Origin of the sequence: Escherichia sp. E2748, assembly GCF_005781125.1 — a bacterium.
Taxonomy (GTDB): Bacteria; Pseudomonadota; Gammaproteobacteria; order Enterobacterales; family Enterobacteriaceae; genus Escherichia.
Map to the genome: position 1 here is coordinate 57,407 of NZ_VATP01000016.1, position 57,671 is coordinate 115,077.

The 57,671-nt window shown below is 51.0% G+C and carries 46 protein-coding genes (2 of these 46 running past the window's edge); 15 read left to right on the forward strand and 31 right to left on the reverse strand.

Translation table 11 applies throughout. The annotated features are described in order from the left end of the window. A protein-coding gene (gene matP / locus FEK42_RS13975) for a macrodomain Ter protein MatP (RefSeq protein WP_064528401.1) crosses the window boundary here: on the reverse strand, positions 1-242 show its 5' portion. It extends 211 nt beyond the left edge of the window; only the first 242 of its 453 coding nucleotides appear in the window; it begins with the start codon at positions 240-242; the stop codon falls past the left edge of the window. Between the two features lie 185 nt (positions 243-427). On the opposite strand from matP, the gene FEK42_RS13980 reads away from it, so the two are divergent. Then, positions 428-2,188 (forward strand): Lon protease family protein, encoded by a 1,761-nt coding sequence (locus FEK42_RS13980; RefSeq protein WP_135486364.1) that lies wholly within the window; start codon positions 428-430, stop codon positions 2,186-2,188. A gap of 68 nt (positions 2,189-2,256) precedes the next feature. Beyond that, positions 2,257-2,775 (forward strand): bifunctional 3-hydroxydecanoyl-ACP dehydratase/trans-2-decenoyl-ACP isomerase, encoded by a 519-nt coding sequence (gene fabA, locus FEK42_RS13985; RefSeq protein ID WP_000227926.1) that lies wholly within the window; start codon positions 2,257-2,259, stop codon positions 2,773-2,775. Between the two features lie 69 nt (positions 2,776-2,844). Here fabA and rmf read toward each other — a convergent pair whose 3' ends face one another. The 6 genes from rmf to rlmKL form a co-directional block, all read right to left on the reverse strand. Then, positions 2,845-3,012 (reverse strand): ribosome modulation factor, encoded by a 168-nt coding sequence (rmf, locus tag FEK42_RS13990; protein ID WP_000828648.1) that lies wholly within the window; start codon positions 3,010-3,012, stop codon positions 2,845-2,847. Positions 3,013-3,267: 255 nt separating this feature from the next. Beyond that, the gene (gene pqiC, locus FEK42_RS13995) at positions 3,268-3,831 is read right to left on the reverse strand and encodes a membrane integrity-associated transporter subunit PqiC (RefSeq protein ID WP_130222099.1); all 564 of its coding nucleotides are present in this window, start codon (positions 3,829-3,831) and stop codon (positions 3,268-3,270) included. Beyond that, complete coding sequence (pqiB, locus tag FEK42_RS14000) at positions 3,828-5,468, reverse strand: intermembrane transport protein PqiB (protein WP_138211866.1); 1,641 nt, start codon at positions 5,466-5,468, stop codon at positions 3,828-3,830. Before pqiB ends, pqiC begins: the two co-directional genes overlap by 4 nt. Positions 5,469-5,472: 4 nt before the next feature. Further along, on the reverse strand, positions 5,473-6,726 hold the full coding sequence (pqiA, locus tag FEK42_RS14005) for a membrane integrity-associated transporter subunit PqiA (RefSeq protein ID WP_131162317.1): 1,254 nt from the start codon (positions 6,724-6,726) through the stop codon (positions 5,473-5,475). A gap of 204 nt (positions 6,727-6,930) precedes the next feature. Continuing rightward, entirely contained in the window at positions 6,931-8,838 is a 1,908-nt protein-coding gene (locus FEK42_RS14010) for an ABC transporter ATP-binding protein (RefSeq protein ID WP_130260789.1), read from the reverse strand. 11 nt (positions 8,839-8,849) lie between these two features. Next, positions 8,850-10,958 carry a bifunctional 23S rRNA (guanine(2069)-N(7))-methyltransferase RlmK/23S rRNA (guanine(2445)-N(2))-methyltransferase RlmL gene (gene rlmKL / locus FEK42_RS14015; RefSeq protein ID WP_064528388.1) on the reverse strand — a complete coding sequence of 703 codons (2,109 nt, stop codon included), beginning with the start codon at positions 10,956-10,958 and terminating at the stop codon, positions 8,850-8,852. 242 nt (positions 10,959-11,200) lie between these two features. Between rlmKL and ycbX the strand changes: the two genes are divergently transcribed. Beyond that, complete coding sequence (gene ycbX / locus FEK42_RS14020; RefSeq protein WP_135492146.1) at positions 11,201-12,310, forward strand: 6-N-hydroxylaminopurine resistance protein YcbX; 1,110 nt, start codon at positions 11,201-11,203, stop codon at positions 12,308-12,310. On the opposite strand, the gene zapC is transcribed toward ycbX, so the two are convergent. Both zapC and pyrD read right to left on the reverse strand, forming a co-directional pair. Next, positions 12,307-12,849, reverse strand: coding sequence for a cell division protein ZapC (gene zapC / locus FEK42_RS14025; protein WP_064528385.1), 543 nt, complete (start codon positions 12,847-12,849; stop codon positions 12,307-12,309). The two genes, ycbX and zapC, sit on opposite strands and share 4 nt — an antisense overlap. A gap of 173 nt (positions 12,850-13,022) precedes the next feature. Further along, the gene (gene pyrD, locus FEK42_RS14030; protein ID WP_130205367.1) at positions 13,023-14,033 is read right to left on the reverse strand and encodes a quinone-dependent dihydroorotate dehydrogenase; all 1,011 of its coding nucleotides are present in this window, start codon (positions 14,031-14,033) and stop codon (positions 13,023-13,025) included. 236 nt (positions 14,034-14,269) lie between these two features. On the opposite strand from pyrD, the gene ssuE reads away from it, so the two are divergent. The 5 genes from ssuE to ssuB are packed head-to-tail and all read left to right on the forward strand — an operon-like array spanning position 14,270 to position 18,506. Beyond that, a complete protein-coding gene (gene ssuE / locus FEK42_RS14040; protein WP_135492142.1) occupies positions 14,270-14,845 on the forward strand; it encodes an NADPH-dependent FMN reductase in 576 nt (191 codons plus the stop codon). Next, positions 14,838-15,797, forward strand: coding sequence for an aliphatic sulfonate ABC transporter substrate-binding protein SsuA (ssuA, locus tag FEK42_RS14045; RefSeq protein WP_135492140.1), 960 nt, complete (start codon positions 14,838-14,840; stop codon positions 15,795-15,797). Before ssuE ends, ssuA begins: the two co-directional genes overlap by 8 nt. Continuing rightward, positions 15,794-16,939: an FMNH2-dependent alkanesulfonate monooxygenase gene (gene ssuD / locus FEK42_RS14050; RefSeq protein ID WP_135492138.1), complete on the forward strand. Its 1,146-nt coding sequence runs from the start codon at positions 15,794-15,796 to the stop codon at positions 16,937-16,939. The genes ssuA and ssuD overlap by 4 nt, the downstream gene beginning before the upstream one ends. Positions 16,940-16,950: 11 nt before the next feature. Next, positions 16,951-17,742: an aliphatic sulfonate ABC transporter permease SsuC gene (gene ssuC / locus FEK42_RS14055; protein WP_135491131.1), complete on the forward strand. Its 792-nt coding sequence runs from the start codon at positions 16,951-16,953 to the stop codon at positions 17,740-17,742. Then, a complete protein-coding gene (ssuB, locus tag FEK42_RS14060) occupies positions 17,739-18,506 on the forward strand; it encodes an aliphatic sulfonates ABC transporter ATP-binding protein (RefSeq protein WP_135492137.1) in 768 nt (255 codons plus the stop codon). Before ssuC ends, ssuB begins: the two co-directional genes overlap by 4 nt. A 197-nt stretch (positions 18,507-18,703) precedes the next feature. On the opposite strand, the gene pepN is transcribed toward ssuB, so the two are convergent. Then, entirely contained in the window at positions 18,704-21,316 is a 2,613-nt protein-coding gene (gene pepN, locus FEK42_RS14065) for an aminopeptidase N (RefSeq protein ID WP_135492135.1), read from the reverse strand. A gap of 265 nt (positions 21,317-21,581) precedes the next feature. Between pepN and pncB the strand changes: the two genes are divergently transcribed. From pncB to aspC, 4 genes are all read left to right on the forward strand, one after another. Beyond that, the gene (pncB, locus tag FEK42_RS14070) at positions 21,582-22,784 is read left to right on the forward strand and encodes a nicotinate phosphoribosyltransferase (RefSeq protein ID WP_130205357.1); all 1,203 of its coding nucleotides are present in this window, start codon (positions 21,582-21,584) and stop codon (positions 22,782-22,784) included. A gap of 167 nt (positions 22,785-22,951) precedes the next feature. Beyond that, complete coding sequence (gene asnS / locus FEK42_RS14075; protein WP_130205355.1) at positions 22,952-24,352, forward strand: asparagine--tRNA ligase; 1,401 nt, start codon at positions 22,952-22,954, stop codon at positions 24,350-24,352. 602 nt (positions 24,353-24,954) lie between these two features. Further along, a complete protein-coding gene (gene ompF / locus FEK42_RS14080) occupies positions 24,955-26,025 on the forward strand; it encodes a porin OmpF (RefSeq protein ID WP_130205353.1) in 1,071 nt (356 codons plus the stop codon). 183 nt (positions 26,026-26,208) lie between these two features. Continuing rightward, on the forward strand, positions 26,209-27,399 hold the full coding sequence (aspC, locus tag FEK42_RS14085; protein WP_130205351.1) for an aspartate transaminase: 1,191 nt from the start codon (positions 26,209-26,211) through the stop codon (positions 27,397-27,399). 221 nt (positions 27,400-27,620) lie between these two features. On the opposite strand, the gene gloC is transcribed toward aspC, so the two are convergent. The 7 genes from gloC to cmoM all read right to left on the reverse strand — a co-directional run bounded on the left by gloC (position 27,621) and on the right by cmoM (position 38,378). Then, complete coding sequence (gene gloC / locus FEK42_RS14090) at positions 27,621-28,268, reverse strand: hydroxyacylglutathione hydrolase GloC (protein WP_131162328.1); 648 nt, start codon at positions 28,266-28,268, stop codon at positions 27,621-27,623. A gap of 26 nt (positions 28,269-28,294) precedes the next feature. Then, positions 28,295-28,843 carry a YcbK family protein gene (locus FEK42_RS14095; RefSeq protein WP_130205347.1) on the reverse strand — a complete coding sequence of 183 codons (549 nt, stop codon included), beginning with the start codon at positions 28,841-28,843 and terminating at the stop codon, positions 28,295-28,297. Between the two features lie 180 nt (positions 28,844-29,023). Then, positions 29,024-30,871 carry a L,D-transpeptidase gene (gene ldtD, locus FEK42_RS14100; RefSeq protein ID WP_130205345.1) on the reverse strand — a complete coding sequence of 616 codons (1,848 nt, stop codon included), beginning with the start codon at positions 30,869-30,871 and terminating at the stop codon, positions 29,024-29,026. 257 nt (positions 30,872-31,128) lie between these two features. Next, positions 31,129-35,589, reverse strand: coding sequence for a chromosome partition protein MukB (mukB, locus tag FEK42_RS14105; RefSeq protein WP_130258245.1), 4,461 nt, complete (start codon positions 35,587-35,589; stop codon positions 31,129-31,131). Further along, on the reverse strand, positions 35,589-36,293 hold the full coding sequence (gene mukE, locus FEK42_RS14110; RefSeq protein WP_010344468.1) for a chromosome partition protein MukE: 705 nt from the start codon (positions 36,291-36,293) through the stop codon (positions 35,589-35,591). The genes mukB and mukE overlap by 1 nt, the downstream gene beginning before the upstream one ends. After that, positions 36,274-37,596: a chromosome partition protein MukF gene (gene mukF / locus FEK42_RS14115; RefSeq protein WP_135492133.1), complete on the reverse strand. Its 1,323-nt coding sequence runs from the start codon at positions 37,594-37,596 to the stop codon at positions 36,274-36,276. Before mukF ends, mukE begins: the two co-directional genes overlap by 20 nt. Further along, a complete protein-coding gene (gene cmoM / locus FEK42_RS14120; protein ID WP_135492131.1) occupies positions 37,593-38,378 on the reverse strand; it encodes a tRNA uridine 5-oxyacetic acid(34) methyltransferase CmoM in 786 nt (261 codons plus the stop codon). The genes mukF and cmoM overlap by 4 nt, the downstream gene beginning before the upstream one ends. 135 nt (positions 38,379-38,513) lie before the next feature. On the opposite strand from cmoM, the gene elyC reads away from it, so the two are divergent. Next, complete coding sequence (elyC, locus tag FEK42_RS14125) at positions 38,514-39,269, forward strand: envelope biogenesis factor ElyC (RefSeq protein WP_135492129.1); 756 nt, start codon at positions 38,514-38,516, stop codon at positions 39,267-39,269. Here elyC and FEK42_RS14130 read toward each other — a convergent pair whose 3' ends face one another. The 14 genes from FEK42_RS14130 to FEK42_RS14200 form a co-directional block, all read right to left on the reverse strand. After that, a complete protein-coding gene (locus tag FEK42_RS14130; RefSeq protein WP_138211867.1) occupies positions 39,270-40,163 on the reverse strand; it encodes a YcbJ family phosphotransferase in 894 nt (297 codons plus the stop codon). Between the two features lie 154 nt (positions 40,164-40,317). Then, positions 40,318-41,064 carry a 3-deoxy-manno-octulosonate cytidylyltransferase gene (kdsB, locus tag FEK42_RS14135; RefSeq protein ID WP_064528339.1) on the reverse strand — a complete coding sequence of 249 codons (747 nt, stop codon included), beginning with the start codon at positions 41,062-41,064 and terminating at the stop codon, positions 40,318-40,320. After that, the gene (ycaR, locus tag FEK42_RS14140) at positions 41,061-41,243 is read right to left on the reverse strand and encodes a protein YcaR (RefSeq protein WP_000350058.1); all 183 of its coding nucleotides are present in this window, start codon (positions 41,241-41,243) and stop codon (positions 41,061-41,063) included. The genes kdsB and ycaR overlap by 4 nt, the downstream gene beginning before the upstream one ends. 51 nt (positions 41,244-41,294) lie before the next feature. Next, entirely contained in the window at positions 41,295-42,527 is a 1,233-nt protein-coding gene (gene ycaQ, locus FEK42_RS14145) for a crosslink repair DNA glycosylase YcaQ (protein WP_130260777.1), read from the reverse strand. Positions 42,528-42,563: 36 nt separating this feature from the next. Next, complete coding sequence (gene lpxK, locus FEK42_RS14150; protein WP_135492125.1) at positions 42,564-43,550, reverse strand: tetraacyldisaccharide 4'-kinase; 987 nt, start codon at positions 43,548-43,550, stop codon at positions 42,564-42,566. Next, a complete protein-coding gene (gene msbA, locus FEK42_RS14155) occupies positions 43,547-45,295 on the reverse strand; it encodes a lipid A ABC transporter ATP-binding protein/permease MsbA (RefSeq protein WP_130205329.1) in 1,749 nt (582 codons plus the stop codon). Before msbA ends, lpxK begins: the two co-directional genes overlap by 4 nt. Positions 45,296-45,331: 36 nt before the next feature. Beyond that, entirely contained in the window at positions 45,332-47,596 is a 2,265-nt protein-coding gene (locus tag FEK42_RS14160; RefSeq protein WP_138211868.1) for a ComEC family protein, read from the reverse strand. A 205-nt stretch (positions 47,597-47,801) separates the two neighbouring features. Then, complete coding sequence (ihfB, locus tag FEK42_RS14165) at positions 47,802-48,086, reverse strand: integration host factor subunit beta (RefSeq protein ID WP_000167336.1); 285 nt, start codon at positions 48,084-48,086, stop codon at positions 47,802-47,804. Positions 48,087-48,245: 159 nt separating this feature from the next. Next, positions 48,246-49,919 carry a 30S ribosomal protein S1 gene (rpsA, locus tag FEK42_RS14170; protein WP_000140327.1) on the reverse strand — a complete coding sequence of 558 codons (1,674 nt, stop codon included), beginning with the start codon at positions 49,917-49,919 and terminating at the stop codon, positions 48,246-48,248. Positions 49,920-50,029: 110 nt separating this feature from the next. Continuing rightward, complete coding sequence (gene cmk / locus FEK42_RS14175) at positions 50,030-50,713, reverse strand: (d)CMP kinase (RefSeq protein WP_000125014.1); 684 nt, start codon at positions 50,711-50,713, stop codon at positions 50,030-50,032. A gap of 172 nt (positions 50,714-50,885) precedes the next feature. After that, a complete protein-coding gene (ycaL, locus tag FEK42_RS14180) occupies positions 50,886-51,650 on the reverse strand; it encodes a metallopeptidase YcaL (RefSeq protein ID WP_130205325.1) in 765 nt (254 codons plus the stop codon). Positions 51,651-51,814: 164 nt separating this feature from the next. Further along, entirely contained in the window at positions 51,815-53,098 is a 1,284-nt protein-coding gene (gene aroA / locus FEK42_RS14190; RefSeq protein ID WP_135409787.1) for a 3-phosphoshikimate 1-carboxyvinyltransferase, read from the reverse strand. A 70-nt stretch (positions 53,099-53,168) separates the two neighbouring features. Next, the gene (gene serC, locus FEK42_RS14195; RefSeq protein ID WP_135492123.1) at positions 53,169-54,257 is read right to left on the reverse strand and encodes a 3-phosphoserine/phosphohydroxythreonine transaminase; all 1,089 of its coding nucleotides are present in this window, start codon (positions 54,255-54,257) and stop codon (positions 53,169-53,171) included. A gap of 198 nt (positions 54,258-54,455) precedes the next feature. Beyond that, on the reverse strand, positions 54,456-55,148 hold the full coding sequence (locus FEK42_RS14200; protein WP_130205321.1) for a DUF421 domain-containing protein: 693 nt from the start codon (positions 55,146-55,148) through the stop codon (positions 54,456-54,458). 129 nt (positions 55,149-55,277) lie between these two features. Here FEK42_RS14200 and ycaO point away from each other — a divergent pair, with 129 nt between their 5' ends. Beyond that, a complete protein-coding gene (ycaO, locus tag FEK42_RS14205) occupies positions 55,278-57,038 on the forward strand; it encodes a 30S ribosomal protein S12 methylthiotransferase accessory factor YcaO (protein WP_138211869.1) in 1,761 nt (586 codons plus the stop codon). Between the two features lie 405 nt (positions 57,039-57,443). Continuing rightward, positions 57,444-57,671, forward strand: partial view of a formate transporter FocA gene (gene focA, locus FEK42_RS14210; protein ID WP_000642546.1) — the 5' end (the start) only. The gene runs 630 nt beyond the window's last position; 228 of the gene's 858 nt are visible here — the first part of the coding sequence; the start codon lies at positions 57,444-57,446; its stop codon lies off the right edge, out of view.

Sequence of the window (57,671 nt, forward strand, 5' to 3'; positions counted from 1 at the left end):
TGCCGTTTTCGTCTGGCCCGAATCGTCTGTTTCATGCGATTAAGCAGCTCTGGATTCATATGTTTTTCAATCCAGCCATTTACGAGTACAGGTTCGTTCTCCAGCGATAGCAACACATCGACGGCTTCCTGGGCGGCACTGGCCTCTATGTAACGGGTGATCAACTCACCTTCACGGTGCTTCTTCACCAGATATTTCCATTTCCAACCACTTTCAAGATTTTCAAGTTGTTGATATTTCATAGCGATCTCAATGTTACCGTGTAACTCTTTACAGAATATCAGCTTTTTACCTGCGTGATGAAAAGAATCTCTGTCCTGTGAGCTTTAACGCGCATGCCGGGACTTTTGTCGGTGCTTTCTACGTGTGCTGCAGTGCCGGTTACGGTATAATCGCGCCTTTGACAACAGACTAAAAAACATCGACTTTGACCATTACGAAACTTGCATGGCGTGACCTGATTCCTGATACCGAAAGCTATCAGGAAGTATTCGCACAGCCACATTTGATTGACGAAAACGATCCTTTATTCAGTGACACTCAACCGCGACTGCAATTTGCGCTTGAGCAGTTGCTGCACGCGCGGGCATCATCCTCTTTTATACTGGCAAAAGCGCCGGAAGAATCCGATTATCTGAATCTTATAGCCGATGCTGCACGCACGCTACAAAGCGATGCAGGCCAACTGATGGGCGCTCACTATGAGATTTCCGGCCACACCATACGCTTACGGAACGCAGTTAGCACTGACGATAATTTTGCAACCTTAACCCAGGTTGTTACTGCTGACTGGGCTGAAGCCGAACAGCTTTTTGGCTGTTTGCGCCAGTTTAATGGCGACATTACCTTGCAGCCAGGACTGGTACATCAGGCCAATGGCGGCATTTTGATTATCTCCTTGCGTACACTGCTGGCCCAGCCATTGCTGTGGATGCGTCTGAAGAACATCGTCAACCGCGAACGCTTCGATTGGGTAGCATTTGATGAGTCGCGCCCTCTCCCCGTCTCTGTACCTTCAATGCCATTGAAGCTGAAGGTCATTCTGGTAGGCGAACGCGATTCATTGGCCGATTTCCAGGAGATGGAGCCAGAACTGTCTGAACAAGCGATCTATAGCGAATTTGAAGATACTCTGCAGATAGTCGATGCCGAATCCGTACGCCAGTGGTGTCGCTGGGTGACTTTTATTGCCAGACTTAACCACTTGCCAGCGCCAGATGCCGATGCCTGGCCGGTACTTATCCGCGAAGCAGTACGCTATACCGGTGAGCAAGAAACGCTGCCCCTTAGTCCGCAGTGGATCCTCCGCCAGTGTAAAGAGGTCGCTTCATTGTGCGAAGGTGATACCTTCTCCGGCGAGCAGCTAAACTTAATGCTACAGCAGCGGGAATGGCGCGAAGGTTTCCTCGCCGAGCGCATGCAGGACGAAATTCTTCAAGAGCAAATCCTGATTGAAACCGAAGGTGAACGCATCGGGCAAATTAACGCCCTTTCGGTCATTGAATTTCCCGGCCATCCACGCGCATTTGGCGAACCTTCTCGCATTAGCTGCGTTGTGCATATTGGCGATGGTGAATTCACCGACATCGAACGAAAAGCGGAGCTTGGCGGCAACATTCACGCTAAAGGGATGATGATCATGCAGGCGTTTTTGATGTCGGAACTTCAGCTTGAGCAACAGATCCCTTTCTCAGCGTCACTGACCTTTGAGCAATCTTACAGTGAAGTGGATGGTGACAGCGCATCAATGGCCGAGCTCTGCGCTCTGATCAGCGCCCTTGCTGATGTCCCGGTGAATCAGAGTATCGCTATTACAGGTTCAGTGGATCAGTTTGGTCGCGCCCAGCCTGTGGGCGGTCTGAATGAGAAAATCGAAGGCTTCTTTGCTATCTGCCAGCAGCGTGAGTTAAGTGGGAAGCAAGGTGTGATTATCCCCAGCGCTAACGTTCGCCATTTAAGTCTTCACAGTGAACTGGTGAAGGCGGTAGAGGAAGGCAAATTCACCATCTGGGCAGTGGACGATGTGACTGATGCACTGCCGTTATTATTAAATCTGGTGTGGGATGGCGAAGGCCAGACGACGCTGATGCAAACTATCCAGGAACGTATCGCGCAAGCATCGCAACAGGAAGGGCGTCACCGTTTTCCGTGGCCACTACGTTGGCTGAACTGGTTTATTCCGAACTGATCGGACTTGTTCAGCGTACACGTGTTAGCTATCCTGCGTGCTTCAATAAAATAAGGCTTACAGAGAACATGGTAGATAAACGCGAATCCTATACAAAAGAAGACCTTCTTGCCTCTGGTCGCGGTGAACTGTTTGGTGCTAAAGGCCCACAATTGCCAGCACCGAACATGCTGATGATGGACCGTGTGGTCAAAATGACTGAAACGGGCGGTAACTTCGACAAAGGGTATGTAGAAGCAGAGCTGGATATTAATCCGGACCTGTGGTTCTTCGGTTGCCACTTCATCGGCGATCCGGTAATGCCGGGCTGCCTGGGCCTGGACGCGATGTGGCAGCTGGTAGGGTTCTACCTCGGCTGGCTGGGCGGCGAAGGTAAAGGCCGCGCCCTGGGCGTTGGCGAAGTGAAATTCACAGGCCAGGTGCTGCCGACGGCGAAAAAAGTGACCTATCGTATTCACTTTAAACGCATTGTTAACCGTCGTCTCATTATGGGCCTGGCGGATGGCGAAGTGCTGGTTGATGGTCGTTTGATCTATACCGCCAACGACCTGAAAGTAGGTCTGTTCCAGGATACGTCTGCATTCTGATTTTAATCAGACAGAGTATAAAAAGGCGAAACCTCCGCAATGCGGAGGTTTCTTTTTAAAGAGACAGAATCAGGCCATTACTACCCTGTCCGCCATGGCTTCTCGCCAGCCTCCCAGCCATTGTGACCTTTGATTCAGCGTCTGATAGGGACACATTTCTTTTGAGCGTCCAGCGATGCCGGCCTGATAACCACGTTGATGTGCCCGTTCCAGGCGATCTCGTTTTTGTCTCTTCATGCCTCGTTTCCCTCATACTGGTTTCTGGTGGAAAAGAAAACAGTGATTACTAAATGTGCAATCACAGTTAAGCAATACCGCGAATCATAACTGCCGTCAATGCGCAAAATTCACGCCACTGCCATATTTGTGAGCTACACGGGCATGTCGGTTGTACAAAAAATGTGAAGCGGAACAAGTTTCCCCATGGCTTATAAACAAAAAAACCGCCTCAGGCTACATGCCGGAGACGGTTATATTTACAAATCTTTATAATTAAGGTAGACGCTTTATCTCTTGCGCAATAGTAGCGGCTTCCTGACTCCAGACACTGGCCAGCACTTTGACCATTTCATCGTAGCCATCCTGATTCTGCACCCCTTCCACACGGAACGGACGTTTTATCAGTTGTCCCTGATGGTTTAGTAGCCACTCGCCACTCACTATCACCTTACCATCGTAACGGCCGTTAAACTCCGTCACAGTCACATTAAGCGTGTCCTGGGTACTTCCCAAAGGCTGGGAGGCTACGACCCAACCGGGCAGTTGCGCACTCAGGTTAGCGACCAAAGTATTGCGCAACTGTTGATCCAGCGGGCTGGCCCACAGGTTGTTATTGGCAATCACATACTTCACATCACTGGTTTGATAAACCACACCATTCCCCGCCAGATAATCAGGAACAACGACTTGCTCTACCCATAGCAGGCGGTTACCCTGGCTGGCGGTACTTTGCGTACCGCTCTGCACCACAGGCAATTGGTAATAGTTTTTGTTAATTTCACCGGAGCTGCATCCGGCCAGCCACAGTGCCGCTATCGTCACTAGCCACTTTTTCATTGTTTCGCCCTCTTCGGCTCTGGATCTTTTTTATCCTTCGCTTCAAATACCAGCGCGTTGCTCTTCTCGTTGAGCGTTTTCAGAACCGGTTGCAGTTCACGCAATACCTGATCAAGACGCTGCATATCCGCAACCATCTTGTTATAAGCTGCGGAACCCGGCTGGAAGCCCTGCATGCTACGATTCAATTCGCGCAGTGTCGACTGCATATCCGTCGGCAACTGTTGCATCGACTGACTGGCAAGGATCTGGTTCATACTATCCAGCGTAGTCTGCAGGTTTTTCATCGTGCGCTGACTTTCCGACAGCGTACTGGTCGCCTGTTCAATCATCGGGTTCAACGGCAGTTTGTTAATCTTATCCAACGCTTCCATCAGACGTTGCTGGATTTGCGCCAGACCACCGCTAACGGTCGGGATTATTTGATAGCCATTAAACTCACGCACACCGGTAATTGCCGGAGCATTTGGATAGAAGTCCAGATCGACGTACAGCGCTCCCGTGACCAGATTCCCGGTTTTCAGTGAACCGCGTAAACCGCGCTTCAGCAATTCGGCCAGGTGTTCTACCACATCAGCATTTTCACCTAGCTGCATTTTCAGTCGTTCTGGTTCAATACGCACCATGACTGGAATGCGATAATCATCGTTAAAGACCTGACGCATATTCGGCGCAAAGAATGGCACTTTGCTTACCGTACCGAGACGAATACCGCGGAATTCCACTGGCGCGCCAGGTTGCAGACCGCGTACCGAATCTTTAAAGAACATCAGATAATCAATGTGATCTGTGTACAGTGAATCCTGGATACTCTTCTGATCATCATACAAAACGAATGACGTTTTTGGCGCAACCGGCTGTCCCAAGTCCAGTCCTTCAGGCACGTCAAAGCTGACACCACCACTTAGCAACGTCGTCAATGACCCCATCTCTACGCGCATCCCCGCCGAGGTCAGATCCACCGCTATGCCGCTATCTTTCCAGAAGCGAACGTTGCTCGTTACCAGGCGGTCATAAGGCGCATTGATGAACAGTTGATAGCTGATATTACGCTTCTGGGTATCGAAGGTGCTGGTTTCAACCGACCCTACGCGATAACCACGAAACAGCACGGGATCTCCCGCCGTGAGCTGCCCAGCTTTGTTACTGTCAAGAATGACACGGATCCCTTTGGCATCTGGTGGGGCCAACGGTGGAGAATCAAGCAAATCATATTTTGTTTGCTTGCTGCCTGCAGCCCCCGGTTGCAACTCGATATACACACCGGAAAGCAACGTACCAAGGCCACTAATGCCTTCACGACCAATTTGTGGTTTCACTACCCAAAAGACAGTATCTTTGTGCAGCAGTTTTTCCATACCGGCGTTGAGACGCGCTTTGATTTCAACATGCGTTAAATCATCAGCCAGCGTGGCGCTTTCGACCACACCGACGTCCACGCTACGACTTTTAATGGTAGTCTTGCCGCCTTCTATTCCTTCCGCATTAGCAGTGATCAGGGTAACTTCCGGCCCTTGATGACTGTAATGATAAAAAAGTACCCAGGCCCCGATGAGTGCCGTAACGATGGGAAATATCCACACAGGGGACCAGTTCTTCACTTTCTGGATTTTGGCTTCCCCACTATTAGATTCCATACTGTCAGGACTCCTCATGCTCTGGTTCAGGTTGACGATCCCACGACAAACGTGGATCAAACGTCATCGCAGAAAACATTGTCATAATGACGACTAAAGCAAACATTAATGCACCCATTGCAGGATAAATACTCATTAAGCCTCCCATACGCACCAGCGCCGAGAGCACCGCTATCACGAAAACGTCAATCATTGACCAGCGGCCTACAAACTCAACAACTTCGTAAATCAAATGCATTCTTTCGCTGTCACGCTTGCCGTGCCCTTTCGCATCCCAGCACAGCCAGGCTATAGCGATCATCTTTAAAGTTGGCACCATGATACTGGCTAAAAAGATGACGGCGGCAACCGGATAAGAGCCTTCGCTCCATAATAAGATGACCCCGGCGAGAATGGTCGACGGCATCTTAGAGCCTAAAAAATCGGTCACCATAATGGGTAAGATGTTCGCCGGGAGATATAACATGATCGACGTAAAAAGCAGTGCCAATGTCCATTGCAGGCTGTTTTTGCGTCGAACATATCCTTTGGTGCCACAGCGCGGACACACGGGATTATCGGCAGGAAGAATTGCCGTACAGCATGAGCAAGAGCGCAGCCCCTGGCGTATTCCCGTTATGCCGGGTTTCAGCGTCTGGTGAAGCTCTGGCATCGGGGCAATATCATCCCATAACCAGCGGCGATCAACGCACTGAAAGGCGCGTAATTGCAGCACACAAAATAAACACCAGGGAATGAAACTACTGCCCACGCCAATGCTGCCGTAAGCCATCAGTTTGACAAAACTGACCAACACACCGGCAAGGAAAATCTCCGCCATTCCCCAGGTTTTAAGCTGAAAAAGTACCCGCCCCAGTTGTTCTTTTAAACGAACAGGTATTTCCGCGCGATTAACCAACAGTAAAATAGTAATCAGGCAAAACGCGGGGACCAGTTGCACAAACAACAGGAAAAAAGTACCGAGGCTGGCATAGTCCTCGGAAAACAGTACGCCCGGGATTTCCAGCAACGTAATCTCACTGGTTACCCCCGCAACGTTCATATTGACAAAAGGGAACAGGTTGGACAGCAGCAGCATGAACAGTGCAGCCAACGCATAAGCGGTAGGACGCTGTCGAGGGGCATCCCACGCAACGGTTAACGTTGTGCCACACCGAGGACATGCCGCCTTCTGACCATGCTCAAGGTGGGGTAAAACCACCAGCATGTCACACTGCGAGCACAGGATGTGCTTCGCGGCATGATGATGTTCGCACATTGGTACTCCTTAATGATGCGCTATTCTACAGAATGCTGACATAGCACTCGCTTTCAATGCCGGATGCTGAACTACCGCATTATCCGCTCAGGGAGGTCGTGGAAACGCAATAAATTGACGTTTCCACCCAGGCCAGATAAGCGTAGCGCATCAGGCAATTTGGCCGTTATCAGCAGTCTCTCTTTTCACTTAACTGATTAGCGATCAGCCACCATTTTTTAACGCTTCAAGATACTCCCAACGTTCAAAAGCCTGCTCCAGTTCCTGTTCAGCGGCAGTCAGATCAGCGAGCACTTTTTGCGTATGCTCATGTGGCTGGCTGAAGAAAGAGGCATCTGCCACCTGCGCCTGTAAGGCTTCCAGTTTTGCTTCCAAATCTTCAAGCAGTTGCGGTAGCTGTTCTAATTCGCGCTGCAATTTATAGCTTAGTTTGCTACTGCTGCGTTTTACAGTTTCTGCTTTCGGCGCAGCTACTTCTTCGTTTTTTTTCACCGCAGGCTGTTTTAACGCCACATACTGTTCTTGCTGTCCGCGCGCGTCGTGATAACCGCCGACATAACGGCCAATTTTGCCGCCACCTTCGAAGATCCAGCACTCTGTTACGGTGTTATCAACAAACTGACGATCGTGACTAACCAGCAATACTGTACCCTGGTAGCTGTCGATCAGCTCTTCAAGCAGTTCCAGCGTTTCAACATCGAGATCGTTGGTCGGTTCGTCGAGGATCAGTAAGTTACTGGGTTTCAGGAACAGACGCGCCAAAAGCAGACGGTTACGTTCCCCGCCAGAGAGCGCGCGCACCGGCGTCATCGCCCGTTTCGGATGGAACAGGAAGTCCTGTAAATAGCCCAGTACATGGCGCGGTTTACCGTTAACCATCACCTCTTGCTTACCTTCAGCAAGGTTATCCATCACCGTTTTGTCGGGATCGAGTTCCGCGCGGTGCTGGTCAAAATAGGCGACTTCCAGTTTAGTGCCGACGTGAATGCGTCCGCTGTCCGGCTGAAGTTGACCAAGCATCAGTTTCAGCAACGTGGTTTTGCCACAGCCATTCGGGCCAATCAGGGCAATTTTATCGCCACGTAGTACCTGGGCAGAAAAATCTTTCACCAGTTGCTTGCCGTCAACCTGGTAGCACACGTCTTCCATTTCGAAAACGATCTTACCGGAGCGACTGGCCTCTTCCACCTGCATCTTTGCAGTACCCATCACTTCGCGACGTTCGCCACGCTCGCGACGCATTGCTTTCAGCGCACGCACGCGGCCTTCATTACGGGTACGGCGTGCTTTGATCCCCTGACGGATCCACACTTCTTCCTGTGCCAGTTTGCGATCGAACTCGGCATTTTGTAGTTCTTCCACGCGCAGAGCTTCTTCTTTTTCCAACAAATACTGGTCGTAATTACCCGGATAGGTGACCAGTTTGCCGCGATCGAGATCGACAATACGCGTCGCCATATTGCGAATAAATGAACGGTCGTGGGAGATGAAAATAATCGTACCGCTGAACGTTTTCAGGAAACCTTCCAGCCAGTCGATGGTTTCAATATCCAGGTGGTTTGTCGGTTCGTCGAGCAGCAGCACGCGCGGATTGCTCACCAACGCGCGTCCTAATGCCGCTTTACGCAACCAGCCGCCGGAAAGCGACGACAGCGCAACGTTAGGATCTAATCCCAGCTGTGCCAGCACTTCGTTGATGCGGTTTTCCAGTTGCCACAGGTTGTGGTGATCCAACTGTTCCTGAACCTTCGCCAGTTCGTTGAGATTCTTCTCGCTCGGGTCGTTCATCACCAGGCGCGAAATATCGTGATAGCGTTTCAGGTATTCCGCTTGTTCTTCAATGCCTTCGGCAACAAAATCATAAACGCTACCCTCAACGTTACGCGGTGGATCCTGCTGCAAACGCGCAACGATCAAATCTTGCTCGTAAATAATGCGACCGTCATCCAGCCCCTGTTCACGGTTAAGGATTTTCATTAACGTCGATTTGCCTGCGCCGTTACGGCCCACCAGACAAACACGTTCGTTATCTTCGATATGCAGTTCTGCGTTATCGAGAAGCGGCGCGTCGCTGAACGACAGCCATGCGCCATGCATACTGATTAATGACATTACTATTCCTTTCAGGCTGCGGTAATCAGCCAGCAGTTATGGATCTGGCGGTTACGGGCGAAATCCTGGGAGAGCGTTTTTTGCGTAATTTCTTGTGCTTTCAGTCCCAGTTTTGCCAGTCCGTCAAGATCCATACGGAAACCACGTTTGTTGTTCGAGAACATGATCGTCCCACCTGCACGCAGCAGACGTTTCAAATCTTTCATCAGCGCCAGATGATCGCGCTGAACATCAAACGCATCTTCCATTCGTTTCGAGTTAGAGAAGGTTGGTGGATCGATAAATATCAGATCGAACTGTTCATTTGCTTCACGTAACCACGCCAGGCAGTCGGCCTGAATCAGGCGATGCGCACGACCGGTTAAGCCGTTAAGGCGCAGGTTACGTTCTGCCCACTCCAGATAGGTACGCGACATATCCACCGTAGTGGTGCTGCGCGCGCCGCCTAATCCCGCGTGCACAGTGGCGCTACCGGTATAGGAGAACAGGTTGAGGAAATCTTTGCCTTTGCTCATCTGACCGAGCATACGACGGGCGATACGGTGATCGAGGAACAAACCAGTATCAAGATAATCCGTCAGGTTCACCCACAGGTGAGCGTTATATTCGGTAACTTCAAGAAACTCGCCCTTCTCGCCCAGTTTCTGGTACTGATTTTTGCCCTTCTGGCGTTCACGGGTTTTCAGCACCAGTTTGTTTGGCGCAATCCCGAGTACCGAAATGGTCGCCGCGATAATATCGAACAGACGTTGACGCGCTTTGTGCGCATCAATGGTTTTCGGCGGCGCATACTCCTGCACCACCACCCAGTCGGCATAACGGTCAACGGCAACGTTGTATTCCGGTAGATCGGCGTCGTACAGGCGGTAGCATTCAATGCCTTCCTGACGCGCCCACTTCTCGAATTTTTTGAGGTTCTTACGCAGACGGTTGGCGTAGTCTTCTGCCACCATTGCCGGTTTGCTGTCTGGAGTGCTTTCGGCAACGTGGTAATTTTTCTGCACGCAGTCTAATGGACCGTTTTTCGCTTTGTACTGTTTGTCTGCACGCAGCTGCAGGCAACTTAACAGATCCGGCGAGGCACTGAATAAAGAGAGATTCCAGCCGCCGAACTGGTTTTTCATGATTCGGCCCAGCAGGCTATGCAGCGCAATCAGCGCCGGTTCGCTGTCCAGACGTTCGCCGTAAGGCGGGTTGCTCAACACTGTACCGTACGGTCCTTTTGGCAGCGGATTGGTCAATTGCGCGACATCTTTCACTTCAAAAGTGATCAGTTCGCCAATCCCCGCAAGACGGGCGTTGGTGCGCGCACGTTGAATCACCCGCGCATCGCTGTCGGAACCGTAGAAATGAGAGTTGTACTCAGCCAGACCTTTACGGGCGCGGGTTTGCGCTTCCGCTTTTACTTCTTGCCAGATAGCTTCATCATGTTGCGCCCAGCCGCTAAAGCCCCAACGCCCGCGGTGCAAGCCCGGTGCGCGGTCGGTCGCCAGCATCGCCGCTTCAATCAGCAACGTACCAGAACCACACATTGGATCGAGCAGCGGTGTTCCTGGCTGCCAACCGGAACGCATCACAATTGCCGCCGCCAGAGTTTCTTTGATCGGCGCAATACCCGCACGGTCGCGATAGCCGCGCAAATGCAAACCATCACCACTTAAATCGAGAGCGATGCTGGCGGTTTCTTTATTTAGCCACACGTTCACGCGGATATCCGGCGCATCGCGATCGACATTCGGACGCGGCAAATTCTTACGGGTGAAAGCATCAACGATCGCATCTTTGACTTTCATCGCGCCGTACTGGCTGTTGCGGATAGTGTCATTCAGACCGCTGAAGTGGACAGCAAAGGTCGCGCCAGGATTAAACATCTCTGTCCAGTTGATCGCCTGAACGCCGAGATAAAGGTCTAAGTCGCTGTAAACCTTGCACTCGCCCAGCGGCAACATAATACGTGAGGCCAGGCGACTCCACATCAGGCTCTGGTAAACAAGCCGCGTGTCGCCCTTGAAATGGACCCCACCCTGAACCACCTGGCATTCAACGGCCCCCAGGTTTTCGAGTTCAGTTTTTAACAGCTCTTCCAGCCCACGGGCCGTACTGGCAAACAGAGAATTCATATCGTCACTTTTACTCTAAGGCCTACCGCAGTAGGCGTAATTGTTGCAGTCAGTTTGGACATGGACAGCATGGAGAAACCGGAACGTACACCAGTACGTGAGGATTTCGAGCACTGCCCAGGGCTAAACTGACAAATAAAATAGCCTAACGGGATAGGCACTAAGAAAATTGTTGCGCATTATAGCTAATAAGCGCGTCATGTCATAAAGTTGAGGGCTTATTTTCATTTGAGGACCGCACCGTGACGACATTAACCCGGCTTTTTATTCATCCTGTTAAATCGATGCGCGGCATCGGTCTGACACATGCTCTGGCTGATGTCAGCGGTCTGGCCTTCGATCGCACCTTTATGGTCACAGAAACTGACGGTACGTTTATTACTGCCCGCCAGTTTCCGCAGATGGTGCGGTTTACCCCTTCGCCCGTGCATGACGGCTTACATCTCACCGCGCCAGATGGCAGCAGCGCATACATCCGTTTTGCTGATTTCGCTATGCAGGACGCGCCAACCGAAGTGTGGGGTAACCATTTTACTGCACGCATTGCGCCAGATGAGATCAACAAATGGTTAAGCGGCTTTTTCTCCCGTGAAGTGCAATTGCGCTGGGTAGGACCGCAGATGACACGGCGCGTAAAACGCCATAACACTGTACCCTTGTCGTTTGCTGATGGCTATCCGTATCTGCTCGCTAATGAAGCCTCACTGCGTGATGTGCAGCAACGCTGCCCGGCAAGTGTAAAAATGGAGCAATTTCGCCCCAATCTGGTGGTTTCCGGCGCGGCAGCCTGGGAAGAAGATACCTGGAAAGTGATTCGCATTGGCGATGTGGTGTTTGACGTGGTAAAGCCCTGCAGCCGCTGCATTTTCACCACTGTCAGCCCGGAAAAAGGACAAAAGCATCCGGCAGGCGAACCGTTAAAAACGCTGCAATCCTTCCGTACTGCCCAGGATAATGGCGATGTCGATTTTGGTCAGAATTTAATTGCCCGCAATAGTGGCGTTGTTCGTGTTGGTGATGCAGTGGAAATTCTTGCTACTGCACCGGCGAAAATCTACGGCGCGGCAGCCGCAGACGATACTCTCCCGACAAAGCAGCAAATGGATGCGAATGTAGATATCGACTGGCAAGGACTGGCATTTCGCGGTAATAATCAACAGGTATTGTTAGAACAATTAGAAAATCAAGGGATTCGGATCCCCTATTCTTGTCGCGCGGGCATATGTGGAAGTTGTCGAGTTCAGCTTCTGGAAGGCGAAGTCACCCCGCTGAAAAAATCAGCTATGAGCGACGACGGGACAATTCTTTGCTGTAGTTGTGTACCGAAGACTGCATTGAAACTGAAAGGTTAAACGGCCTGTTCAAGGCTGAAGCTGTCATAACTCATATGAGGTTTCAGCCTGTCATTCATAATTTTGATGGCGTCACCCAGTTGCATGGCGCGACCAGCGATGACAACACAAGGCTGCGCAAGGAGGCACAGCGCGGCATTTTCACCAGATTCAACAACCAGAAGGCTGACTTGTTCATTGGTATCGCTTAACCAGACACAGGCTGCATCACCCGGCACTGGCGACCACATTTCACCATGAGAAACAAAATGCCAGCTTTTCGGCATTTGCGGTTTGAGATAACGAACTGCCACCAGCGCATTAAGCACCAGTTCAGCTTTTTGTTCTTTTGATAAGTTAAGGTCGCGGCATTTTTCTTCAAACGAGAAATAGAGCGCGGCGTCATCAACACAGAATCCCGCAGGAGAAAAGGCGTCTGGTGTCAACATCTTGCGCGCAAAACGTGAGCGAAATAGCATGCCATTGGCTAAATCAAGCATCATTCGATCATGCTCTTCATCATAATACCAACGCCAATTATCGTCTGGTTTAATTCGCATATGCTTCTCCTCTACCCTATAAATCCACTGCAACATATTCCATTGTTGCTTCGCTTAATAACCTCAACAAGAAAAGTACAAAATGTCTAAATAAGTAACAGCAATGAATATAAAACAACCAGGGCTGAAAATAAAGCCCTGATTATCTTATAAAGAGAAAATGAAAGAAATAATTAGATATGGTTAACGATTTCTTTAATCAGCGGCGGACCTTTAAAAATAAAACCGGAATAAATTTGCACCAAAGAAGCCCCCGCAGCTATCTTCTCGCGAGCAGCGATTACCGAGTCAATACCACCAACACCAATAATCGGTAAGCGGCCGTTTAATTCCTGCGACAAGCGACGAATAATTTCCGTACTTTTTAATTGTAAGGGACGACCACTTAAGCCACCGGTTTGATCACAATTTTTCATTCCCTGAACTAAAGAACGATCGAGGGTCGTATTAGTTGCAATGACGCCATCAATATTATGGCGAACTAAACTATCGGCGACCTGGATCAACTCTTCTTCAGAAAGATCCGGCGCGATCTTCACTGCTATTGGTACATATTTGTGGTGGTGCGCTTGCAGATCATTTTGTTTATTTTTAATTGCCGTTAATAAATCATCCAGCGCTTCGCCATATTGCAGAGTGCGTAATCCCGGGGTATTTGGTGATGAAATATTGATGGCAATATATCCTGCATAGGCGTAGATTTTTTCCATACAAATCAGATAGTCATCTTTGCCTTGCTCAACCGGCGTATCTTTATTTTTGCCGATATTGATTCCCAGAACACCGTCGTAATGGGCTTTTTTAACGTTCTCTACGAGGTTATCAACGCCGAGGTTATTAAAACCCATACGGTTTATTAAACCTTCAGCATCTACCAGGCGAAAAAGACGAGGTTTATCGTTTCCTGGTTGTGGACGCGGGGTGACAGTACCGATCTCGATCGATCCAAATCCCATTGCACCAAGGGCATCAATACACTCCCCGTCTTTATCAAGACCGGCTGCCAGACCAAGCGGGTTTTTAAAGGTCAGTCCCATACAGTTAACCGGCTTCGCTGGAACATTTTGCCGAACAAGCGCTTCAAACGGTGTTCCGGTGATGCGGCGTAATTGCTGAAAAGTAAACTCGTGTGCGCGCTCTGGATCGAGCTGGAAAAGGGCTTTACGAACGAAGGGGTAGTACATGAACTCTCCTGGATTCCCGGTGTGCAAACCGGGGGCGTATTATGTGCGAGTTCGCAGCAAAAGGGAATTGACCTGCGGCAATAAATAGCAAACGTTTTCTTGTTGCGCCTTTTTTATGCTTTTTTTGGCTTTCCTTCTTCAGATAAATCATTTCGACTCACGAACGCCCTCTGTCAGACTGACCGAATTGTTATCAATGTTAACAAAACAAGAACAATTGGTTATAAGGAGAGAGTATGCGTGTCATTACCCTGGCGGGTAGCCCTCGCTTTCCTTCTCGCTCCAGTTCCTTACTGGAATATGCGCGGGAACAACTGAATGGCCTGGATGTTGAGGTTTATCACTGGAATCTGCAAAACTTCGCCCCGGAAGATCTGCTCTATGCCCGTTTCGATAGTCCGGCACTCAAGACCTTCACCGAACAGCTGCAACAGGCCGATGGGCTGATCGTCGCCACGCCTGTGTATAAAGCCGCCTATTCCGGTGCGCTGAAAACCCTGCTCGACCTGCTGCCAGAACGCGCTTTGCAAGGCAAAGTGGTACTGCCACTGGCGACGGGCGGCACGGTGGCTCATCTGCTGGCGGTTGATTATGCCCTTAAACCAGTTTTAAGTGCACTGAAAGCCCAGGAGATCCTGCACGGCGTGTTTGCCGATGACTCGCAGGTGATTGATTATCAGCACAAGCCGCTATTCACGCCAAATCTGCAAACCCGTCTTGATACCGCCCTGGAAACTTTCTGGCAGGCACTTCACCGCCGCGATGTTCATGTTCCTGACCTTCATTCTCTGCGAGGTAATGCCCATGCGTAACATCATTAAACTGGCGCTGGCGGGATTACTTAGCGTCTCTACACTCGCTGTTGCCGCAGAGTCTTCGCCAGAGGCGTTAAGGATTGGCTATCAGAAAAGCAATATCAGTTCGGTACTGGCGAAAAATTACCAAATGCTGGAAAAACGCTATCCGCAAACCAAAATCTCCTGGGTGGAGTTCCCCGCGGGTCCGCAAATGTTGGAAGCGTTAAACGTTGGCAGTATTGATCTCGGCTGTACCGGGGATATTCCACCAATCTTTGCTCAGGCCGCCGGGGCTGATTTGGTGTACGTGGGCGTCGAGCCGCCGAAGCCAAAAGCCGAAGTGATTCTGGTGGCAGAAAACAGCCCGATCAAAACCGTAGCCGATCTTAAAGATCACAAAGTTGCCTTTCAGAAAGGTTCCAGTTCGCACAACCTTTTACTGCGCGCCCTGCAACAGGCCGGGCTTAAATTCACCGATATCCAGCCCACTTACCTGACGCCCGCCGATGCCCGCGCCGCGTTCCAGCAAGGTAACGTCGATGCCTGGGCTATCTGGGATCCCTACTACTCCGCCGCGTTATTACAGGGCGGCGTGCGGGTGTTGAAAGATGGCACCAGTCTCAATCAAACCGGATCGTTTTATCTGGCAGTTCGTCCCTATGCAGAAAAAAACGGCGCTTTTATTCAGGGTGTACTCACAACCTTTAGTGAGGCCGATGCATTAACCCGCAGCCAGCGCGAGCAAAGCATCGCTTTACTGGCAAAAACGATGGGCTTACCGGCACCGGTGATTGCCTCTTACTTAGATCATCGCCCTCCTACCACCATCAAACCGGTTAACGCCGAGGTTGCCGCCTTACAGCAGCAAACAGCAGATCTGTTTTATGAAAACCGTCTGGTGCCGAAAAAAGTCGATATTCGCCAGCGCATCTGGCAGCCCACGCAACTGGAAGGAAAACAATTATGAGTCTGAATATGTTCTGGTTTTTACCGACCCACGGTGACGGACATTACCTGGGAACGGAAGAAGGTTCACGCCCGGTTGATCACGGTTATCTGCAACAAATTGCGCAAGCGGCGGATCGTCTGGGCTATACCGGTGTGCTAATTCCAACGGGGCGATCGTGTGAAGATGCGTGGCTGGTGGCGGCGTCGATGATCCCGGTGACGCAGCGGCTGAAGTTTCTTGTCGCCCTGCGCCCCAGCGTAACCTCACCTACCGTTGCCGCCCGCCAGGCCGCCACGCTTGATCGTCTCTCTAACGGACGCGCGTTGTTTAACCTGGTCACAGGCAGCGATCCACAAGAGCTGGCTGGCGACGGCGTGTTCCTTGATCATAGCGAGCGTTACGAAGCCTCGGCGGAATTTACCCAGGTCTGGCGACGTTTATTGCTGGGCGAAACCGTCGATTTCAACGGTAAACATATTCATGTGCGGGGAGCCAAACTGCTCTTCCCGCCGATTCAACAGCCATATCCTCCGCTTTACTTTGGCGGATCGTCAGACGTCGCCCAGGAGCTGGCGGCAGAACAAGTTGATCTCTACCTCACCTGGGGCGAACCACCAGAACTGGTTAAAGAGAAAATCGAACAAGTGCGGGCGAAAGCTGCCGCGCATGGACGAAAAATTCGTTTCGGTATTCGCCTGCATGTGATTGTCCGCGAAACCAACGACGAAGCGTGGCAGGCCGCCGAGCGGTTAATCTCTCATCTTGATGATGAGACTATCGCCAAAGCACAGGCCGCATTCGCCCGAACGGATTCCGTAGGACAACAGCGAATGGCGGCGCTACATAACGGCAAGCGCGACAATCTGGAGATCAGCCCCAATTTATGGGCGGGCGTTGGCTTAGTCCGCGGCGGTGCCGGGACGGCGCTGGTGGGCGATGGTCCTACGGTCGCCGCGCGAATCAACGAATACGCCGCGCTTGGCATCGACAGTTTTGTGCTTTCGGGCTATCCACATCTGGAAGAAGCGTATCGGGTTGGCGAGTTGCTGTTCCCGCTTCTGGATGTCGCCATCCCGGAAATTCCCCAGCCACAACCGCTGAATCCGCAAGGCGAAGCGGTGGCGAATGATTTTATCCCCCGTAAAGTCGCGCAAAGCTAAGGAACACGATGATGGCAACGCCAGTGAAGAAGTGGTTATTGCGCGTTGCCCCCTGGTTTTTACCGGTGGGCATCGTGGCGGTGTGGCAACTGGCCTCCTCAGTTGGCTGGTTGTCGACGCGTATTTTGCCCTCTCCGGAAGGAGTGGTGATGGCGTTCTGGACGCTCTCCGCCAGCGGCGAATTGTGGCAGCATCTGGCGATCAGCTCCTGGCGGGCGTTGATTGGCTTTTCAATTGGCGGATCGCTGGGGTTGATTCTGGGACTGATTAGCGGGCTATCTCGCTGGGGAGAACGGCTGCTGGATACCTCAATTCAGATGTTGCGCAACGTGCCGCATCTGGCACTGATCCCGCTGGTGATTTTGTGGTTTGGCATTGATGAATCCGCGAAAATCTTTCTGGTGGCGCTCGGCACGCTTTTCCCCATTTATATCAATACCTGGCACGGCATCCGTAATATCGATCGCGGGCTGGTGGAAATGGCGCGAAGCTATGGCTTATCCGGATTACCGCTGTTTATCCATGTGATCCTGCCTGGTGCCCTACCCTCAATTATGGTCGGCGTGCGCTTCGCGTTAGGTCTGATGTGGCTGACGCTGATTGTTGCTGAAACCATTTCTGCTAATTCTGGCATTGGTTATCTGGCGATGAATGCGCGGGAGTTTCTGCAAACGGACGTGGTGGTGGTTGCCATTATTCTCTACGCCCTGCTCGGCAAACTTGCTGATGTCAGTGCGCTACTTTTAGAGCGTCTCTGGTTGCGCTGGAACCCGGCTTATCATCTGAAGGAGGCCACTGTATGAATACTGCTCGCCTGAACCAGGGTACGCCGCTACTGCTCAATGCGGTAAGCAAACATTACGCGGAAAATATCGTCCTGAACCAACTGGATTTGCATATTCCGGCAGGCCAGTTTGTGGCGGTAGTGGGCCGCAGCGGTGGTGGCAAAAGTACCCTGCTGCGACTGCTGGCCGGGCTGGAAACGCCAACCGCAGGCGATGTGCTGGCAGGCACAACACCGCTGGCTGAGATTCAGGATGATACGCGAATGATGTTTCAGGATGCGCGTCTGCTGCCATGGAAATCGGTGATTGATAACGTTGGGTTAGGCCTTAAAGGCCAGTGGCGCGATGCCGCGCGTCAGGCGTTGGCTGCGGTAGGGCTGGAGAATCGCGCGGGGGAATGGCCTGCCGCACTTTCTGGCGGGCAGAAACAGCGTGTGGCGCTGGCGCGAGCGTTGATCCATCGACCGGGTTTATTGTTGCTTGATGAACCACTCGGTGCTCTGGACGCTTTAACGCGACTGGAGATGCAGGATTTGATTGTGTCACTCTGGCAGGATCATGGCTTTACTGTTTTGCTGGTGACGCATGATGTGAGCGAAGCGGTAGCGATGGCTGACCGGGTGCTGTTAATTGAAGAAGGAAAAATTGGTCTGGATTTGACGGTGGATATCCCCCGTCCGCGCCGGTTAGGATCAGTACGATTAGCGGAGCTGGAAGCGGAAGTGTTGCAGCGGGTGATGCATCGTGGGCATTCTGAACAACCGATTCGGCGTCATGGTTAATATGCCGGATGCGGCGCACAAAACCAGCAGCTTCAACGGGCTTGTAGGCCTGATAAGGCGCGTCAAGCGTCGCATCAGGCAGTTGGACACGGTTGCCGGATGCGGCGTTAACGCCTTATCTGTCCTACAAAACCAGCAGTTTCAACGGGTTTGTAGGCCTGATAAGACGCGTCAGCGTCGCATCAGGCATGTTTGTATCAAGCCAGAGCTTTAGTTATCTTCTCGTACAGATCGCCAGAGAGATTTTCCAGCCCTTTCAACTGCTCCAGCGCCGCACGCATTTTCTCCTGACGTTTGGCATCGTAACGTTTCAGGCGAATCAGCGGCTCAATCAGACGTGAAGCCACCTGCGGGTTACGGCTGTTGAGGTCGGTAAGCATTTCCACCAGGAACTGGTAACCGCTGCCATCTTCGGCATGGAACGCTGCCGGGTTGCTGCCCGCAAACGCGCCAATCAACGAACGAATACGGTTCGGGTTACTCATGGTAAATGAGCGATGCTGCAACAGGCCTCGCACCGTCTCCAGCACATTCGCCGCCGGGCTGGTGGCTTGCAGGATAAACCATTTATCCATTACCAGACCGTCCTGATGCCACTTATCGTCGTATTCCTGCATCAACTTGTCACGGCATGGCAACTGCGCAGCAACCGCCGCAGAGAGCGCCGCCAGCGCATCGGTCATATTGTTCGCTTCGTGGAACTGCTTGCTCACCAGCACATCAGCCAGATGCGTTTCACCGAAAGCGAGGAAGCGCAGGCAGGCGTTACGCAGCGTCCGTTTCGCAATATCTTCATGCTCAACGCGATACTCACTCTGGTAATTCGCGTTATAGATTGCCAGCAGCTCATCCGCCAGTTCAGTCGCCAGAGTACGGGTGAGTGCTTCGCGCACTTCGGCAATAGCAATCGGATCAATGATATCGAACAGTTCCGCCATTTCATTGACGGAAGGCAGTGTCAGAATTTCTGCCGCCAGTGCCGGGTCAATCTTCTCATCCAGCAGTACCGCGCGGAAAGCATCGGCAACGTGTGCTGGTAAAGACAATGGTTGACCTTGCTGATGACGGGCGACGTTCAGCTTGATGTAGGTTGCCAGCAAACTTTGCGCCGCGTCCCAGCGGGAGAAGTCATTACGCGCATGACGCATCAGGAAGGTCAGTTGCTGATCGCTCCACTTATATTCCAGTTTCACTGGCGCAGAGAATTCGCACAGCAGCGCAGGCACCGGCTGGAAGTAGACATTATCAAAGACAAAGGTCTGTTCCGCCTGGGTGACGTTCAGCACGGAATTGACCGGATGACCGCCTTTCTGCAACGGGATCACTTTGCCTTCGTTATCATACAGTTCGATGGCAAACGGAATATGCAGCGGCTGTTTTTCTGCCTGATCCGGTGTGGCTGGCGTGCGCTGGCTGATGGTCAGGGTGTACTGCTCAGTTTCCGGATTGTAGTCGTCTTTGACGGTCACAACTGGCGTGCCGGACTGGCTGTACCAACGGCGGAAATGGGAGAGATCGACATTCGACGCGTCTTCCATCGCCTGAACGAAATCGTCGCAGGTCGCTGCACTGCCATCATGACGCTCGAAATAGAGCTGCATCCCTTTCTGGAAGTTTTCTTCGCCCAGCAGAGTGTGGATCATACGAATCACTTCCGCACCCTTCTCGTAAACGGTCAGGGTGTAGAAGTTGTTCATCTCAATGACCATATCCGGGCGGATCGGGTGCGCCATCGGGCTGGCATCTTCCGCAAACTGCAATCCGCGCATGGTGCGCACATTATTGATGCGGTTAACTGCGCGGGAACCAAGATCAGAACTGAACTCCTGATCGCGGAACACCGTTAAACCTTCTTTCAGACTAAGCTGGAACCAGTCGCGGCAGGTCACTCGGTTACCGGTCCAGTTATGGAAATATTCATGGCCGATAACGCGTTCAATATCGAGGTAATCTTTGTCGGTGGCAGTGTCGGTGCGCGCCAGTACATACTTGGAGTTAAAGATATTCAGACCTTTATTCTCCATCGCGCCCATATTGAAGAAATCCACCGCAACGATCATATAGATGTCGAGGTCATACTCCAGGCCAAAGCGTTCTTCATCCCATTTCATGGAGTTTTTCAGCGAGGTCATCGCCCACGGCGCGCGATCAAGGTTGCCGCGATCGACGTACAGCTCCAGTGCTACTTCGCGACCAGAACGCGTGGTAAAGGTGTCGCGCAGTACATCAAAGTCGCCAGCCACCAGCGCAAACAGGTAGCACGGTTTCGGGAACGGGTCCTGCCACTGTACCCAATGACGTCCGTTTTCCAGCTCGCCTTGCGCAACGCGGTTACCGTTGGAAAGCAGGAAGGGATATTTGGTTTTATCGGCAATAATTTTGGTGGTAAAACGCGCCAGCACGTCCGGGCGGTCGAGATAATACGTAATATGGCGGAAACCTTCGGCTTCACACTGAGTGCAAAGCGCATCGCCTGACTGATAAAGCCCTTCCAACGCGGTATTCGCTGCCGGACTAATTTCATTAACAATCTTGAGCGTAAAACACTCCGGCAAATTACTGATGACCAGTGCGCCCTCTTCTTCTTTCCAGGCGTTCCACGGCTCATCATTAATATGAATAGAAACCAGTTTAAGATCTTCGCCATCAAGACGAAGCGGTGCATCTGATGCACCATGACGGACAGCCTGGCTGACTGCGGTAACTACCGTCTTTTGCGCGTCCAGGTCAAAGGTCAAGTCAATATCAGTAATCTGGTAATCCGGCGCACGATAATCGTGACGGTATTTGGCTTGTGGCTGTTGAGTCATAAATAACCTTTAGCATCTTTTATAGAGTCTGGTGTTCAGTCTATTCCTGTTGCGTAAATCTCGCTACGCAGAATCTTCATCTTTTCAGGTACAAACGCTTTTATTGCTACATTTGTATAACATACACAGCGCAACGCTATCGACCATAAAGGTGGCATATGGTGTGATCGGGGTTCAATAAATTGCGAAACAAGGTATACTCCAGCAGTTTCCTAAGATGTTTATTGTACTAAACGCTCCCGTAAGAGGACGCTACTGCGCACCTATGACACAATTCGCTTCTCCTGTTCTGCACTCGTTGCTGGATACAGATGCTTATAAGTTGCATATGCAGCAAGCCGTGTTTCATCACTACTATGATGTGCATGTCGCGGCGGAATTTCGTTGCCGTGGTGACGATCTGCTGGGTATTTATGCCGATGCTATTCGTGAACAGGTTCAGGCGATGGAAAACTTGTGCCTGCGGGATGATGAATATCAGTGGCTCTCTGCCCTGCCTTTCTTTAAAGCCGACTATCTCGACTGGCTGCGTGAATTCCGCTTTAATCCGGAACAGGTCACTGTTAGCAACGATAACGGTAAGCTGGATATTCGTTTAAGCGGTCCGTGGCGTGAAGTCATCCTATGGGAAGTTCCTTTGCTGGCGGTCATTAGTGAACTGGTACATCGCTATCGCTCACCGCAGGCCGACGTTGCGCAAGCCCTCGACACTCTGGAAAGCAAATTAGTCAACTTCTCGGCGTTAACCGCCGACCTTGATATGTCGCGCTTCCATCTGATGGATTTCGGCACTCGCCGCCGTTTTTCTCGCGAAGTACAAGAAACCATCGTTAAACGTCTGCAACAGGAAAAGTGGTTCGTTGGCACCAGTAATTACGATCTGGCGCGTCGCCTTTCCCTTACGCCGATGGGAACCCAGGCACACGAATGGTTCCAGGCACATCAGCAAATCAGCCCGGACCTTGCCAACAGCCAGCGAGCTGCACTTGCTGCCTGGCTGGAAGAGTATCCCGATCAACTGGGGATTGCGTTAACCGACTGTATTACGATGGATGCATTCTTACGTGATTTCGGTGTGGAGTTTGCCAGCCGCTATCAGGGCTTGCGTCATGACTCTGGCGACCCGGTAGAATGGGGCGAAAAAGCGATTGCACATTATGAGAAACTGGGGATTGATCCACAAAGCAAAATACTGGTTTTCTCCGACAATCTGGATTTACCTAAAGCGGTTGAGCTTTATCGCCACTTCTCTTCTCGCGTGCAATTAAGTTTTGGCATTGGTACACGCCTGACTTGTGATATTCCTCAGGTAAAACCCTTGAATATCGTGATTAAACTGGTGGAGTGTAACGGTAAACCAGTGGCGAAACTTTCTGACAGCCCTGGCAAAACTATCTGCCATGACAAAGCGTTTGTCCGCGCGCTGCGTAAAGCATTCGACCTTCCGCACATTAAAAAAGCCAGTTAATATCACCAGGGAGCCATAACGGCTCCTTTTTTGCCTTTTATTCCGAAATCTTTTGCCCCATCTGCGAATTCTGCTTGTCTGATTGCAGATGCCAGGTAACATAGGTATCCCCCCATTGACGGGTGGACAAGTGTTTATTTTTTCCGACTATTAACAGAGAGAATATTATGAGCGTTGTGCCTGTAGCCGACGTACTCCAGGGCCGCATAGCCGTTGACAGCGAAGTCACCGTGCGCGGATGGGTACGTACCCGCCGAGATTCAAAAGCTGGCATCTCCTTCCTCGCCGTTTATGACGGTTCCTGCTTTGATCCTGTACAGGCTGTCATCAATAATTCTCTGCCCAATTACAATGAAGACGTACTGCGTCTGACCACCGGTTGCTCGGTCATTGTGACGGGTAAAGTCGTGGCATCGCCGGGCCAGGGGCAACAATTTGAAATTCAGGCCAGCAACGTTGAAGTTGCCGGTTGGGTTGAAGATCCAGACACTTACCCGATGGCCGCAAAACGCCACAGCATCGAATATCTGCGTGAAGTCGCTCACCTGCGTCCGCGTACCAACCTGATTGGCGCAGTAGCACGCGTTCGCCACACGCTGGCACAGGCACTGCATCGCTTCTTTAACGAGCAGGGCTTCTTCTGGGTTTCTACGCCGCTGATTACCGCGTCCGATACCGAAGGCGCTGGCGAAATGTTCCGCGTTTCAACGCTGGATCTGGAAAACCTACCACGTAACGATCAGGGCAAAGTCGATTTCGATAAAGACTTCTTTGGTAAAGAGTCTTTCCTGACCGTATCTGGTCAGTTGAACGGCGAAACCTATGCCTGTGCGCTATCGAAAATTTATACCTTCGGCCCGACATTCCGTGCTGAAAACTCCAACACCAGTCGTCACCTGGCGGAATTCTGGATGCTGGAGCCAGAAGTCGCGTTTGCTAATCTGAACGATATCGCCGGTCTGGCTGAAGCCATGCTGAAATATGTCTTCAAAGCAGTTCTCGAAGAACGTGCTGACGACATGAAATTCTTCGCTGAACGCGTGGACAAAGATGCTGTAAGCCGCCTGGAACGTTTCATTGAAGCAGACTTCGCCCAGGTTGATTACACCGAAGCAGTCACCATCCTTGAAAACTGCGGTAAGAAATTTGAAAACCCGGTTTACTGGGGCGTCGATCTCTCTTCTGAGCACGAGCGTTATCTGGCGGAAGAACACTTTAAAGCACCGGTAGTGGTTAAAAACTATCCGAAAGACATTAAAGCGTTCTATATGCGCCTTAACGAAGACGGTAAAACCGTTGCCGCAATGGACGTTCTGGCGCCGGGTATCGGTGAGATCATTGGTGGTTCGCAGCGTGAAGAGCGTCTGGACGTGCTGGACGAGCGCATGCTGGAGATGGGCCTGAACAAAGAAGATTACTGGTGGTATCGCGATCTGCGTCGCTACGGTACTGTTCCACATTCCGGTTTCGGTCTTGGCTTTGAACGCCTGATTGCCTACGTGACCGGCGTACAGAACGTGCGTGACGTGATTCCTTTCCCACGTACTCCGCGTAACGCCAGCTTCTAATTCACTTCCTGAAAGAGCCAGCGCACGCTGGCTCTTTTTTATCCCCTTCTGTCAAGTTATCTGTTTGTTAAGTCAATCAATCTATTTGCAACCCCTCAAGGCCCCTCTTCCTGTTACGGAATATTTCTCTGAAATATTTGCGAACAAAAAATTAACCCACAGTCTTATTACGGATTAGCAATTTCTTAGCTGATAGCACAATTTTTATACTTATTTTTGGCTTTCTGGACGCCTGAAAGCGTGATTCAGTGAGACTGCGGGGAAAAATGATCAGAAAGAAAATTTTCGTTTAGTTAATTTAAACATAAGGAAATCATATAAATAGTTCAAATTCACTGCAAATATCATTAAAGTCCAATGGAAATATGACGGCGTTCACAAAGTTCCTTAAATTTTACCATTGGTTACACATTTTTGCTTTTTGTAACCATATCTTTATCTTTGTAGCACTTTCACGGTAGCGAAACGTTAGTTTGAATGGAAAGATGCCTGCAGATACATAAAACACCAAACTCTCATCAATAGTTCCGTAAAGATTCATTGACAGAACTTATTGGCGGCAGTGGCAGGTGTTATAAAAAAAACCATGAGGGTAATAAATAATGATGAAGCGCAATATTCTGGCAGTGATTGTCCCTGCTCTGTTAGTAGCAGGTACTGCAAACGCTGCAGAAATCTATAACAAAGATGGCAACAAAGTAGATCTGTACGGTAAAGCTGTCGGTCTGCATTATTTTTCCAAGGATAACGGTGAAAACAGTTACGGTGGCAATGGTGACATGACCTATGCCCGCCTTGGTTTTAAAGGGGAAACTCAAATCAATTCCGATCTGACCGGTTACGGTCAGTGGGAATACAACTTCCAGGGTAACAACTCTGAAGGTGCTGACGCTCAAACTGGCAACAAAACCCGTCTGGCATTCGCTGGTCTGAAATACGCTGACGTAGGTTCTTTCGATTACGGTCGTAATTACGGTGTTGTTTATGACGCACTGGGCTACACCGATATGCTGCCAGAGTTCGGTGGCGATACCGCATACAGCGATGACTTCTTCGTTGGTCGTGTAGGCGGCGTTGCTACCTACCGTAACTCCAACTTCTTTGGTCTGGTTGATGGCCTGAACTTCGCTGTTCAGTACCTGGGTAAAAACGAGCGTGATACTGCACGACGTTCTAACGGCGACGGTGTTGGCGGTTCCATCAGCTACGAATTCGAAGGCTTTGGTATCGTTGGTGCTTATGGTGCAGCTGACCGCACCGACCTGCAAGAAGCTCAGCCTCTCGGCCAGGGTAAAAAAGCTGAACAGTGGGCAACTGGTCTGAAGTATGATGCAAATAACATCTACCTGGCTGCAAACTACGGTGAAACCCGTAACGCCACCCCGATCACTGGTGGCTTTGCCAACAAAACGCAAGACGTTCTGTTAGTTGCGCAATACCAGTTTGACTTTGGTCTGCGTCCGTCCATCGCTTACACCAAATCTAAAGCGAAAGACGTAGAAGGCATCGGTGATGTTGATCTGGTGAACTACGTTGAAGTGGGCGCAACCTACTACTTCAACAAAAACATGTCCACCTATGTTGACTACATCATCAACCAGATCGATTCTGACAACAAACTGGGCGTAGGTTCTGATGATACCGTTGCTGTAGGTATCGTTTACCAGTTCTAATAGCAGACCTCTTTGTTAAATGCCGAAAAAACAGGACTTTGGTCCTGTTTTTTTATGCCTTCCAGAGCAATCTCACGTCTTGAAAAAACAGCCTGCGTTTTCATCAGTAATAGTTGGAATTTTGTAAATCTCCCGTTACCCTGATAGCGGACTTCCCTTCTGTAACCATAATGGAACCTCGTCATGTTTGAGAACATTACCGCCGCTCCTGCCGACCCGATTCTGGGCCTGGCCGATCTGTTTCGTGCCGATGAACGTCCCGGCAAAATTAACCTCGGGATTGGTGTCTATAAAGATGAGACGGGCAAAACCCCGGTATTGACCAGCGTTAAAAAGGCTGAACAGTATCTGCTCGAAAATGAAACCACCAAAAACTACCTCGGCATTGACGGTATTCCTGAATTTGGTCGTTGTACTCAGGAACTGCTGTTTGGTAAAGGTAGCGCCTTAATCAATGACAAACGCGCACGTACAGCCCAGACCCCAGGTGGTACCGGTGCATTACGTGTAGCTGCCGATTTCCTGGCAAAAAATACCAGCGTTAAGCGTGTGTGGGTGAGCAACCCAAGCTGGCCAAACCATAAGAGCGTATTTAACTCTGCGGGTCTGGAAGTTCGTGAATACGCTTATTACGATGCGGAAAATCACACTCTGGACTTCGACGCTTTAGTTAACAGTCTGAACGAAGCTCAGGCTGGTGACGTTGTCCTGTTCCACGGCTGCTGCCATAACCCTACCGGCATCGATCCTACACTGGAGCAATGGCAAACACTGGCGCAGCTTTCTGTTGAGAAAGGCTGGCTGCCGCTATTTGACTTCGCTTACCAGGGTTTCGCCCGTGGTCTGGAAGAGGATGCTGAAGGTCTGCGCGCTTTCGCGGCTCTGCATAAAGAGCTGATCGTCGCCAGTTCCTACTCTAAGAACTTTGGCCTGTACAACGAGCGTGTTGGCGCTTGTACTCTGGTTGCCGCAGACAGTGAAACTGTCGATCGTGCATTCAGCCAGATGAAAGCAGTAATTCGCGCAAACTATTCTAACCCACCGGCTCACGGGGCTTCGGTTGTTGCTACGATCCTGAGCAACGAGGCTTTGCGTGCGATCTGGGAACAAGAGCTGACCGATATGCGCCAGCGCATTCAGCGTATGCGTCAGTTATTTGTTAATACACTGCAGGAGAAAGGCGCAAACCGCGACTTTAGCTTTATCATCAAACAGAATGGTATGTTCTCTTTCAGTGGCCTGACAAAAGAACAGGTACTGCGTCTGCGTGAAGAGTTTGGCGTGTATGCTGTTGCTTCTGGTCGCGTAAACGTGGCCGGAATGACGCCAGATAATATGGCGCCGCTGTGCGAAGCGATTGTGGCTGTGCTGTAAGCGTTAAAACCAATGAAGCCCGCTGAAAGCGGGCTGAGACTGATGACAAACGCAACATTGCCTGATGCGCTACGCTTATCAGGCCTACGCGTCCCCTGCAATATTTTGAATTTGCACGATTTTGTAAGCTGGATAAGGTGCTCGCGCCGCATCCGGCATAAACAAAGCGCACTTTGTCAGAAATCCAGGCCCGCATTAAAAGCGGGCTTTTTTATGCGCTTTTACCAGACGGGCATTTCGTCTTGCAGGAAGGGGTTATGCAGGCGCTCATAACCAAGAGTGGATAATGGTCCGTGACCCGGAATAAATGTCACGTCATCCCCCAATGGCAGCAATTTATCTTTGATTGAAGAAATCAGTTGATTGTGATCGCCTCGTGGGAAGTCACTGCGCCCTACTCCGCCTTTGAAAAGGACGTCGCCAGAAATCAACAGTTTTGCCTGATGATCAAAGAAAACCACATGGCCTGGCGTATGCCCTGGGCAATGTAACACCTGTAAAGTCACATTCCCTATGCTGATAGTGTCGCCTTCATTCAGCCAGCGATCTGGCGTTAATGGCTGACACTCTTCCAGGCCAAACATGCGACTCTGCGCAGGCAAGCCTTGCAGCCAGAACTCATCTTCTTTTTCCGGGCCAAGCACTGGCACGCCGTAGTGTTGTGCCAGTTCCGCCGCTGCGCCAACGTGGTCCAGATGACCATGCGTCAGCAGGATCTGCATTAGCGTCAGGCCGCTGGCGTCAACTTCCTGTTTGATTTTTTCCGCATCGCCACCCGGATCGACCAGTGCGGCCAGGCGAGTTTGCTCACACCAGATCAATGAACAGTTCTGGGAAAATGCGGTGACCGGAATAATACGATAATTCATACTGCCCCTGTTTCGTTAAGCGATTGTTACCAGTGCCGCGCTGGCCCGGTATCAATATGCACAAAGTTACTGCGTGGGTAATATCCTACACCACCTGCGCGCATAGATAACGCTGCTTTGCGTATATTGCTTAACGCAATACCTTCAATATGGAAGTCCATCGCCTGCCCTTTAGTGTGATAGCTTTTCTTTGCTACTCCACGGCTGTGGGCGCGTAATTCATTATTGGTGTCAATCGAACGGTAGCCAGAAATGAGCTGTACTGGCTTGCGAGTGCCTAACAACCCTTGCAGGCGATATAACTGGTCGAATAATCCTGGGTCGATGGACCTTATTTTGTTCGCGCGGAAATCGCGGAAAAAATGGTTTAGTTTTGCCAATTCTTCCTGAATATAGCCTCTGCCATCGAAAAACTCCGCCTTAATTGACTCTCCGGTATGGAGATTGTTAAGTGTCAAAATGCGCGGACGTGGGGTAGAGAGTGTCGCAAATGAAGGCGTCGGCAGGATGGCGGCACCAAGTGCAACACCACCAAGCGCCAGTAGTTTGCGGCGATTAGCGTCGAATTTGTCCATGATAATCAAGTCTACAGGTCAATGTTATCGTTTATATGCACTTCTGGCGCACAAGAGGCACCTTAACCGCCCATAAAGCTGACGTCAAGATGACTCACCCCCAGCAGCGACGGGGGCTACAGAGAATAGCCCCCGAAAATGCTAATTATTACGACAACAGATTTTCCCGAACTACTTCATTTACCTGATTAATTGTTCCGCTTTTGAGACAATTTGCGAGCTGGATCGTGCCGGCAGATCATAATTGTAAATATCTGTACGATATTGGGTCCGACCATCTGCACCAACAAAAGCGGTCAGATAGTAAAGATTAACCGGTATCGATTGACGAATATTAACGTAACGGGTATCACCCCGCTTCAGAGCATCGGAGATACGCTTGTCATTCCAGCCAGCATCCTGCAGCAGCATATTTGCCAGATCCGACGCCTTATTCACCCGCACACAGCCAGAACTCAACGCGCGCGTTTCACGTTTGAAAAGATTGTGATTCGGCGTGTCATGCAAATAGATAGCGTCTGAACTCGGCATATTAAATTTATACCGTCCTAGCGAATTTCGCGGGCCAGGAGCTTGCTGGAAGCGGAACGGCAAATTCGATGCGGTTATCGTCGACCAGTCAATCTGCCACGGGTCAAGCGCATCTTTGCTGTTCCAGCCGCGCATAACCGTATAGCCATGGCTTTCAAGATAACCGGGATCGTTACGCACCTTTGGCAGAATATCTTTGCGTGCCAGCGTCGGTGGTACGTTCCACGGCGGGTTTACCACCACATTGTTTAAGGCACTGCTCATCATCGGCGTTTTGCGATCGGGACGACCGACAATGACCCTTGAATCCAGCACTTGATTGCCGTTCTGATAATAGACCAGCGAATAGGCCGGAATGTTAACCATGATGCCAGTAGAAAGCTCGGATGGCAGCAAGCGCAATCGCTGGATATTGAGCGCCAGCACGCCCGCTCGCTGTGCAGGCGTGACGTTTAACCAGTCTCGCGTTGCCGGGCCAATAGAGCCATCTGCTCCTAAGCCTTGCCATGCCTGAAAACGTTTCACGGCTTCCACCAGCTCATTATCATAGGCAGCTCGGACGGCTGGCGCAGGTTTACTGCGAGCTGTAGTTTGCTTACCCATCGGCTTAGTTTCGGCTGTTTCGATTGCAGCGGCAGACGGACTAACTACCGCGCCTGTCGATGTTTCATCGCCCGGCAGTGCTATTTTCGGCCCACCTTCGAGCATACCTGTACGCTGCAAAATCTCGCGCAGCGCCGGGACGTCGTTACTCCATTGACCAGGACGTAGCGTTGCTTTACCGGTCAGTTGCGGCCACGGTTTGGAATCACTCAATAAGTTCAGCAAAGATTCATGCATTGCTGAATATTGCGGATGCTGTGGTGCCAACCCTGTGACAAACGTGGTCAGTTGACCGTTATCCAGCGCCACCTGCCAATGGTTAATGACCGAGAGCGGCGGTGTTGAGAGCGCATAAGGTTTACTGCTGTACAGCCAGCGGGTACCTTTGACCGGAATGTTTGCGACGAAATGGAGATACCCCATCATTGCATCCGATAGCACCACATCACGTGCCATACCGTTAACGCCAGGGTTAGTCAGTAACTCCACCCATTTGTTAAACTGCGGTTGAAAACCGGCAATCGCCACTTCCGCCAACTGCTGCTGGAAAGCTTTAACTGCATCACGATTTTCCCACATCGGCTGCATATCGCGTGCTGCATACAAGAGTTGAAGCTGGTTAAGATAAACCGGCTTATAACCTGCAGGTAATTGTGATTCAATTTGCGTGCGGGCCTTTTCTGCCGCACCTTCAGGTAGCGGTTGGATCCCCGCCATTATTGCCGTGGCTTGCGCCTGCGGCAGTACATCTCCCTGTTCACTTACAGCCACCGGGCTGTCACCAGGGATAACCTCAGGCTCATCAGCCTGCACACTGAACAGTGGAGCGAATGTTACGGCCAGGCACAAACTGATTGCCGAAAGCCGACGACCACACATCATGTTAAGCAACATCCCTTGCCCCCTGTTTTTATCATACTCTGAATAGCCAGGCTGTTTTATCTTAACTGCCTTTACAACGCCAATACTCATGAAAGTATGACGAGCAAGCCTGTTACTTATCAAGCTTACCTTCAGTATATAAACGTCGGTACGTTTTTACACAACCTAATGTAAAGAAGTTTAAAGAAAAGCGCGCCATAATGCGGCATTTTTTTAGTGCAGAAACGGAGTTTTTCAAAAAAAAGGGCGGCATTGCTGCCGCCTTGAACTTAACTTGCCTGAGAAGGCGCTTCATCCGTTCCTGGAAGCGTTTCAGGGAGTTGCGGCGCAAATCCTCGCAGGCCGACTACGTGAACGTGTTCGGTATTCTGGAAGACTTTACGCACCAGTTTATAGGTGGTGCCTTTCTCCGGGCTGATATTTTCAGGTGCCGCGATGATGAGCTGCATTTGCAAACGCTCACACAATTCAAACAGCGTGGCGATGGAACGGGCATCCAGTCGCGCAGCTTCATCGAGGAATAGCAGACGGCAAGGAGAGATATCTTTACCGCGCAGGCGGCGAGATTCATCTTCCCAGCTCTGTACCACCATCACCAGAATCGACATACCCGTACCGATAGCCTCACCGGTCGACAGTGCGCCAGACTCCGCGCGCAACCAGCCATCGGAACCACGGTTAACCTCAACTTCCATCTCCAGGTAGTTACGGTAATCCAGAAGTTCTTCACCAATGGTTTGCGGCGTGCGCTGACCCATATCAATTTGTGGATTAAGTCGCTGATACAGTTTTGCCAGAGCTTCCGAGAAGGTTAGACGGTTGCTCTTGAACAGATCCTGATGTTGCTCATGCTGTTCTGAAAGCACGTCAAGCAGCATGGCGTGGGTTTCACGCACGTTCACGTTCAGACGCACACTGTTCACCTGACCGAACGATACGCTCTGCAAGCCCTGGTTGAGCATGCGGATACGGTTCTGTTCGCGCTGAATGGTTTTGCGAATGATGTTCGCCACACTGCGGGAGCTGATCGCCAGTTTCTGTTCGCGAGAAGTTAACTCTTCGGTCAGACGACTAAGTTCGATTTCCATCTGCTCGATAGCTTCCACCGGATCATCGGTACGAATAATATCCTGGCGAATACGTTCGCGCAGATGCTGATAAACCGCCACGAAGAACTGGATTTTGCGTTCAGGTCGTTTTGGATCTTCCGACATGCGCAGCACGTCGCGCAGATGTTCGTTATCCGCCACCGCCAGACGCAGCGCACCTAACGCCTTATCCGACATGGAACGTAAATCATCGGCAGAGAGATAAGCCAACTCACGACGGTGTAAGCGGCGTTCAACGCCATTATCTTTCACCATGCGCATTACCGCACACCAGCCCGCTTTCGCGGTCACTACCTGCTCGCGCATCTCAAAGTAATCACGTTCCAGCTTGCGCAGTTTGCGGGTCAGGTTGTCCATCTCCGCTTCGCAGAAGGTCAGCGCTTTTTCCAGTTGATTGCGGCGTGAACGGTTATTGCTCAGTTGCGCGTGCAGCTCGTCACGGCGAATACGCGCCCGCTCTTCTGCCCCGCTATCGGCACGCACGCCGATATCCTGTAGTTCTCGTTGTAGATCGTTAAGCAGCTCTTTTTTGGTGTCGTAAGAACTTTTCAGCGAAGCCAGTACCTGGTTGTACTGACTCAACTGCGCAGCGTGGCCGCGCAACGCTTCACGAGCACGAGTACGTTCCGCTTCCGCCTGTTCCAGACGTTCACGCAGTTTTTCGTTGAGATCGCTGTTCCCACTAAGCATTTCTGCCGAGTCAGAGTAGCTAAAGTGCGCACGACGCTGTACCACTTCAGTCAGGGCAAATGCCTGTTGACGGGCATCGCGCTGCATCTGCTGAGAATACGCGTAATCTTCTTTTAACTGTTCGAACTGTTCCGGGTCGCTCTGCAACACAGAAACGATCGGCTCCAGTTTCGCCAGTTGATTGCCAAACTGCTGAACAAAACGCGCGGCTTCCTGAGCTTCATCAAGACGTTCGCGGATTTCATCGACACGATCCGCCAGTGAGTCATCCGCCAAAAGGTTGAGACGCGGCAGGATACGGTTCAGTGCCGCAACGCCCTCTTTCGCCTGCTCAAACTGAATTCGCTGCTGCTGGTTATCATTTTCATGATTACTCAACGCCCGCTCCAGTTCGACACGACGGCTGTTCAGTTGGCGAATTTCGGCTTCTGGATCGGACTCAAACGCCACTGCCAGATGGCTGCCAATAAAGCGGCTGAATGCCTGATGCAGTCGCTGGGTTTTCTGAACATCAAAGGAGAGCGTAGCAAAGCGTTCAGAGAGCAATTCGCGCTCGGCGTGCAGGCTTTCGATCCGGCTTTCACGCGCCGCGCGACCAAACAGCGGCACTTCCGGGAAACGCGAGTAACGCCACTGACGCTCGGCGGTTTTCACCACCACCGCTTTTTCCAGCTCATCGACGTTGAACACGCTATCATCGAACGACTGCGGATCTCCCTCGATCAAGTAGAGATCTTCCGGACAATCGGTTAAGCCTTCCAGCTGTTCGGCCACCTGAGACAGATCCGGCACCACAATGGCGTGGCGAGACGGGCCATACAGCGCCGAGAAGTACGGCGCATCTTCCAGGCTAACGTCGTCATAAATTTCTGACAACAGCACGCCGCCAAAGCGTTCCGCCAACGCATTCAGACGCTGGTCTTCGGAGCCGCCTGGCTGGCTTAAACGTTCGATCTCTTCATCGACAGCGTTTTTGCGAGCGCCCACTTCATCACGTTCAACAATCGCTTCGCGCTCACGCTCCAGCAGTTGTTGCAGATATTCGGTGACATCCTGGCTGCAGGTGAACTCTTCACCGCACTGCTCGCTCAACTGATTGAGGCTGTTTTGCGCTGCCAGCCAAACCGGCGCACGCTGCATCAAACTCTGAATGCGAGACTGCAGCTGTTCCTGCTCCTGACGCAGCGCCATACGCTCTTCACGGGCGTTGGAAACGCTGTCAGAAAGAGAGGCAATGCGCGCTTCCAGTTCCTGATGCAGGGCTTCCAGTTCGTCGATATCAAAATTCTTGCCCTGACGTTTGCAGAAATCTGCCAGCAGACGCTCAGCTTCTTGCTGCTCGCGGAGACGCTGTTCCAGTTCGCTTAAGCGCATCCGCAGTGGCTGAACCTGCTCTGCCAGGTGACGCTGATCAACCCCTTCGCGCAGCAGTTCGCGGGCGACATCCCACGCCTCGTTACGCGCCAGCGGGCCGTTGATTGCAACCACCAGCTGATAAGCCTGCTCAAACTGGCTGTGCGCAGTTTGCGCCATGCTCATTTTCTGCTCAAGAGAGAGCATTTTTTCGGTCGCTTCCAGCTCTTTCGCCTGGAAGGTTTCCAGCCATTCGGCGGCGCTGTCGGCGGTTAAGTCCGGCAGATGGCACAGTTCTTTGGCGCGATTAAGCGCAGCAATCGCCTGGTTGTACTGGATCGCACGCGTTTGCTGGACGTCCAGCGCCTGCTGGTAGTCAGCAAGCTGACTTTTCAGCTCGTCCACTTCCAGTTCGGCGGCTTCCGCGCGCGCTTCGTTATCTTCCTGGCGCTCGATGGCTTCTGCCACCACTTCATTTTGCTCTTCGAGACGGATCTGCAGTTCATCGAGGTCCGCTTCGTAGCGTTCGATTTTCTCCTGCTGACGCAAAGCGGTTTGCACCAGGTTCAGATGATCGCTGGCCGCCTGATAATCCGCTTCCAGATCGCCTTCGGCACCGTTGTGCTCTGCCAGTTCACGCGCCATATCGACATGTTTGTACTGCTCCGCCGCCAGTTGCTGACGCGAAGTATGTAGCTCGCGACGAAACTCCAGGGCCTTATCGAGATGGACACGGCGCTCGTTGGCGTGACGCATGTAGTCCGCCGCCACGTAGTTGGTGGCTTCGCTGATCAGATGTTTAAACAGGTCGCGGTCCGACTGGGTGACGCGAATCGCTTCCAGCGTCATACGGTTTTCACGCAGCGCCGCTTCCATGTCCTGGAACGCTTTACGCACACCGCTGTTTTCCGGCAGCAGGTAGTCGCGCAGAGAACGGGTAATGGCACTGGAGATCCCGCCGTACAGCGAAGCTTCGATCAGACGATAGAATTTACTACGATCAGACGCTGAGCGCAGACGACGCGCGATGATGCCCAGATCGAACATCAGCGAGTGGTAATCGGTAATGGAGTTGAACTGTTTAAACTGCACGCCTTCCATCGCCTCGAGCTTGTCTTTGAGCTCGTTAAGCGGCAGCACGCGCGCCTGACGTTCGTTCAGGGATTCGGTCACCAGCTGTGTCGGCTGCACCGACATCGGCAGTCCCTGAATGGCAAACGGCTTGATATCCACTTTACGATCGCGTCCGGCAACCTGTTGCAGACGCACACCAACCACCACGCGCTGGTGGCGCGAGTTAATGGTGTCGAGCATCGAATAACAGACACCCGCTTTCAGCTTACCGTGCAGACCTTTATCGCGCGAACCGCTGGTAGCCCCGGCTTCCGTGGTGTTACGGAAATGCAGCAGGGTCAAGTCGGGAATGAGCGCCGTAACAAACGCCGCCATCGTGGTGGATTTACCCGCACCGTTACCGCCGGAAAGCGTCGTGACCAACTCATCCAGGTCAAAGGTGCGAGCAAAAAAGCCGTTCCAGTTAATCAGCGTCAGTGAGCGAAATTTACCGCGTTCAATCATTATTCTTCCTCTCCGCTATCTGGCTGATTCTCTTCAGTTTCGTCATTGAGTTGCAGGTGATTTTCCAGCGACATTGCTTCACCATCGCGAATCAGACGACGTTGTGCTTCACGCGGATCGTCGCCCGCACGCACATCGGCACCAAAGCGGAACACCGATTCGGTAATGCGGAACTTGCTGCTGTCGTGGCCCATAAACCACACCATGCCTAAGCGACGCAGACGGTTGAGCGAAGAGCGTACTTTTTCCTGCAACTTCTGGCGGTCAACGTCTGAACCGGTAGAACGATTGTTCACCAGTTTCAGCAATTTTGCTTCATCGGCCAGGGTGAGCAGTTCGTCATACAGTTCCTGCTGGGTAAAGATCCCCTCGTTCGCCAGCCGTTCCGGGCTGAGATAGAGATAACAGAGGATTTTCCCGACCATCATGTCCAGTTCCGACAACACGGAACGTGGGATGATGGTGGTGGAACGTGGACGTAAATAGAAGAAACCTTCCGGCGCGCGGATTAGCTCCACGTTATAACGCGCGTAAAATTCTTCTAGATATTCCTGAAAATCCATCAGGAAAGCATGATTATCCAGTTCGTCGAGGCCAATATGGCGGCCTGAACGTAAGGCGCTATCCAGCGCCGGAAATAACGGATTCGCCAGCGCCTGCGCCAGCTTAACCGGCATCACTTGTTCAATATTTGTCGATGACATGCGCCTGTACCTTGGCTCCGTAATCATTAATCGGCTGCCATTTCGCTGGCAGTCCGGTGAAGTCTGCTTGCGCTACGCCGAGGCGTACCGCCTGATCAATAACAATACGCGCGACGTCAAAGTGACGCGCACGCGGATACTGCGCCAGATATTCGCGTACCACCAGACCAAGATCCAGCGGTACTTGCCTGGTTTTATAGACGGCGAGCTGCTCTTCGATAATCGCTGCGAGTTGTTCGCGGATCTCGTTAAACTCTTCGTACTCTAAATCTGGCGGAAGTTCCCCGGTCACTTCTTCATCGCGCAGTGCCATCTCTTCGTCACGCATATCCAGCAGACGATCGGCATTGGCGTAAGTCAGCGCCCACGGCTCATCAAAATAGGTTTGTACCGACTGGCGTAAACGCTGGGCAAAGACGCGGTTTTTATCCATATCGATAGCGGTACGAATAAATTTGTGTACGTGGCGATCGTAGCCAATCCACAAGTCGATGGATTGCTGGCCCCAACTGATAATACGGTCGAGTTTGCTCTGCAGATCGAACACCAGGCGATCGACAAAATGCAGATCGTCATGGGTCATCGTCGCATCCTGAATGCGCAACAGATTGGCCTGGAGTTTGTCGCCTGCCGCTTCCAGCGTATCCTGCAATTCACGCAGCGTTCCGGAAGTTTCCGAAAGCAACAATTCGCAGCTGGAGATCGCCGCCCGCCAGTCTTTGTTCAACAACTGCGCGATGTCGTCTTTCACCTGCTGCTGCTGTTCATCCATCAGACGTTGCGTCAGGTCGATGCTGTCGAAAATTTCCGCTACCGAATATTTCAGCGGCGCATAGACGTTGCGGTGCCAGTGAAATTCATCACCGCCCTCTTCGGCGGCATCGGCTGCACGTTTTAACTCACCCGCCACAATCGACAACTGCATAGAAAGGCGCAACGTAGAAAACTCGCGCTGACGGATGTAGTAGTCAGTAATGCCGATGCCGAGCGGCGTCAGGCGATAAATAGCATTCCCTTCCGCCTGCTCGCTGGTAAAGCGGTTCAGCAGACGTTGACGCACCATATCGTTGATCGCGTTGTTGGCGCGCACGCCGATGGTTTCGCTGGTTTGCTCAAACGCATCACTCACATGGCGGAACGCATCCACCAGCTCGCCTTCACTCATCTCACCATCCAGACGCTCGCCGTTCAGCGTGGCAACCGCCAGCAGAAAAGAGAGTCGGTCTACCGGCAGCGAGATGGAGAAGTCATTTTTTCTGGCCCAGGCAACCAGTTCGGGGACTGTCTGGGAAAATTCACTCATACTTTATCCTTGCTCTGCGGTTTGCGCGCGGTGACATGAATATAACGCCCCAGGGTAATATACGGTTCCTGACGGCAATAACGCGTTTCTAATTCAAGTAATGCTTCATAGCAGTCGCGCTGCTGGTGCTTCTCGCGCAGATAATCATGAAACACGCGAACGCCTGTCTTACCCATAATTTGCCAACCAGCTTCTTCCAGCCACAGATAAACCTGCGCCGGGTCGCGTGGATAATCTGGCGAAAGCGTCCGTTTTTTCTTTTTCGGCATTCCCGCCTGCACGTAATCAAAATTCCCGGCGACCATGTTATGCATCAGCAAGCCGTGCGCATTGTAGAACATTAATGACAACACGCCGCCTGGACGCAACACGGACCACAGGGTCTGCAATACGCTGCGGGGATCGGCCACCCACTCCAGTACCGCATGGAACAATATCAGATCAACGGGCGTTTCCAAATGTGAAGCAACATCCTGAGCGGCGCAATGTATAAATTGCATGTTGTCGCTCACACCTTTTGCTTCTGCCGCCTGTTTTGCGCGGTCGATCATCTGCGCAGAGAGATCGCATAAAATGACCTGATGCCCGCGCTCGGCCATTTTGATTGCGGTCTGCCCTTCACCGCCACCGGCATCCAGCACACGCAGTTTTTGCGCGCCCATTTCCGCCAGCACGCGATCGAGATCTTGCCACAGAATAGCCTGTCGAAGCTGCCCTTTGGTGGTGCCGTAAATGTTACGGGAAAACTTTTCCGCAATATCATCAAAATTGCGATCCTGCATTGCTTTCTCCACCGGTTGGCTAAGACGTTTTCTGATAAAGACGCTATTTTGTCACAGCCACGGCGAGAATGAACCCGTCTGGTGTAATATCGCTGGCGATCCCTTGCTATATGGTCAAAAAAGGAACCAGAAAGGATGCTTTTTACGCTGAAAAAAGTGATTGGCGGCATGCTGCTGCCACTTCCGCTGATGTTGTTGATTATTGGTGCTGGCCTGGCGCTGCTGTGGTTTAGCCGTTTTCAAAAAACCGGGAAGATTTTTATTAGCATTGGGTGGCTGGCGCTCTTGTTATTGAGTTTGCAACCGGTAGCCGACCGCCTGCTGCGTCCCATCGAAAGCACCTATCCGACATGGAATAATTCGCAAAAAGTGGACTATATCGTGGTGCTCGGAGGTGGTTATACCTGGAACCCGCAGTGGGCACCGAGCTCTAATTTAATCAATAACAGTTTGCCGCGCCTGAATGAAGGTATTCGCTTATGGCGCGAAAATCCGGGATCAAAGCTGATCTTCACGGGAGGCGTAGCAAAAACCAATACGGTGAGTACAGCGGAAGTAGGTGCCAGAGTGGCGCAATCGCTGGGTGTCCCACGCGAGCAAATTATCACACTGGATTTACCAAAAGATACCGAAGAAGAAGCTGCCGCAGTGAAACAGGCGATTGGCGATGCCCCTTTCCTGCTGGTGACATCTGCGTCTCATTTGCCACGCGCGATGATCTTTTTTCAGCAGGAAGGGCTAAATCCGCTGCCAGCCCCGGCGAACCAGTTGGCAATCGACTCGCCGCTTAATCCGTGGGAACGAGCAATCCCCTCGCCGCTCTGGTTGGTGCATAGCGACCGCGTTGGCTATGAAACGCTTGGCCGCATCTGGCAGTGGCTGAAAGGTTAGTCAGGCGAGCCACGGCAGGAGTGATTTAGTCGCCAGATCAAAGTTGCTACGGTTAAACCGCCCGGTATTGACCAGTTGCGCAACTTCATCCCATAACACATACAGCCAACGCCGCCAGATGAAAGACTCCGCCACTGGCGCGCGTTGAAGGTAACTCCAGAGCAAATCTTCCGCCAGGGTGTTATCCATCAACCGGAATAATTCATACTCACGCGGTGCCCAGAGCATTAACCCCGGTCCGACCATCGCCTGGAGCTGATCGCTACGGGAATCTTTCAGCATGCTACGCAAACAGAAATTGCCGTGAATCAGCACACAATTATCGTTAAAACCTTCAAACAACACCGGCAGACATTCACGAGTGCGAAACAGAATCCGCTTATCCTGCATGGTTAAACCTGTGTTACTGAACTGATTGAGCGTCGCCCACAGCATTTCAACGTGCTGACGATACCAGGAAGGCCAGAAATTTTCCTGAGTATTGTCAACCGCGCCAACACATCCGCGGCTGTCCTGACGGTGCCAGGCCAACAATGCTTCAACAATTTGATCTTTCAGATGTTCCCAGCGCTCTGGCGTTCTTGCGGGGGCTTCCACAGAAACACCGCGCATCCGCTCCAGCAACAAGACATCGGGACCGGGATGTTCTTCATGCGTCATCACGCCATAGATAGTCGGCATGCGAACAGTCCCGCTCCGAGCCAGCATGGTGGTTTTCCATGCCAGCTGTCTGGCCTGCCCCGGGGTAGAAAAACTTCGCGCCATGAGCGGCATCGGGTTTCCCTGGCTGTCATACAACGCCCACAGAGTTGTGTCTGCTTTTTCATTCACGCACTCTATACGACTCAATCTTTCGCCCAGTAAATGGCTTAGTTCGGCACGCAGCTGTTCCATTCAGATTACCCTCATAAAAGCTACTGCTTTCATAATGAGCGCCAATGTAAAAGATGTCACCTGAATGAGATCAATTGTTGAAGGGAAAAAATGAAGAGAATCGTAACGCTACGACACTCCTCCCAAAATTGAGATGGAGTGTCGTGGGGAAAAATTAAGCCATTTCAGCGCGAACACGCTCAAGATCTTCGGGAGTATCTACACCGGTGCCAGGAACCTCCTGGGCGACAGCAACATGGATTTTTTCTCCATACCACAGCACACGAAGCTGTTCTAACATTTCGATATGTTCTAACGGGCTTGGCTGCCAGTTAACATAGCGGCGGATAAAACCTGCACGATAGCCATAAATGCCGAGATGGCGCAGAAAGTTATCTCCTACGGTTTCCAGACCTTTCGCAAAACGGTCACGATCCCACGGAATAGTGGCACGCGAGAAGTAGAGCGCATAACCTTCGGCGTCGAGAACAACTTTAACCGCATTCGGGTTAAAGGCTTCTTCCGCACTGTGGATAGGCACAGCCAAGGTCGCCATTCCAACCTGACGCTGGGCAAGGTTATCGGCAACCTGACGAATGATTGTCGCGGGGATCATCGGTTCATCACCCTGCACATTCACAATCACCGTGTCGTCGCTGAACGCGCATTTTTCGACAACTTCCGCCAGACGTTCAGTACCTGACTGGTGATCAGCACGCGTCATGCATACTTCACCGCCAGCAGCTTCAACAGCGCGGGCGACATCCTCATGATCGGTTGCGACGATGATGCGCTCGGCACCTGATTCGCGCGCGCGTTCGAGTACATGAACAATCATGGGTTTGCCGTTAATATCAACCAGCGGCTTACCTGGCAGACGCGTGGAAGCGTAGCGCGCGGGAATAATGACCACAAAACTCATGATTTACTCTCATCAGCAGTCAGCACGCGGGCTTCCGTTTCCAGCAGCACTGGAATGCCATCGCGCAGCGGAAAAGCCAGGTTGTCCAGTTTGCAAATAAGTTCTTGTTTTTCCTGGTTATACCAAAGTTTGCCGTTGCAAACCGGGCAGGCAATGATTTCAAGCAGACGATGATCCATAGTTCCTCCAGATGGATCGGGTTATGAATGCATAAATCTTATCATAATCATTTATGCGTCGGGGTCTATTTCCCAGCCAGTGCGGTAATCGGTAAAGAAACCGTGCGGGCAGCGCCCTATTGTTACTCGCGTTGCCTGCTGCCAGTGAGCAAAATCCGTAATCGCCTGACGCAGCCCTTTTTGAAGGGTCACTGTTGGTTTTACCCCATCCTGTAGCCAGAGAGAGAGCACTTCAAAGATGCCAGTCTGGCGATGCATCTTAGAATCCATTCGCCCAACTAATTGCCCACGATGCAATAACGGTAGAACGAAATAACCATACTGGCGTTTGGGCGCTGGCGTGTAGCACTCCAGCCGGTAGCTAAAATCAAAAAGTTGCTCTGCCCGTTTACGATCCCAGACAACAGGATCAAAAGGCGAAAGTACCGCGCTGTGCGTTGCAGTGAGCTTTCCGGCGAGCGCACGTTCGAGTAGCGGCAGCAAATCAGCATGCAGCCAAAGATTACCCAATTTTTCAACATGCACAGCAATGATTTGCTGCTGTTCAGCCCTCGCTTCGCGCCACGCCGCCAGCGCCGGACGTTTCAGCCGGTAGTAATCCGCCAGCCACTGTTCGCGAAATATTCCCAGGCTGCGCGCACTGTTATCCAGCATGATGATTTCTGCTTCTGTTTGCGAAACGAGATCGCGCTCATCATCCCAGTCAGGCATGACACGGTGGGTTAAATCATAAACGCGCTGGAAGTTGCGCCGTTCAATCACCATCACCTTTCCGGCGGTAAAGAGCCCTTCCAGATGCCGTTTATGCGGCTTCCACTCCCACCAGCCGCTTGCTCCTTTACGAGGATGCTCAAAATCGGCTGAACGTACCGGCCCCTTATCATGAATATGCTGAATTAACTGTGCAATTTCCGCCGCATGTTCCTGCATCCAGGCATCTTTGTATTTCCAGCCCATTTTTTCAGGTGCCAGCATGCGGTGGCGAATAAGACGAAAATCGCTACGCGGCATAAAGCAGGCTTCATGCGCCCAGTATTCCATTAATTCACCACACGCCAGAGACTCATCCAGCCACTGCGCAGGATAATTTCCCAGACGACTGAAAAGCACCAGATATGGACTACGGGCAACAATATTGATGGTATCGATTTGCAACAAGGACATACGAGAAATGGTAGCCAGAATATCTTCCGGCGACGCGCGACGACGGGGCTTGTTTAACAGCCCTTGCGCGGTGAGATGAAGATTTCGTGCATCGGTGAGGGAGAGATAAGGCAGCGTCATTCATTGCTCCGTCAATTAAACGCTGCCGCGGCTGAATTAGTTGCCAGAAGCCAGCGAGGAAAGTTGTGCGAGCAGTTTCTCTGGTTCATCGCCCATAAGCTGTGCGCCAACGGGTAAATACCACCAGTTTTCTTCTGCAAAAGCCCGACATTTCACCGCATCTTTTTCAGTCATGACCAGTGTTTGCCCGGCGCTTAATAGTGCGCTGACATCCGCATGATTCAAAGATTGATGATCTGCCAGCGGCACACATTTTTCCGGTTGTATACCGCACATCTTTAGTGTGGCAAAAAATCGCGGCGGGTGACCAATACCTGCCATCGCCACCACATGTTTAAGTTGTGTAACGTCACAACGCGCGCCGGTAAGTAAATTCACTGCCTGACCCGGTATTAAGTTCATCGGGATTTCACCGTGACGCGGTACGCCGCCATTGACGATTACCGCATCAACCGATTTTAAGCGCCCCGCGCGCTCGCGCATTGGCCCGGCCGGCAACCACCAGCCATTGCCAAAGCGACGCACGCCATCGATGACGACGATTTCCACATCACGCGCCAGACGATAATGCTGTAAACCGTCATCAGTCACGATAATCTGCACATCGGGATATTGCGCCAAAATGGCTTTTACCGCATCTGAACGGACAGGAGAAACTGCAACAGGTGCACCCGTACGCTGATAAATCAGCACCGGTTCATCGCCCGCCTGTGCGGTGGTGGTATCTGCCGACAATAACAGCGGATACGACTCAGCTTTACCGCCATAGCCCCGTGACACTACGCCAACACGAATACCGCGCTTTTGTAGTTGTTCCACCAGCCAGACAACCATCGGAGTTTTTCCGTTGCCGCCTGCGGTGAGATTACCAACCACGACAACCGGTACGGGGGCACGCCAGGCGCGCTTCAGTTTTAGTTTATAGCAAAGACGGATAGCGCCACTCACCAGGCCATACAACCAGGAGAGTGGCAGCAATAACCGCCACAAAGGGGATTCACCAGACCAGATTTTTTCGATCATTGGCCAAACTGCATTTTATGAAGTTGCGCGTAGACTCCACGGTGCTCAAGCAAATCGTTATGCGTACCGCGTTCCACAATGATCCCGTCCTCGACGACCACAATTTCGTCTGCCTTTTCAATGGTAGACAAGCGGTGGGCAATCACCAGTGAGGTACGGTTTTTCTGCAACTCGTCCAGCGCCGCCTGAATCGCGCGTTCGGATTCGGTGTCCAGCGCCGAAGTGGCTTCATCCAGAATCAGAATTGGGCTATCACGCAGCAAGGCACGGGCAATGGCAATACGCTGGCGCTGGCCGCCAGAAAGCAACACGCCGTTTTCACCAATCACCGTATCAAGACCGTTATCCATCTTATTGATAAAGTCCATGGCATAGGCCATGCGTGCCGCTTCTTCAATCTGCTCACGGCTGTACTGTTCAGTACGGGCGTAAGCAATGTTGTTGGCAACCGTGTCATTAAACAGATGGACATTCTGCGACACCAGAGCAACCTGGTTACGTAAAGACGCCAGGGTATACTCGCGCAGATCGTGACCATCCATCAGGATCTCGCCTTCATCGATATCATAAAAACGGGTGATCAGGCTGGCAATGGTCGATTTACCCGACCCAGAACGCCCTACCAAAGCCACTGTTTTCCCTGCCGGGATCTTCAGGTTGATATTACGCAGCGCAGGGACTTCACGCCCCGGATAGGTAAAAGTGACATTGCGGAATTCAACGTCACCAGTAGCACGCTCAATCTCGCGTTTACCTTCGTCTTTCTCCTGTTCACTATCCAGAATGGTAAACAGCGTCTGACATGCCGCCATCCCACGTTGGAACTGGGCGTTAACGTTGGTCAGCGATTTCAACGGACGCATCAGTGCAATCATCGAAGAGAAGACGACAGTAATCGTACCGGCAGTCAGGCTATCCATCACGCTTGGGAAGCTCGCAGCGTAGAGAACAAATGCCAGCGCCAGAGAGGCGATCAGCTGAATGATCGGGTCAGAGATGGAAGAAGCAGAAACCATCTTCATCCCCTGCAAACGCATCTTGTTGCTGACCTTATCAAAACGCTTTGTTTCTACTTCCTGGCCGCCAAAAATCAATACTTCTTTGTGGCCTTTCAGCATCTGCTCAGCACTGGTGGTCACCTGCCCCATGGTGTTCTGCATGTTTTTACTGATGCTGCGAAAACGCTTCGATACGATACGAATCGCAATCGAGACAATCGGCGCCAACACAATCAAAATGATCGACAGCTGCCAGCTGTAATAGAACATCATGGCGAACAGACCGATAATGGAAGCACCTTCACGCACCACCGTAATCAGCGCGCCGGAAGATGACGAAGCAACCTGTTCAGAATCGTAAGTAATACGTGAAAGCAGTGTCCCGGTTGATTGTTTGTCAAAAAATGACACTGGCATTCCCATCATGTGGCCGAACAGACGTCGGCGCATGGTCATAACCACTTTTCCTGATACCCAGGAGATACAGTAGCTGGAGATATAACTGGTGATACCACGTAAAATCATCAGGCCGATAACCACCAGCGGCATCCACATCAGCACGGAGCGATCTGTTTTACCAAAGCCATCATCGAGAAGCGGCTTAAGGAGCGATAACATGAAGGTATCGCTGGCTGCGTTGAGAATTAACGCTATGCCCGCCACGATCAGACCCGCTTTAAAAGGCGCAATGGTTGGCCACAGTCGGCGGAATGTCTGCCACGTAGAGAGATCTTTGTCGTTATGCATTCAAAAAACCAGCATTTGTTGAAATAGCCGCATATTCTACCCGTTATCCACTGGCACGCCAAACCACTGATGATACCAACGAGGTAAAATTTGCTCCCTTATGCTGCTGACCCGCCAACCTTGCGCTGAAAAATTGACCGTTATTTGCCCCTGATGCGGGGTGTCAACCCATTGATATCCTTGTAGTTGATAGCGAAGTTTAACTTTACTGGAGGGCAATCGCCATGCGTTATAGCGCGATGCCGATGCCAGTGCCATTTTTCCATTTACCCGCTGAATCAATGACACTGATGACGAGGTATTACTACCGTGATGGGGTACCTGAATCAAAGTTGCCTGAACCTGTTGCCAGTAATGACTTAGCATTTTTTGTTCAGCGGGGGCTTCAATATCGCCAGTCAAAAGAATGCTATGTGTTCCATCATCAACCTTAATCACACAGGAATGGTTATTTCCCTTTTCGTTACTCCCTTGCAAAGGCCAGTGCACGCTAAACTGCAATCCTTGCCACTGCCACGCTTCGCCACGCACGCAGGGCTGATGATGCACCCAGTTTAAGGGGCTTCTGACCCATAACGTCGGCCAGGCATGTAATATCGAGTCCAGTCCACCCCGATGATCAAGATGTTCATGACTAAGAATAACGCCTACCGGTTCAAGGTCATGCCAGCGGAGCCAGGGAATAATCAGTTGTTGCCCACTGTCCCCCTCCGGCCAGGCGAGCCCTGTATCATAGAGAACCGCTTTACCGTTTCGAGCGATCACCATTGCCAGCCCTTGCCCGACATCAAGCATATAAACCTGCCACTCATCAGACCGTGGTTTTTGCCACAGTGGCCAACACATTATAATTCCTCCAGCCATACACACCGCAGGCAACGTTTGCCATGCGTTTAGTCGCCATATCACCAGTAATAACCAGGGCGAAAATGATAGCCATTGCCAACGTTCAGCAATGCTTATCCACCCTTCAGGCAAACTCTTTAACCCCCAAAAAAGTAAAGCTAAGGACCGATCGGCAAGAAACCATAACCCTTGTTCCAGGATTAATGGCCCGATTAAATGCACAACCATCGCGGCGAGGATCAACGGAACCGAAATAAATGTCACTAAGGGAATAGCGAACAAATTTGCCATAAATGAAGTCAGACTAACGCCATGAAACATGACTATTTGCACCGGCATTAGCAGGAGTGTTATACCAAGTTGCAGATGGATAAGTGAAACAATAGATTGCAATACAGGCGGCAATGGCCAGACTGGGCAGGGAAACCACTGATACCAAAATATCAGCGCTGCCACCGCTGCGGCAGAGAGCCACAAACTTTGCGAGAGGATAGCGACAGGATCCATCAGCAGAATTGCTGCCAGGCAGCATATCCACATATCCCAACCACTCCATTGTCGGCCGCTCAATTTAAGCGCTCCCCAGGTCACAAGCGCCACCACGGTACGCAATGCAGGCGGCTGCATACCGGTAAGCCAGGCATAAAAAGCAGCGCAGCAAACTCCACCGATTAATGGCATCTGCCAGTAAATCCAACGCCCGGGGAGGAAAATTTGCCCGCCACGAATTAGCCCCGCAGCCAGTAACGCTGCAAAAGCGATGTGTAAACCCGATATCGCCATTAAATGTGCCGTACCGGTATCGCGCATTATATTTTTAATTTCTTTAGATACCGATAACCGTTCACCCATTCCTAAGCCGAGCATCACCGTCTGCCATGAATACGGCTGCAGCGTCGTTTGCAGGGATGCCAGATATTGCGCACGTAGGCTACAACCTGGTTCAATGACGCTTGCTTGCAGAAAACGTCCGGTAAGTGGCTGATGCTGGGCAATGGCATAACGCTGGCTATCAAAGCCGCCATCATTAAGTTGACCATGAACAGCACGCACTTTGAGTTTCATCGACCATCGTTGCCCGGCGCATACCGATTGTGGCAAATATTCGCCATATAGCGCGATGCCTGGCGCGGGGAATAACCGCTGCCCTTGTAGATGAGTAATTTTCCCGTAATGCGTGGTCATGCCGTCAGTGGCGGTAATCTCGACGACTGCATCCTGCGTCGCGCCAGTTAAGTTTTCTCCTGCCCACAGAATTTGCTTCGCCGCCAACACGCCCCAAAGAAAAAACAGCAATGTCAGCGTGAAATAACGGACGACTTTAACAGGAATAAATGCCAGTACGCAGACGAATACAGTCAGACTCGCAAGAGTTAATGTCCCAGGCAACTGCGGCAAAATCAGCAGCGGAAAAATCCCGCAAATTATGCACAGGCTAACTGTCGTTATTTTCATGCACTCCTCCCTGTTTTTGGAAAGTGTGCAACTTTGTTGAGTGGTTGTCTGGCGGAAGTTTTGCGTTGCCCGAGGCTCGTTCAGAAGAATTTAGCAGGATGATGAAAACTGTACACAACTCTGCGAGACAGCTTCCAGAACCATATTGCAGAAATGAAAAAAGCACCCGACAGGTGCTTTTTCCGCGTTCAAGTTTTACTAAAACTTAACCGTAAATATTGGCGCGATCGCGCAGTTCTTTACCTGGTTTAAAGTGAGGAACGTATTTTCCTTCCAGCTCTACTTTATCGCCAGTCTTCGGATTACGTCCGGTACGCGGTGCGCGGTAGTGCAAAGAGAAACTGCCGAAACCGCGGATTTCAATACGCTCGCCCTGCGCAAGAGTCGAGGCCATATGCTCCAGCATCTCTTTTACTGCATCTTCAACCGTCTTGGCGGGAATGTGCGATTGCTGGGTGGCAAGTCTTTCTATCAATTCTGACTTGGTCATGATTCCTCCGGTTCCTTAAAGGCAAATTTAACGGCTGCTGTTGCTGCATTGATTAAGGGCGGCCGTAGCCGCCCTTAGTGCTTGATTACAGGACGAAACCTGCAATCTGTCAAGTAAACTCAGCAAACTTCGGAATAAAAATCCCGAAGAGTCAGAGAATTACTCGCCTTTAGCTGCTTTGAAAGCTTCAGCCATTGCGTTGTTGGAGAAGTTTGCATCTTCCTGTTTGTTAACAGTTGCGATTGCATCTTTCTCGTCAGCTTCGTCTTTCGCACGAACAGACAGGCTGATTGCGCGGTTTTTACGATCAACGCCAGTGAATTTAGCTTCAACTTCGTCGCCAACGCTCAGAACCAGGGTAGCGTCTTCAACGCGGTCACGGGATGCTTCAGAAGCACGCAGGTAACCTTCAACGCCGTCAGCCAGTTCTACGGTTGCGCCTTTAGCGTCAACTGCAGTTACTTTACCGGTTACGATAGCGCCTTTCTTGTTCAGAGCAACCCAGTTGTTGAACGGATCTTCTGCGAGCTGTTTAACGCCCAGGGAGATACGTTCACGTTCTGCGTCAACCTGCAGAACAACTGCAGCGATTTCGTCGCCTTTTTTGTATTCACGAACTGCTTCTTCGCCTGCAACGTTCCAGGAGATGTCAGACAGGTGAACCAGGCCGTCGATGCCGCCGTCCAGGCCGATGAAGATACCAAAGTCAGTGATAGACTTGATTTTACCTTCAACACGGTCGCCCTTGTTGTGGGTTTCCGCGAACTGCTGCCACGGGTTAGCTTTGCACTGTTTCAGACCCAGGGAGATACGACGACGTTCTTCGTCGATATCCAGAACCATAACTTCCACTACATCGCCAACGTTAACAACTTTGGACGGGTGGATGTTTTTGTTGGTCCAATCCATTTCGGAAACGTGTACCAGGCCTTCAACGCCTTCTTCGATTTCAACGAAGCAGCCGTAGTCGGTCAGGTTGGTCACGCGACCAGTCAGTTTGGTACCTTCCGGATAACGTTTAGCGATAGCTACCCACGGATCTTCGCCCAGCTGTTTCAGGCCCAGGGATACACGGGTACGTTCGCGGTCGAACTTCAGCACTTTAACAGTGATTTCGTCGCCCACGTTGACGATTTCGCTCGGATGCTTAACGCGTTTCCAAGCCATGTCAGTGATGTGCAGCAGGCCGTCAACGCCGCCCAGATCAACGAATGCACCGTAGTCAGTGAGGTTCTTAACGATACCTTTAACTTCCATGCCTTCCTGCAGGTTTTCCAGCAGCTGATCGCGCTCTGCGCTGTTTTCGGATTCGATAACGGCACGACGAGAAACAACAACGTTGTTGCGCTTCTGATCCAGCTTGATTACTTTGAATTCAAGCTCTTTGCCTTCCAGGTGCAGAGTGTCACGCACCGGACGAACGTCTACCAGAGAACCTGGCAGGAACGCACGAATACCGTTCAGCTCAACAGTGAAGCCGCCCTTAACTTTGCCGTTGATAACACCGGTAACAGTTTCAGCATCTTCGTAAGCTTTTTCCAGCGTGATCCAGGCTTCGTGACGTTTAGCTTTCTCACGGGACAGCAGAGTTTCACCGAAGCCGTCTTCTACTGCGTCCAGAGCAACGTCAACTTCGTCACCTACCTGGATTTCCAGTTCGCCCTGGGCGTTTTTGAACTGCTCAGCCGGGATGGCAGACTCAGATTTCAGACCAGCGTCAACCAGTACTACATCTTTGTCGATAGCAACAACAACGCCACGAACGATAGAACCCGGGCGGGTTTCGATTTCTTTTAAGGACTCTTCAAAGAGTTGAGCAAAAGATTCAGTCATGTTTAATCTTCAGGTTTATATTTAACGTCCACCTGGCTCCGTGCCGGATGGGGTTGTTTAACATACCCGCTGTCATTCCATTGCAACGGGGGTACTGCAAATTCGGTCGCTTATGCGAGAGCCAATTTTTGGCGCGCGTAGTGTAACGCTTTTTCAATCACTTGCTCAATGCTTAAGGTGGTGGAATCCAAAACTAAAGCATCGGCTGCCGGAACCAAGGGCGCTACCGCGCGATTACGATCGCGGTCGTCGCGTTCTTTGATCTCGGCCAAAAGGCGCTCAAAGTTAACACTAAAGCCCTTCTCCTGCAACTGTAGCATGCGGCGATGCGCACGTTCTTCCGAGGAGGCGTCAAGGAAAATTTTTACTGGCGCATCAGGGAATACCACTGTCCCCATATCGCGACCATCGGCGATCAAACCGGGTAACTCCCGGAATGCACGTTGGCGACGCAATAATGCTTCACGAACGCGTGGGAATGCAGCGACTTGTGAAGCAGCATTCGCCACTTCCTGAGTACGAATTTCGCCGCTGACATCTTCCCCTTCGAGGATCACTTCCAGATTGCCATTGGTCGACACAAAACGTACATCCAGATGGGATGCCAGCGGCACCAGCGCATCTTCCGACGCAACATCAACATGGTGATGTAATGCCGCCAGTGCCAGTACGCGATAAATTGCACCCGAGTCCAGCAGATGCCATTGCAACGCTTCCGCCATAGCCTTACACAAGGTGCCTTTCCCTGCACCGCTTGGGCCATCAATGGTAATAACCGGGGCAATTGCCGTCATCTTTATCTCCTTAAAACAGGCGTACCGTTAACATAACCGCGCGCATTATACGCGTCGGCGCCACAAATCGTTAACGTTGTGTGCAAAAACCAGTTTTGTCTGTATTCAGATGGGGATTTATTGCGCAATTATAGCGGGCTGGCGAAAGACCAGCCCGAAAGATGACAATGATTTACTTACCGGAGGCGATACGATCGCGGATGTGCTGTGCACGCTCTGCTGATGGTGGATGAGAGTCAAACATAGACTGAGTACGACCGCCATCCAGGCTGGCCAGTTTTTCAAAGCTACCGACCAGTCCCTGGGTGTTAATGCCACGTTTCTTCAGCAGATCAAAGGAGAAATCATCTGCTTCAGACTCTTTATCGCGGGAGTACTTAGCATTGATAGCGCCTTCTGCGATATCGCCCAGTTGCGAGCGAGAAAGCTGGGAAGCAACACCGCTGGTGGCGGAAATTGCATCACGTGCGGCAACGATCGCATAAGAGGCTTTCATTTCAGCCAGTGAGTGACCCAATGCAACGTGTCCCAGTTCATGACCCAGAACGCCTTCAATTTCGTTGTCGTTCATCATGTCCATCAGGCCACTGTAGACACGGACACAGCCGTTTGCCATCGCCCATGCGTTAACGTCGCTGGTCATATAAACCTTATAGTTGACCGGCGTACCGTTAATGTTGTTACCCAATGCTTTGGCGATTTTTGCCAGACGTTTACCGTACTTGCTGGATTTGCTTGCAACTTGATTGCCGCTGTCCATTTCGGTACAGCCCTGATTGGCAATGGCTTTTGCATCGGCGTCGCTTAACGTTGCAGCTTTATAGGCATTTAAACCGGAGCTGATAGCCATATTGGTATCAATACCGTGCGTATTTTGACACCCTGTCAGTAGTGCTGCAGAAGTCGCAATCGCCAGCAGTAATTTAGTATTCTTCATGTGAATCATCCGTTGATTAATCATATATAAATATTATGTATCAATAACTTACATTGATAATCGACGTTACCACTGTTCAAAATGACTCACAAGGTCCGAAAAAAAACGCCGGCAGTGTGCCGACGCTTTTAGAAAGAAATATTTGTCTATTTATCGCCCGTTATTCAAGCTGGTTGGCTTATCCGCGCCAGTTGTTCGAAGTAATCCGGGAAGGTTTTAGCCGTACATTTGGGGTCAAGAATCGTCACTGGCGTATCTGACAATGCCACCAGCGAGAAACACATCGCCATCCGGTGATCATTGTATGTCGCGATCTCGGCAAAGTTCAGTTTTTCCGGTGGAGTGATGCGAATGAAATCGTGCCCCTCTTCTACTTCCGCACCGACTTTACGCAGTTCTGTTGCCATCGCAAACAGGCGATCAGTCTCTTTAACACGCCAGTTATAGATATTGCGCAGCGTGGTGGTGCCTTTTGCAAATAACGCCGCGGTGGCAATGGTCATCGCCGCATCGGGAATATGGTTCATATCCATATCGATGGCGTTCAGTTCGCCACGCGTGCAGGCAATATAATCATCGCCCCAGCTAATGGTCGCCCCCATTTTTTCCAGTACATCAGCAAATCGAATATCGCCCTGCATACTGTTGCGTCCAATGCCGGTCACTTTTACCGTGCCGCCTTTGATTGCTGCTGCTGCCAGGAAGTAAGAAGCTGAAGATGCATCTCCTTCGACCAAATAAGTACCCGGAGACTGATAAGACTGCCCCCCTTTTACGACAAATTGTTGATAGTGCTGATTTTCAATCTCAACACCAAACGTTTTCATCAGGTTGAGCGTGATATCGATATAAGGTTTAGAAACCAGATCACCTTTAATACGAATAACTGTATCTTTCGGCGCAAGAGGCGCAGTCATTAACAGTGCGGTGAGGAACTGGCTGGAAACGGAGCCATCAACGTCAACGTTGCCGCCAGTAAAACCGCCCTGTAAACGCAACGGTGGATAATTATCTTGTTCCAGGTAAGTGATTTTCGCTCCGCCCTGGCGCAACGCATCCACCAGATGACCAATCGGGCGTTCTTTCATACGCGGCTCACCAGTCAGGACAATATCATTGTTTCCCAGACAAAGTGCCGCCGCCAGCGGACGCATAGCCGTTCCGGCGTTTCCAAGAAACAACTCCAGGGCACTTTCTGCGTGTAATGGACCGCCGTTACCGATGATTTCGCAACGCGTACGATCGGCTGAAAGCGTGTAACTTACCCCTAACGCCGTTAATGCATTCAGCATATGGCGCACGTCATCGCTATCAAGCAGATTAGTTAATACTGTTTTGCCGTGTGCTAATGCCGCCAGCAATAAAGCGCGGTTAGAAACGCTCTTGGAACCGGGCAGATTAATAGTGCCATCGACACGGGCGATGGGGTGCAACGTCAGGGATTCCATGAACTCAACTCTCTACAACAGAAATAAAAACCCCACAGTCTGGCTGTGGGGATTACGCAAAATGTCGGCATTAGCCGTGACGACGTTCGAACTCAACCATGAAGTCTGTCAGTGCTTTAACGCCTTCCAGCGGCATGGCGTTATAAATAGAAGCACGCATTCCGCCGACCACACGGTGACCTTTCAGCGCATGTAAGCCCGCAGCGAAAGACTCTTCGAGGAACAATTTATCAAGCGCGCTATCCGCCAACTGGAACGGCACGTTCATCCGCGAACGGTTAGCTTTCGCCACATCATTGCGGTAGAAATCGCTGTTATCAATCACCCCATACAGCAGTTCTGCTTTTTGCTGATTGATCTTATCCATTGCAACCACACCGCCGGTCGCTTTCAGCCATTTGAAGACCAGACCAGACAGATACCAGGCAAACGTTGGCGGCGTGTTAAACATGGAGTCGTTATCGTTGAGGATGGAATAATCCAGAATCGACGGACAAGCGATATTCGCTTTGCCCAGCAAATCTTCACGAACGATGACGATTGTCAGGCCAGCCGGGCCGATATTTTTCTGCGCACCAGCGTAAATTACGCCATAACGGCTGACATCAATCGGACGGGAAAGAATGGTTGAAGAGAAGTCGGCAGCGACCACCACATCTTTGCCGAAGTCTGGCGTTTCGTCGATGGCGATACCATCAATGGTTTCATTCGGGCAGTAATGCATATAAGCAGCATTATCAGAGAGCTGCCATTCACGCATTGGCTTAACCGCGCGCAGACCATCAACAGTCACTTTGGCGTCAAAGACATTAGGCGTGCAGTATTTTTTCGCTTCTTTAATGGCACTTGCCGCCCAGTAACCTGCATCAACATAATCTGCGGTGGTTTTATCACCAAGAATATTCAGCGGTACAGCAGCAAACTGACCGCGACCGCCGCCGTGGCAGAACAATACTTTGTAGTTGGAGGGGATATTAAGAAGATCACGAAAATCCTTCTCGGCTTCCTCTGCAACCTGAATGAACTCTTTGCCACGGTGACTCACTTCCATCACCGACGTACCAAGACCGTTCCAGTCGCGCAGTTCCTGTTGAGCCTGTTTAAGCACCTCTGCCGGTAGCATTGCCGGACCAGAACTAAAATTGAAGATTTGAGCCATTTCCCCTCACCACGTTGCGTTGCTATTAACCCGCGGTCAATCGATTGCGACCACAGGTAATACATTATTCCTGTGGCTATCGGTTTTATCATTCAGTGACACACATCGCAATGAGTAAAACCGTTGAGGGCAAAAATGTGGCTTGCATCACACAAAAGAATCTCTCGGATTATTAGCAAAAAGCCGATGTTTTTACTGTCAGGTCACCCGTTTTGCCCGACTTGCCTTCGTCCATTCTGGATTTGCACAGCGCGGACATAATTGTTTTTCCCCCGCGTTCATATGAATGATTTCACTGCAACGGATGCATGCATAGTCCGCCGACTCCGGCACCACTTTGTAACGCTGAGTACAGTCACTGGGTAAAATAAGTAAGCCTGGTTTTACTTTGTCATTTTCAAAGAAATAGACGCTAATTTGCCCGTTGGTTTCGAGAATAGCCAAACGTACCTGCCCCAGTTGTTCCACGCCACGCAACCGTAGTTCCATAAAGAACTCAAATTCCGTCATGTTGGAGTTATTGAGTTTCGACCAGGCCAGCTCACCATCTTCAATAATGACAACCGGTTTACCTTCCAGCAAATCTTCCAGTTTTTCACTGTGCGCCATCAACCACATCACCAGGCGGTATAACAACGCCAGGGTAATAAAGACAATAAGCACCGGGACCATCGGCACATCGTCATAAAACGCCACATCCCCCGCCGCCGACCCCAGCGTCAGAATGATTAATACTTCAAATAGCGACATTTGCCGCACGCCGCGTCTTCCTGTCATTTTGAGGAACAAAAAGACCAACACAAAGGTATAGAGACTACGTAGTGCAACTTCGCCAAGAAAATCAAAAGGCACTTTATCGAATGCCATACGGTGGAGATCGAACGCCTTCATTTTTATGCTCTTATCGTAGTTTATCCGCTAAAAGCATAGCTAACAGTTCATCAGCGTGGCGGCGGTGATAGCACCTTTGAGATAAAACCCGTATTATTGCGCGCTTTCCGTACGACTAAAGTGATTTTCATGACGCAAACATTTATCCCCGGCAAAGATGCCGCACTGGAAGATTCCATCGCTCGCTTCCAGCAAAAACTCTCCGACCTCGGTTTTCAGATTGAAGAAGCCTCCTGGCTGAATCCGGTACCGAACGTCTGGTCCGTGCACATTCGCGACAAAGAGTGCGCCCTGTGTTTTACCAACGGCAAAGGCGCAACCAAAAAAGCGGCGCTGGCTTCTGCCCTCGGTGAATATTTCGAGCGTCTGTCTACCAACTACTTTTTTGCGGACTTCTGGCTGGGCGAAACCATCGCCAACGGTCCGTTCGTGCATTATCCCAACGAAAAATGGTTCCCACTGACCGAAAATGACGATGTGCCAGAAGGGCTGCTCGATGACCGTCTGCGCGCATTTTACGATCCGGAAAATGAACTGACCGGCAGTATGCTGATTGACCTGCAATCCGGTAACGAAGATCGTGGTATTTGCGGCCTGCCGTTTACACGTCAGTCCGACAATCAGACCGTTTATATTCCGATGAATATCATTGGTAACCTGTACGTCTCTAACGGTATGTCCGCAGGTAATACCCGCAACGAAGCACGCGTTCAGGGGTTGTCCGAAGTTTTCGAACGCTACGTGAAAAACCGCATTATTGCTGAAAGCATCAGCCTGCCAGAGATCCCAGCAGACGTGCTGGCGCGTTATCCAGCAGTAGTTGAAGCGATCGAAACGCTGGAAGCGGAAGGTTTCCCGATCTTCGCATATGATGGTTCCCTTGGCGGCCAGTATCCGGTGATTTGCGTGGTACTGTTTAATCCTGCTAACGGCACCTGCTTTGCCTCATTCGGTGCGCATCCTGATTTTGGCGTTGCACTGGAACGTACCGTGACCGAGCTGCTGCAAGGTCGCGGTCTGAAAGACCTGGATGTATTTACTCCGCCAACCTTCGATGATGAAGAAGTCGCTGAACATACTAACCTCGAAACGCACTTTATCGACTCCAGCGGTTTGATCTCCTGGGACCTGTTCAAGCAGGATGCCGATTATCCGTTTGTGGACTGGAGCTTCTCCGGCACCACTGAAGAGGAGTTCGCCACGCTGATGGCTATCTTCAAAAAGGAAGATAAAGAAGTTTATATTGCCGATTACGAGCATCTGGGTGTCTACGCTTGCCGAATTATCGTGCCTGGCATGTCCGATATTTATCCGGCTGAAGATTTATGGCTGGCAAATAACGGTATGGGCAGCCATTTACGGGAAACAATTCTGTCACTGCCCGGTAGTGAGTGGGAAAAAGAAGATTATCTGAACCTCATTGAGCAACTGGATGAAGAAGGTTTTGATGACTTTACCCGCGTGCGTGAGCTGCTGGGTCTGGCGACCGGGCCAGATAATGGCTGGTATACCCTGCGTATCGGTGAGCTGAAAGCCATGCTGGCGCTGGCTGGCGGCGATATGGAACAGGCTCTGGTTTGGACCGAATGGACGATGGAATTTAATTCATCGGTGTTCAGCCCTGAACGCGCCAACTATTATCGCTGCCTGCAAACGTTGTTATTACTGGCACAGGAAGAAGATCGCCAGCCACTGCAATATCTGAATGCGTTTGTTCGCATGTACGGCGCAGATGCCGTAGAAGCCGCCAGTGCGGCAATGAGCGGCGAAGCGGCGTTTTATGGCTTGCAACCAGTAGATAGCGATCTGCACGCGTTTGCTGCACATCAGTCATTGTTGAAGGCCTACGAAAAGCTGCAGCGCGCCAAAGCAGCATTCTGGGCAAAATAAAATCAAATAGCCTACGCAATGTAGGCTTAATGATTCGTCTGAGTTATATTACGGGGCGTTTTTTTAATGCCCCGCTTTACATATATTTGCATTAATAAAATAATTGTAATTATAAGGTTAAATATCGGTAATTTATATTTAATAAATACGATCGATATTGTTACTTTATTCGCCTGGTGCTCCCTTTTAATTAACTGTTTTAGCGGAGGATGCGGAAAAAATTCAACTCATTTGTTAATTTTTAAAATTTATTTTTATTTGGATAATCAAATAGTTACTCCGTATTTGCATAAAAACCATGCGAGTTACGGGCCTATAAGCCAGGCGAGATATGATCTATATCAATTTCTCATCTATAATGCTTTGTTAGTATCTCGTCGCCGACTTAATAAAGAGAGAGTTAGTGTGAAAGCTGACAACCCTTTTGATCTTTTACTTCCTGCTGCAATGGCCAAAGTGGCCGAAGAGGCAGGTGTCTATAAAGCAACGAAACATCCGCTTAAGACTTTCTATCTGGCGATTACCGCCGGTGTTTTCATCTCAATCGCATTCGTCTTCTATATCACAGCAACCACTGGCACAGGCACAATGCCCTTCGGCATGGCAAAACTGGTTGGCGGCATTTGCTTCTCT

Excerpts from the sequence above, each read along its gene's own strand:
- fabA (WP_000227926.1), top strand. The coding sequence starts at position 2,257 with ATGGTAGATAAACGCGAATCCTATACAAAAGAAGACCTTCTTGCCTCT.
- rmf (WP_000828648.1), bottom strand. The coding sequence starts at position 3,012 with ATGAAGAGACAAAAACGAGATCGCCTGGAACGGGCACATCAACGTGGT.
- pqiC (WP_130222099.1), bottom strand. The coding sequence starts at position 3,831 with ATGAAAAAGTGGCTAGTGACGATAGCGGCACTGTGGCTGGCCGGATGC.
- pqiB (WP_138211866.1), bottom strand. The coding sequence starts at position 5,468 with ATGGAATCTAATAGTGGGGAAGCCAAAATCCAGAAAGTGAAGAACTGG.
- pqiA (WP_131162317.1), bottom strand. The coding sequence starts at position 6,726 with ATGTGCGAACATCATCATGCCGCGAAGCACATCCTGTGCTCGCAGTGT.
- FEK42_RS14010 (WP_130260789.1), bottom strand. The coding sequence starts at position 8,838 with ATGTCATTAATCAGTATGCATGGCGCATGGCTGTCGTTCAGCGACGCG.
- rlmKL (WP_064528388.1), bottom strand. The coding sequence starts at position 10,958 with ATGAATTCTCTGTTTGCCAGTACGGCCCGTGGGCTGGAAGAGCTGTTA.
- zapC (WP_064528385.1), bottom strand. The coding sequence starts at position 12,849 with ATGCGAATTAAACCAGACGATAATTGGCGTTGGTATTATGATGAAGAG.
- pyrD (WP_130205367.1), bottom strand. The coding sequence starts at position 14,033 with ATGTACTACCCCTTCGTTCGTAAAGCCCTTTTCCAGCTCGATCCAGAG.
- ssuE (WP_135492142.1), top strand. The coding sequence starts at position 14,270 with ATGCGTGTCATTACCCTGGCGGGTAGCCCTCGCTTTCCTTCTCGCTCC.
- ssuA (WP_135492140.1), top strand. The coding sequence starts at position 14,838 with ATGCGTAACATCATTAAACTGGCGCTGGCGGGATTACTTAGCGTCTCT.
- ssuD (WP_135492138.1), top strand. The coding sequence starts at position 15,794 with ATGAGTCTGAATATGTTCTGGTTTTTACCGACCCACGGTGACGGACAT.
- ssuC (WP_135491131.1), top strand. The coding sequence starts at position 16,951 with ATGGCAACGCCAGTGAAGAAGTGGTTATTGCGCGTTGCCCCCTGGTTT.
- ssuB (WP_135492137.1), top strand. The coding sequence starts at position 17,739 with ATGAATACTGCTCGCCTGAACCAGGGTACGCCGCTACTGCTCAATGCG.
- pepN (WP_135492135.1), bottom strand. The coding sequence starts at position 21,316 with ATGACTCAACAGCCACAAGCCAAATACCGTCACGATTATCGTGCGCCG.
- pncB (WP_130205357.1), top strand. The coding sequence starts at position 21,582 with ATGACACAATTCGCTTCTCCTGTTCTGCACTCGTTGCTGGATACAGAT.
- asnS (WP_130205355.1), top strand. The coding sequence starts at position 22,952 with ATGAGCGTTGTGCCTGTAGCCGACGTACTCCAGGGCCGCATAGCCGTT.
- ompF (WP_130205353.1), top strand. The coding sequence starts at position 24,955 with ATGATGAAGCGCAATATTCTGGCAGTGATTGTCCCTGCTCTGTTAGTA.
- aspC (WP_130205351.1), top strand. The coding sequence starts at position 26,209 with ATGTTTGAGAACATTACCGCCGCTCCTGCCGACCCGATTCTGGGCCTG.
- gloC (WP_131162328.1), bottom strand. The coding sequence starts at position 28,268 with ATGAATTATCGTATTATTCCGGTCACCGCATTTTCCCAGAACTGTTCA.
- FEK42_RS14095 (WP_130205347.1), bottom strand. The coding sequence starts at position 28,843 with ATGGACAAATTCGACGCTAATCGCCGCAAACTACTGGCGCTTGGTGGT.
- ldtD (WP_130205345.1), bottom strand. The coding sequence starts at position 30,871 with ATGTTGCTTAACATGATGTGTGGTCGTCGGCTTTCGGCAATCAGTTTG.
- mukB (WP_130258245.1), bottom strand. The coding sequence starts at position 35,589 with ATGATTGAACGCGGTAAATTTCGCTCACTGACGCTGATTAACTGGAAC.
- mukE (WP_010344468.1), bottom strand. The coding sequence starts at position 36,293 with ATGTCATCGACAAATATTGAACAAGTGATGCCGGTTAAGCTGGCGCAG.
- mukF (WP_135492133.1), bottom strand. The coding sequence starts at position 37,596 with ATGAGTGAATTTTCCCAGACAGTCCCCGAACTGGTTGCCTGGGCCAGA.
- cmoM (WP_135492131.1), bottom strand. The coding sequence starts at position 38,378 with ATGCAGGATCGCAATTTTGATGATATTGCGGAAAAGTTTTCCCGTAAC.
- elyC (WP_135492129.1), top strand. The coding sequence starts at position 38,514 with ATGCTTTTTACGCTGAAAAAAGTGATTGGCGGCATGCTGCTGCCACTT.
- FEK42_RS14130 (WP_138211867.1), bottom strand. The coding sequence starts at position 40,163 with ATGGAACAGCTGCGTGCCGAACTAAGCCATTTACTGGGCGAAAGATTG.
- kdsB (WP_064528339.1), bottom strand. The coding sequence starts at position 41,064 with ATGAGTTTTGTGGTCATTATTCCCGCGCGCTACGCTTCCACGCGTCTG.
- ycaR (WP_000350058.1), bottom strand. The coding sequence starts at position 41,243 with ATGGATCATCGTCTGCTTGAAATCATTGCCTGCCCGGTTTGCAACGGC.
- ycaQ (WP_130260777.1), bottom strand. The coding sequence starts at position 42,527 with ATGACGCTGCCTTATCTCTCCCTCACCGATGCACGAAATCTTCATCTC.
- lpxK (WP_135492125.1), bottom strand. The coding sequence starts at position 43,550 with ATGATCGAAAAAATCTGGTCTGGTGAATCCCCTTTGTGGCGGTTATTG.
- msbA (WP_130205329.1), bottom strand. The coding sequence starts at position 45,295 with ATGCATAACGACAAAGATCTCTCTACGTGGCAGACATTCCGCCGACTG.
- FEK42_RS14160 (WP_138211868.1), bottom strand. The coding sequence starts at position 47,596 with ATGAAAATAACGACAGTTAGCCTGTGCATAATTTGCGGGATTTTTCCG.
- ihfB (WP_000167336.1), bottom strand. The coding sequence starts at position 48,086 with ATGACCAAGTCAGAATTGATAGAAAGACTTGCCACCCAGCAATCGCAC.
- rpsA (WP_000140327.1), bottom strand. The coding sequence starts at position 49,919 with ATGACTGAATCTTTTGCTCAACTCTTTGAAGAGTCCTTAAAAGAAATC.
- cmk (WP_000125014.1), bottom strand. The coding sequence starts at position 50,713 with ATGACGGCAATTGCCCCGGTTATTACCATTGATGGCCCAAGCGGTGCA.
- ycaL (WP_130205325.1), bottom strand. The coding sequence starts at position 51,650 with ATGAAGAATACTAAATTACTGCTGGCGATTGCGACTTCTGCAGCACTA.
- aroA (WP_135409787.1), bottom strand. The coding sequence starts at position 53,098 with ATGGAATCCCTGACGTTGCACCCCATCGCCCGTGTCGATGGCACTATT.
- serC (WP_135492123.1), bottom strand. The coding sequence starts at position 54,257 with ATGGCTCAAATCTTCAATTTTAGTTCTGGTCCGGCAATGCTACCGGCA.
- FEK42_RS14200 (WP_130205321.1), bottom strand. The coding sequence starts at position 55,148 with ATGAAGGCGTTCGATCTCCACCGTATGGCATTCGATAAAGTGCCTTTT.
- ycaO (WP_138211869.1), top strand. The coding sequence starts at position 55,278 with ATGACGCAAACATTTATCCCCGGCAAAGATGCCGCACTGGAAGATTCC.